The following is a 57,022-nucleotide window of genomic DNA, read 5'->3' on the forward strand; positions in this document are numbered from 1 at the left end:
CACCGCACTCCTCCACGTGACACCTACCGCCCGCGAGAACCGGACCAAGACACCACACCTGCCCGACAGCCCCACTGCCCTCGTGACCTACTGCCCTACTGCCCTACTCCCCTACTCCCCTATTCCCCTATTCCCCTACTCCCTGCGAGCATCATGCCTTACCAATCCCCAATTTCCCCCGGCCGTTCCTGGTACGAGGACACGGCGGGACCGAGGCCCGAATATCCCGGACTGGATGGCGACCGGACATGCGATGTCGTCATCATTGGTGGCGGCTTCACCGGGCTGTCGGCGGCGGCGCATCTGGCCAAGGCAGGCACCAATGTCGTGCTGATCGACGCGTACCGCTTCGGCGATGGCGCCTCCGGGCGCAATGGCGGGCAGCTCGGCACCGGCCAGCGCGCCTGGGCCGAGGACCTGGAATCCGAGTATGGCTTGGCCCGCGCCAAGGCGCTGTTTGATCTTGCCGAAGAGGCCAAGGCGCATCTCCTCGAATTCACTGCCGCCAACCAGATCGATATCGACTATATGCCGGGCCAGCTCTCGGTGGCGCACAAGCCCCGCTATGTCGACGACTACAAGGCGCATGCCGAGATCATGGCGAGCCGTTTTGCCTACCCGCATATCTCGTTCATGGATGCCAGGGAGACGGCGGAGCGGTTGGGCTCGACCGCCTATTTCGGCGGCACGCGCGACACCGGCACCGGCCACATCCATCCGATGAAGCTGGTGATCGGCACCGCGCGGGTGGCAGCGCTTGCAGGCGCGCAGCTGTTCGAGGGGACGCCGTCGACCGGCATCATTTCCAGTGGCGGCAAGGTCAAGGTTTCGACACCGAGAGGGACGGTGACGGCGCAAAAATGCCTGATAGCGGTCAACGCCTATGGCGGCGCGCTCGAGCCGGTGAGTGCGGCGCACATCATGCCGATCGGTTCCTTCATCGGTGCGACCGTGCCTCTGGGAGCGCACTCGAACGTTTTGCCGGGCGGCGAGGCGGTCGACGATTCCCGCTTCGTCGTGCGCTATTTCCGCAGATCGAAGGACGGGCGGCTGCTGTTTGGCGGACGCGAGGTCTATGGCGTCAACGATCCCCGGGATATCCACATCCACATCCGCCGCCAGATCGCGGAACTCTATCCGGCGCTCGGGGATGTCGAGATCACGCATGGCTGGGGCGGCCATGTCGGCATCACGGTGCCGAGAAAGCCTTTCGTGCGCGAAGTGATGCCCAATGTGATCTCGGCCGGCGGCTATTCCGGCCACGGCGTCATGCTGTCGAACTATTTCGGTAAACTCTATGCTGAAACCGTTGCCGGCAACCGCGACCGGCTGAAGCTGATCGAGGATCTGAAAATCCCGCCCTTCCCCGGCGGTCGACGCTTCCGCACGCCGCTGCTGTTCCTGGCGCTCAACTGGTTTGCGTTGAGGGACAGGATCTAGCCGACCGACCTGATGTAATATTGTAATATTCATTGTAACATTTGTTGCCCGTGCGACGCATTGCGCAATTTCCCGCAAAGGCGCAGAATCCCCTATAATGGCGTACTGATGCCACAATCGCAGGCGAAAGCTGCCGGTTCTGGGCGATTGTTCGGGGATTGTTGCGGGACTGCCCGCGTTGTTTTTGGGACCTATGCGGATCAGACGCCGGACTTCCGGCACCGACTGAAAGAACGTCGGCCCGCTTATGGAGGTGGCAAGAGTGAGAGAGCCCTTCAGTTTCGGTACGCCGGAACGTCGGCGCTTTGCCATGCAGTTCGGATACGACATGCGGCCGTCCTTCTGGCAGGAAGTCCGTTCGAACTCGCATCTGGTGATCGCCGCGATCGGCACCGCCGCGTTGCTTAGCGTCGCCGCCGTGGCGCTGTGGCTGGCATTGCCGGCCAGCGACAGGCAAGCGGCAGCGAGCCCCGAGCAGACCATTCCAACGGTTCCGGTGAAGACGACGAAAATAACCCCGATTGGGGCCGCGGTCGCCGCGGCAGCCGTGCCGCAGGCGCGCAAGTCCGACGCAATTCCAACTACCGTGGCGGCCGCGCAAACCAACCTCCCCGCACTTGCCGCCAATGACCCGCGCTGGACCGGTTCCCAGCCGAAGGACGCAACCACGTCCGATTCGACCGCTCCCAAGGCAGCGGACAAGCAAGCGGCGGCATTTGCACAGCCGGCAGCCGATACCGATGCCGCCACCGAACTTGCCAAGGTAGCCGCGCCCAGCGCAGCCGCGGGCAACCACCCCGACGGCGCACAAACTGCCGCCATCCCCGCGGTGCAGCCGCAAGAGCCAGCGGCAGAGGGCGATTACAGCCAAGCCAAGGCGAAGCCAAGGAAAGCCGCAGCCGCCGGAACAGGGCGCATCCTGAGGGCCGTGACCATGCGAAGCGGCCCGAAGAAAAATGCCGCCGCCATCGGTACGGTGCCAGCCAAAACCTCGGTGCAGGTGAAGAGCTGCAAGCAATGGTGCCAAATCACCTACAACGGCAAGACCGGCTGGATCTACAAGAGTTACATCAAGACCGGCGCGTGACGCCTGGCACTTTCAGATGCAGCGGCCGCCATCGACCTCCAGCGCCACGCCGGTGATGAAGGCGGCTTCGTCCGAGGCCAGCCAGAGTGCGGCATTGGCGATGTCGAGCGGCGTCGAAAGCCGGCCGAGCGGGATCGATGCGCGGAACTTCTCGCGGATTTCGGGCGTGTCGGCGCCCATGAATTTCTCCAGCATGCCGGTCTCGCCGGCAACCGGGCAGAGGCAGTTGACGCGGATGTTCTTCGGCGCCAGTTCGACCGCCATCGACTTGGTGGCGGTGATCGCCCAGCCTTTCGACGCGTTGTACCAGGTGAGGCCGGGGCGCGGCCGCAGACCCGCGGTGGAGGCCGTGGTCAGGATGACGCCGCCGCCCTGCCGCTCCATGATCGGCACCACGGCGAGTGCCGCGTGATAGATCGCCTTCATGTTGACTGATGTTATCAGGTCGAAGGTGTCCTCGTCGACATTGAGCATGTCGCCGTTGCGATGGGTATAGCCGGCATTGTTGACCATGATGTCGATGCGGCCGAAGGCGCTTTTGGCGGCATAGACCATCTCGTCGAATTCGGAGCGCAGCGAGACATCGGTCTGGGTCCAGATCGCCGCTTCTCCGATCTCACCGGCGACGCGTTCCGCGCCCCTGGCGTTGAGGTCGGCGACAACGACCCTGGCGCCCTCCTGCGCAAAGCGCCTGGCGATGCCCTCGCCAAAACCCGACGCAGCGCCGGTGATGATCGCAACCTTGTTTTCCAGACGCATGTTTTTCCGCTCACTATTGGTGACGATCAACGGGCACGTCATTGGCGCTCATCCGCGCAAAGCCACGGCTTCTGACTGGATTGGCCGAAAGATGTGGGTCCATAGCCGATTTCTCCTTTGGCTTTCGCGTCGATCCCGCTCTATGCTGCAACTGCGAAGGCTTCCGGAGCCGCGCCTTCGACAAGCCTCCGGGTCATCGGGCTGTCAAGGGGCAGGCGCATACACCCAGATGTGACACCATGGCACTGGAAAATTTAAATCGATTAGATTATATCAGCCGCGTCACAGCGACCGGCGTCAAAGCGGACAGACCATGACCAGCCAGATCATCCCCGTCGAGCCTTTCGACTTCATCATTTTCGGCGGCACCGGCGATCTGTCGGAACGCAAGCTTCTGCCGTCGCTTTATTATCGCCAGCGCGACCATCAGTTTTCGGAGCCGACACGCATCATCGGCACGTCGCGCTCGAAAATGAGCGACGAAGAATTCCAGGCCTTCGCCAAACAGGCGATCTCCGAGCACGTCAAACCGGCCGACATCGACGCCAAGGAACTGAAGACTTTCCTGGCGCGGCTGTCCTACGTCTCCGCCGATGCGACGAGCGGCGCCGGCTTCGACAAGCTCAAGAAGGCAATCGGCGACAGCGACCGCATCCGCGCCTTCTACCTGGCGGTGGCGCCGGCGCTGTTCGGCGACATCTCGCACAAGCTGAAAGAGCACAATCTGATCACGCCGAACTCGCGCATCGTGCTGGAAAAGCCGATCGGCCGCGATCTCGATTCGGCACGCAAGCTCAACGACCTGGTCGGCGACGACTTCCACGAAAGCCAGATCTTCCGCATCGACCATTATCTCGGCAAGGAGACGGTGCAGAACCTGATGGCGCTGCGCTTTGCCAACGCGCTCTACGAGCCGTTGTGGAACTCAGCCCATATCGACCATGTCCAGATCACCGTGGCCGAGACCGTCGGCCTGGAGGACCGCGTCACCTATTACGACAAGGCCGGCGCGCTGCGCGACATGGTGCAGAACCATATGCTGCAGCTCTTGTGTCTCGTCGCCATGGAAGCGCCGTCGTCGATGGATGCCGACGCCGTGCGCGACGAAAAGCTGAAGGTGCTGCGGGCACTGAAGCGCATCAACGGCAACGAGGCGCCGAAGCACACGGTGCGCGGGCAGTATCGCGCCGGGGCTTCGGCCGGCGGACCGGTGAAAGGCTATGTCGAGGAACTCGGCAAGGACAGCAACACCGAAACCTTCGTCGCCATCAAGGCCGAGATCGGCAATTGGCGCTGGTCGGGCGTTCCGTTCTATCTCCGCACCGGCAAACGGCTGGCGACGCGGGTTTCGGAAATCGTCATCGAATTCAAGCCGATCCCGCATTCGATCTTCGGCGACAGCGCCGGACCGATCTTCGCCAACCAGCTGGTCATCCGGCTGCAGCCGGACGAAGGCGTCAAGCAGTTCATCATGATCAAGGATCCGGGCCCGGGCGGCATGCGGCTGCGCCAGATCTCGCTCGACATGAGTTTTGCGCAGTCCTTCGACGGCCGCGCACCGGACGCCTATGAGCGGCTGATCATGGACGTCATCCGTGGCAACCAGACCCTGTTCATGCGCCGTGACGAAGTCGAGGCGGCGTGGAAATGGATCGACCCGATCCAGAATGCCTGGGAAAGTGCCAGGCAGGAGGCGCAGGGCTACACGGCGGGCACCTGGGGGCCATCGGCCTCGATAGCACTGATCGAGCGTGACGGGCGGACATGGCACGAGAGCAATTGAACAGCGCCGCCTACAGCTGGAACGGCTTCGCCGGGCGCCAGGAACTGGCGGCCGCCCTTGCAGGTCATGCTGCAGGCAGACTGACCAAGGCGATCGCCGAGCGCGGCACGGGGTTGCTCGCCGTCTCCGGCGGCACCACGCCGGCAAAATTCTTCGCCGCCCTTTCAGCGATACCCATCGCCTGGGACAAGGTGATCGTGACGCTGGTCGACGAGCGTTTCGTGCCGGCCTCCTCGCCACGCTCCAATGCCGGACTGGTGACCGCCAATCTGTTGCAGAACGCGGCCAAGGCGGCTCGTTTCGTGCCGCTCTATCACGAAGCCACCAGCATCGAGGATGCGGCCTCGTCCGATGATGCAGCGCTCCGCTCCTTGCCCTGGCCGCTCGATGTCGTCGTGCTCGGCATGGGGCCGGACGGCCACACCGCCTCGTTCTTTCCCGATGCCGACGATCTGGCGACGCTGCTCGACCCGTCTTCCGACAGGATCGTGCTGCCGGTTCATGCGGCAAGTGCGGGCGAGCCGCGGCTGACCCTGTCGCTGGCGCGCATCGTCGAAGCCGGCTTCATCGCGCTGCACATAGAGGGTGAGGACAAGCGTATCGCCTTCGACGGCGCGGTGGCGCCCGGGCCGCGAAAGCCAATCCGTGCCGTGCTCGACGCAGCGCATAAGCCCGTAGAGGTTTTCTGGGCCCCCTGAATCTCGATTTACTCTGGTCCCGGCAAACGGCGGGAGGATGTTTCCGGGACCTCGCCTGAAAGGACCGACCGCCATGACCGCCAGACGCGACATCGAAGCCATCACCGAACGCATCCGCCAGCGCTCAAAGCCAGGCCGCGAGCGTTATCTCGGCCGCATCGCCGAGGCATCGAACCGCACCGCCAACCGGGCTGTGCTGTCGTGCGGCAATCTCGCCCACGGCTTTGCGGTGTGCAGCCCCTCGGAAAAGCTCGCGCTTGGCGCCGACAAGGTGCCGAACCTCGGCATCATCACCTCCTACAACGACATGCTGTCGGCGCATCAGCCGTTCGAGACTTTCCCCGCGCTGATCAAGGACGCGGCCCGCGAGGCCGGCGGCATTGCCCAGGTGGCCGGCGGCGTGCCGGCGATGTGCGATGGCGTCACCCAGGGCCAGCCCGGCATGGAGCTGTCGCTGTTTTCGCGCGATGTCATCGCCATGGCCGCCGCGATCGGCCTGTCGCACAACATGTTCGACGCCGCCGTCTATCTCGGCGTCTGCGACAAGATCGTGCCGGGGCTGGTGATAGCCGCCCTCACCTTCGGCCATCTGCCGGCGGTGTTCATCCCGGCCGGACCGATGACGACCGGGCTGCCCAACGATGAAAAGGCCAAGGTCCGCCAGCTCTATGCCGAGGGCAAGGCCGGACGTGCCGAACTGCTGGAGGCCGAGTCCAAATCCTATCATGGGCCGGGCACCTGCACCTTCTACGGCACGGCGAATTCCAACCAGATGCTGATGGAGATCATGGGCCTGCACACGCCGGGCGCTTCCTTCGTCAATCCCGGCACCCCGCTGCGCGAGGCGCTGACCCGCGAGGCGACGAAGCGGGCGCTGGCGATCACCGCGCTCGGCAACGCCTATACGCCTGTCGGCCGGATGATCGACGAGCGCTCGATCGTCAACGGCATCGTCGGCCTGCACGCCACTGGCGGCTCGACCAATCACACCATCCACCTGATCGCCATGGCGGCGGCGGCCGGCATAGCCATCACCTGGCAGGATATTTCCGACCTTTCGGAAGCCGTGCCGCTGCTGGCGCGGGTCTATCCGAACGGCCTCGCCGACGTGAACCATTTCCACGCCGCCGGCGGGCTCGGCTTCCTGATCCGCGAACTGCTCGACGAAGGCATCCTGCATGAGGATGTGCAGACGGTGTGGGGCGAAGGCCTGCGGCCCTATGCGGTCGAGGCAAAGCTCGGCGTCGATGGCAGCGTGGTGCGCGAAGCCTCGCCGAAGGCAAGCGGCGACGAAAAAGTGCTGGCGCCGTTCAACAAGGCATTCCAGGCGACCGGCGGCCTGAAGGTGCTGTCAGGCAATCTCGGCCACGCCGTCATCAAGACTTCCGCGGTGAAGCCGGAGCGGCGTATCATCGAGGCGCCGGCCAGGGTCTTCGACAGCCAGCAAGGGCTGAACGATGCGTTCAAGGCAGGCACGCTGACCGGTGATTTCATCGCCGTCATCCGCTTCCAGGGGCCGAAGGCCAATGGCATGCCGGAACTGCACAAGCTGACCACCGTGCTCGGCATCCTGCAGGATCGCGGCCAGCGCGTCGCGCTGGTCACCGACGGGCGCATGTCGGGCGCCTCCGGCAAGGTGCCGGCGGCGATCCATGTGACGCCGGAAGCGGTCGAGGAGGGTCCTATCGCCAGGATCCACGAAGGCGACATCATCCGGCTCGACGCCGAAGCCGGCACACTCGAAGTCCTGGTGCCGGCCGGGGAGTTCGCCTTGCGCCGGACGGCGGATGCCGATCTTATCGGCAACGAGTTCGGCTTCGGCCGCGAACTGTTTGCCGGCTTCCGGCAATTGGTCGGCCGCGCCGACCATGGCGCCAGCGCCTTCGGCACCGCTTGACGGCAGTTCTGCGTCGTTCATGAAAAAGGGCGGCACATGGCCGCCCTCTTGCGGTTGTGCATACGATCCTATTGCACGGTTAGCTCGGCTCGCTCGCCGGCCTTGACCGTCACGTTGCCTTCTTTCGAACTGTTGTCGGATTTCTCCGAAACGACGGCGTAGTCGCCCGCCGGGATCGCTGCCTGATACTTCTGGTCGAATGCATAGCCAAGCGACTTGCGGTTGCCGTTGATGTCCTTCTTGGCCTCGAAAATCTCGATCTTCGAGGCTCCGGGCGCGGTGATCGCCAGCACGCCGGCATTCATTGCGACCTTCAGATCCTGAAATTCGTCCACCTTGACGGTGAACGGCTGCTCGACGACGGCGAGATCAACCGTCGCAATCAACACATAGTCATCGGGCGGCAGATCGAATTTGCTGTCGGGTCCGTAGGCATAGGTCACCTCGTCCCTGGTTCCATCGATCTTCTTTTTTGCCTTGAGCACCTTGAAGCCGATGCCTGAACCGTCCGCCTTGTCGCCGCCCGCAGCATAGTAAGCATTGGCAACGACATGGCCAACACCGGCAACCATGTCCTTTTCCACGGTCTTGCCGGCAGCCAGCGGAATCGTCTCGGTAGCCACGCCCTGCCCGATCGTGACAGTCACTTTCTGGTCGCCGGCCGGCAACACGGCTTTCGTCGTCCCATAGAAGGTGGCGGGCATGTCAGCACCAGGATAGTCGATGACGACAGCCGCGCCATCGACGACATCCGCCCCCGCGCTCGGTCGCGGGTGGATGATGAGCGTGCCGGCATCCAAGTTGAAAAGCGGCTTGTAGACCTGGCCGGCCTCGATCTTGACCTTCTGCTCGGTCTTGGCCTGGCCGTCACTGGCCACGACGATATAGTCGCCCGGTTCCAGATTGGCCTTGTAGGCGCCGTATTCGGTGCTGACGTAGTCGCCGCGCGTACCGTCGGGTTTGGCCTTGTAGATTTCCCAGGCGTTGCCGTCAGTGACGGGATCGCCGCCCTCGGCAAGCACCGCTATCGGCAGGAAATTGAATTCCGGTTTGGCCGGCTCCGGCGCGGGCGCTGGCGCAGGTGCCGGAGCCGGTTCAGGAGCAGGCGCCGGCGCCGCCACTGTCTCGGCAAGCGCCTCCTGCAACGCCTTCTCGTCGGAGGCCTGGATGTATTTGCCGCCGGTGTTGTCGGCGAGGCAGGCGATCTGCCGGCCCTCATCGGCGGTCAGGCCGAAACCGACGACATCGGCGGTGAAGTCGACGCCGGATGCCTCGAGCTCCTTGCCAAGCGCGCAAGGGTCGCCCCCGCATGTTTCGAGCCCGTCGGTGATGAGCACGACGGTCGCCTTGTCCTCGGTGTATTTCAACGCCTCGGCCGCCTGCTTGACGGCAGCGGTCAGCGGCGTCTTGCCGAGGAATTTCAGGCTGTCGGCAGCGGCCGAAATGGCGCTGCCCGAACCTGCCTGCGGCGGCACGATCAGCTGGATGTCGTCGCAGCTGCCCTTTTCACGGTGGCCATAGGCCATAAAGCCGATGTCGTCGTCGGTGGGGACCGATTGAAGCACGGTTCGAAGCGACTCTCGGGCGATTTCGAGCTTGGGCTTGCCGTCGATCTGCGCCCACATCGAGCCGGACGCATCGAGAATGATGATGACCTTGTTTGCGGCGAGGCCGAACGTCGTCATCGACAAAAGGAGGATCGCCGCAGCGACGCCCCGTGCAAGTCCCGCCATCGAAATCTCCTAAATCCGCCCCTGATCCGGGCGGCAAGCTATTTGACGCGGCGCCGGGACACAAGTCCGGGCAGCCAGGTGCGTAGGGCCCGAACCCAGCTTAACAAAAGTCGTGACGACAGCCAGTTCGGGGTGTCGGCAGTGCCGAAGGCTTTCCATGATAGGAATTTTTTCTTGACTGGATGCACTCAGCTATGGTACATTTTTGCCCATGGTACTGATTTGCGCCGGTGACCCGCCGCTCAGGCGGGTTTTTCGTTTGATGCACCCGTCAGCCTACGCGCGGCCAAGGCTCCGAAAGAACCCGTTACCCGAATTCGCTACCCTGGCCCGATGCGCCGGGCCGAATGCCGAACTTTTCAGCGGAAGCGGAATTCAGTAAGTCGTGCGGCGCTCTTCCGAGGGCGGCCTGCCGAATTGCAGCCGATAGCTCTGGGCGAAGTAGGAATGCGAGGTGAAGCCTGTCGCGATCGCCACGTCGAGGATCGGCATGTTGGTCTGGCGCAGCAGTTCGCGCGCCCGCTCCAGCCGCAGCCGCATATAGTAACGGCCGGGCGTGACGCTGAGATGGCGCAGGAACAGGCGCTCGACCTGGCGCACCGAAAGGCCGGCGGATTTGGCCAGCTGTACCGCCGACAGCGGCTCGTCGAGGTGGTCGGCCATCAGTTCGACGATACGCCTGAGCTTCTCCGACTTGCCGGTCAGGTCGCGTTCCGGCCCGACGCGCTGGCGGTCGCCGGCCGAGCGGATGCGTTCGTGCTGGAACTGGTTGGCGACGCCATTGGCGAGGTTCGAGCCGAAATCGCCGCGCACGATCTCCAGCATCAGGTCGATCGAAGTGGTGCCGCCGGCACAGGTGTAGCGCTTGCGATCGATCTCGAAGACGTTGCCGGTGCAGTTGATATCGGGGAAGCGCTCGACGAAGCCGGCACGGTTTTCCCAATGGATGGTGCAGCGATAGCCTTCGAGCTGGCCGGCCTCGGCTAGCAGGTAAGAGCCGACCGACAGGGCTCCGAGTGCATTGCCGCGCCGGCCCCAGCTGCGCAAAGCCGCCAGCACCTTGCTCTTGCCGGGAAATTCCGTCGTCAGCCCGACCGAGACGAAAAGGATATCGACCGGCGGCAGGTCGGCAACGGCGTAGTCGATCTTGAGCGGCAGGCCATTGGAGGCCATCACCGGATCGCCATCGGCCGACACTGTGGTCCAGCCGTAGAAGTCGCGGCCAAGCAACCGGTTCGCCGACCGGAACGTATCGATCGCGGCAGCCAGCGAGAACATGGAGAACTTGTCGACCAGCAGGAAAGCGAACTGCCGGCCGCCTTGAACGGGGTCAGTCATGACCGGCCGTTCCAAGGGAATAGTTGGGTTCGGCAAAGCTGCGGCTTTCTGGCGGGTCAGAAGGACGGCCGTTTCAATCCGGCCGCAAGGTAGGCAGAGGCTAACGTATTGGCCATCAGCATGGCAATGGTCATCGGGCCGACACCACCGGGCACCGGCGTGATGGCGCCGGCGGCCTCGGCCGCTTCGGCATAGGCGACATCGCCGACGAGGCGCGACTTGCCCTCGCCCTTTTCCGGCGCCGGAATGCGGTTGATGCCGACATCGATGACGGTCGCGCCGGGCTTCACCCAATCACCCCTGATCATCTCCGGCCGGCCGACGGCCGCGACAAGGATATCGGCGGTGCGGGCCAAGGCGGGCAGATCCCTGGTGCGGCTGTGGGCGATGGTGACGGTGCAGTTGGCGGCAAGCAGCAGGTTGGCCATCGGCTTGCCGACGATGTTGGAGCGGCCGACGACGACGGCGTTGAGGCCGGACAGATCCTTGCCGCGCACCCGCTCGATCAGAAGCATAGAGCCGGCCGGCGTGCAAGGCACGAAGGCTGTCTCGAGTTCACCGGTGCCGAGCTTGCCGACATTGATGAAATGGAAGCCGTCGACATCCTTTTCCGGCGCGATGGTCTGGATGATCTTGCCGGCGTCGATATGGGCCGGCAGCGGAAGCTGCACGAGGATGCCGTTGATGGCCGGATCGGCGTTGAGATCGCCGATGATCTTCAGCAACGCCGGTTCCGAGGTTTCGGCCGGCAGCGTGTGCTGGACGGAATGAAAGCCGCATTCCTTGGCGGTGCGCGACTTGGACGCGACATAGACCTGGCTGGCCGGATCCTCGCCGACGATGACCACGGCAAGACCGGGCTTGGCCTGGCCCTTGGCGACAAGCTCAGCCGTCAGGGTCTTGACCGACCCCACAACGTCGCCGGCAACGCTCTTGCCATCAATCACTTCGGCCATGGACTACCCTCAACACCAGAATGCCCAAGCGCGTCGCTTGCGGAAGCGACGCGCTTTTCGATCTTTCACAGCGTGGCATTTTCACGAAAATTCCAACATGCAATCCCGCCAAAGCGCCGTCCCATGCCGTTTACGCGAAACCGGCATGTTTTTGTACGGCACAGCGCAGATTTTTGTGGCTCAGAAGTAGCGACGCCGCACGCGGCTCTCGGTCAGTTCGCGAACCGCTTCGCGGAATTCGCGCAGGCTGGCGCGGATTTCCTCGATTGGCGCTTGCTGCTCGGCATCCTCCGCGGCCCGCGACGGCTCCGCTGATCGCTGATGAGGCTGAGGCGCCTGCTGCTGCGGGAGGGACGGCTGTGGATAGGACTCGGAAGCAGGCTGAGCCGGATCGGGCTGCAGCCCGGCATTGGCGGCCGGCATCGATTGCGGATAGGGATAGGCCGGCGGCTGTGCGTAGCCCAATGGCTGCGCGTAGGGATAGAGCTGCGGCCCGGAATATGGCCGCTGCTGCACCATGGGAGGCGGCAGTGGCGGCTGCGCCGTCTGCTGCGGATGGCCGCCGGGCTGGAAAGGCCGCGACGGGTATGCTGCCGCGGCCGCCTGCCGAGGCTCGAAGGCCGGCGCCGACTGGGGGTAAGCGGAGTATTGCGGATCCTGCATCGGCTTCGCGTTTTCGGCAGAGGCCCATTCAACGGTATCGAACGGCTCCTCCCGGGACGGCCTGCGTGAGACGGACTTGTGCAGCCTCGACAGCAAGGCACCGATCCGGCCGGGACCTTCGGCCGGCGCGACCTCGGCTTGCTGGACAGGCGGTGGCGGGGCCGGCGGTGGTGATGCAGGCGGGGGTGTCGATGGCTGCGGCGCTGGTGGCTGTGGCGGCGCCGGCGGCGGCGCTGACCGATATGCCTTGTCTTCGTAAGGCGTCCGGTGTTCGTCCGTGCCATGGTCGCGACGCGAGCGCGAATTGGCAGTGTCACGCAGGCTCTCATAGGCGCCACGCATGGCTCCGAGGCCAATGCCGGAGGCGAAACCCAGCAACAGGCCGGCGAGCGCGACCACGACCCGCGACGGCCCGTTCGGCTCGAGCGGCGCGAAGGCCTTCGAGATCACATTGATGTTGGCTGTGTTGATGTCCTTCTGCTCGCCGGTCTCCTTGGCGCGCAGCAGATACTGTTCGTAGACGGAACGCTTGGCGGTCGCCTCGCGCTCCAGTTCGCGCATCGACACCAGGTCGCTGTTGACGTCGCCGCTGCGGACCTTCAGCTGCGCCAGGCGAGAGGCAAGATCCTGTTCGAGCTGGACCGCGCGCTTGAGGTCGACCTGCAGCGACGAGCCGATGCGGCGCAGCTCCGAGGCGATGCGGTCGCGTGCGCCGGCAATCTGGGCATTGAGCGCCTGGAGTTCGGGATGACGCGGGCCGAACCGAATGGCGGCGCGGTCAGCCTCCTGCTTGAGCGATGCATATTGCGAACGCAGATCGCTCATCGAGTTGGAGTTGATCTCCTCCGGCAAGGTACCGGTGAGAACCGAATTGACGTCGACCGAACGCGCCGAAGCGGCCCGGGCATTCAGCTCCAGCGTGCGGGCGCGGGCAACCGACAGCTGCTCGTTGAGTTTCAGCATTTCGTCGTCGCTGATGAGGTGGCCCTGCGCATCGACGAGATCATGGGTAGCCCTGAAATCCTCGACCTTGCGCTCGGCCGCCTCGACCCCTTTGCGCAACTCGTCAAGCCTGGCCGTCAGTTCGTCGGTGGCGCGGCCTGCCGTGTCCGACTGTATCTGGCCGAAGGTCTGCAGGAAGACATCCGTCATCGTGTTGGCGATGAGGGCCGATTTCTCGCCATTCTGTGTGGTGGCGCTGACGGTGATGACGAAGGTCTTGCCGCCGCGCTCGACCGAAAGGCTCTCAGCCAGATTGCCGACAGCAAGCGCGCGGCGGCGGCCGTCGTCGACACCGCCCGGCCCATCATTGCGGGACAGGACGGAGCGGATGAGCGACATGACGCTGAGGCCGCCGCTGCCTTGCCCATTGAATTCCGGATCGTTGACCAGATTGAGCTTGTCGACGACCTTGTTGAGAACGGTGCCTGAGGTCAGCACCCGAACCTGGTTCTCGACGATGGCCAGCGTGGCATCGGAAGCGACGACCGACTGGGTGAGGTCGCGATCGGTTAGCTTCAGGTCGCGCGGGTCGACGATCAGTTCGGTGGTGGCCTCATATTTCTTCGGCGTCGACAGCGCTATGGTGACGCCGAGCGCAGCGCCCAGTAGTGTCGTCGTCACGATCAGCAGCTTCGACTTGCCGACACCGCGCACGACCTGCATCGGATCGATCAGCGGCTTCCACTGCTGACTGTCCGTGCCGTCGTTTCGGGATACCGACGCGTCGCCTGCAGCGTAAGGTTCCGACGCACGATCGGCGCGACGGGCACCGGCGGTTTCGGCGGCACCAGGCTGTGTCCGTGGCGTGGTTTGCGCGCGGTAAGCTTGCTCACGATCCCCGTCGGTCGCGACCGGATCCGACAGTTTCGGGTTGCGCGCCTCGCGCTGCGAACGGGCGAGGCGATGACGGGTGGCGGCATCCTCGCGCCATGACGGGTCTGCGCGGTCGCCGATCGAGACCAGGGACGCGTCGGGTTCGTCGCCGCGCACAGCCTGGCCAAGCGCCAGCAATGAGCGCTCGCGCTTCCAGTCCTCGCGGTTTTCCCTGTCGACCATCGTCTGGAACTTTACCTTTGGCGACCTGCAAACGGCGCTTGGCCATTCGTTAAGCCACGCTAAACAGGCATGGAAAACAAAAGGTTAATTTTCCCGCACCGAAGCGTCGGTTTCTCGCTTCGGTTGCATCTATTTTCGACACAGGCTCAGCCTCCAGAACGGCACGTTAAGTTTTCCCGCCTAGGCTCTCCTTAAGAAATGACGCAGGCCAGTGACATACCGCAAAGGCGGCCCCTCGCCCGGATCGGCAGCTTTTTGGCCGAACGACGGGGGCTGCTTCGCGACTATTTCTCGGCGATCAGCGGCGCCGGCGGGCGACTGGTGTTTTCGCTGGCCTATTTCATCGCGCTGGCCAACACGCTGTCCATTTCCGAATTCGGCATGTTCGCCACCGCTTCGGCGGCCGGTGTCATGCTGTCGCGCATCCTCGCCTTCGGGTTCATCTCGGCGCTCTACCGCACCGCCACCATCCGCCCCAATCTGATCGGCACCTTTTCCGCCGGCTTCCTGCTGCTCGGCGTGCTGTCGCTGCCGCTGCTGGCCGCGGCCTCGTTCGGCGTCTACCTGCTTTTCTTCGCCGACACCGTGCCGCTGTCGGTGTTTGCGGCAATCGTCTTTGCCGAAGCGCTGCTGTGGCGGCCGGTCGAGGTGGCGCTGATCGTCAACAATGGCCTGGGCAAATTCGGCCGCGCCGCGCTGCTGGCTATCCTGGCGACCGCGTTGCGGGCGCTTGGCGCGGTGCTGTTCATGTTCTCTGCGCATCACAGCGTCTGGATATGGTCGTGGTTCTATATCGGCGCCAATGCCGCCTCGCTGCTGATTGCCTTCGGCTTCTTCTACCCCCGCCAGCGGTTGCGGCTGCGCATCGAGCTCTATCTCAGGCGATTGGCCGATTCTGTCTACGTGGCCGGCGCCGAAGTGCTGTTCTACCTGCAGATGGAGTTCGACAAGCTGCTGGTGCTGGCGATCGGCGGCCCGCATCTGGCTGGCATCTACGCCATCATTATGCGGCTGGTAGACCTGACCGCCATTCCGATCCGCACCTTCTCGATGATGCTGGTGCAGCGCATGATGCGCGCACCGGAACTGTTGTCACGGCTGGCGGTCAAGAGCGGCATCGAAGGCGGTGTGTTCGCGGTCTCCACGGCAGCGCTGCTGACGCTTGGCATCGTGCTGCATTTCTTCCCCAATGCGCTCGGCAAGAATGTCGCCGAGGCCGCGCCGCTGGTCGTGCTGGCGATCTGCGTGCCTGGCTTGCGCAATCTGGTCGAATATCAGGCCGAGCTTTTGTTCGCGCGCGGCCAGACGCTGGTGCGGGCGCTCAATCTCGGTCTGCTCGCCGCACTGAAGGCGCTGCTTTTGACCTATGTGCTGACGACCATCCTCGACACGCCGAACCTGGTGCTGTCGCTCAATGTCGTCTTCCTGCTTTTGTATCTCGCCTCGACGCTGCTCACCTATTCGGCGATGCGTAAACCGGCAAAGCCCATCTAATCCAGCCCGATCAAACGGCGGATGCGGCCGATATCGGTGCCGATGAAGGATTGCATGCCGATCGCCACCTGCTCCGGCGCCATGGCGGCAACGAAGCGGCGGAACTCGTCGTCCGACAGCGCCTCGCCGGTCCAGTGCACCCGGCAGAACTCCTCCGAACCGTGGAAGTGGCCGGCACCCTGTAGCAAATCGTCGACATAGCGGCCGTAGATCATGCATTCGGAGAATTTGCGCGCCGAGCCGACGACCTCGACCCAGTTGCGACCATGGACCTTCTCGATCTCGCCGCACATGGCCAGCACGGTGTCGCGCCGCCAGGCGATCAGCGTCGAGATGTAGTCGTGGACCGATGTCCGGGACGGCTCGATGCCGAGTGCCGACCCCGCGTTGCGCGACCAGATGCGATGCTCCTCATGGCCTTCGTCCGCCAGCACGCCGTCGCGGCGGAACAGCCGCGCCTTGCCGTCGCGCCAGAAGGCGGCGCAGTCGAAAGGTTTCAAGAAAGCGACGTCCGAATCGCAGAAGATGAGCAAATCTTGAGATGCATGCGCCGAGATGGCGATGCGGCGCAATTGCTGCACGTGCCAGCCACGCAGCGGCTGGGTCTTCAGGCTGAGCCAGACGCGCCGGCGAAACAGGCTGAGCGGATCGTCAAATGCGTGCAGCCAGCGCGGCAGCAATTCACGCTCGTCGACGACCGTGCGGCGGCCGGTTTCCAATTGGCGAAACAGCCTGACGTCGCGATGTTCGACCAGGATGTAATGGTGCGCCGCGCCCGAAACGTGGCGATCAAGTGTCTCGCACAACAGGCGGCAGCGCTCGAAGTCGGGCGCGTAGCTTGCCGTCACGATGGCCGCCGTCGGTGTCTGCCGCAGCGGGCCTGGCTCGACAGCGGTGCCTGGCACGAACCTGCTGTTCACTTGACATCCTCCGCGGCTTCGGGCGCAAGCGAGAATTTCTGCCTGACGACGCGCAGCAGGAACAGTGGGTTGCCGACCACATAACGGCGCCACAGGCGGCTCGGTTCGACAGCCAACCGGAACAGCCATTCGAGCCGCAGCCGGCGCATCCACAAGGGCGCGCGGGGCACCGCGCCGCTCAGGAAATCAAGCAACGCGCCGACGGCGATCGGCAGCGTGCAGTGGCGCGCGTCGATGTGGCGTTCGATCCACAATTCCTGGCGCGGCACGCCCATGGCGACGAGCAGCACGTCGGGCCGAAGCGCGGCGATCCGGTCGACGATTTCCTGCTCCTGCGAAGCAGGGAAATAGCCGTCATGGATCACCACGAATTTGTGCTGCACCGCCAAGGCGGCCAGCTTGACCGAAGCCGCTTCGGCATTGACACGCGTCGCGCCGAGCAGCCCAACGGTCAGCGGCGTCGTCGAGGCCTGCAGGAAGGCCGGGACGAAATCGGTGCCGTTGAGATTGTCGGGAAACGGCGCCCCGTAGAGGAGCCTCGCCGCCAGATCGATACCGATGCCGTCGGGCAGGATGAGGAAATCATCGAGTGCCCCGGCGAACACCGGGTCGGTATAGGCGATGTTGGCGTTGTGGGCGTTGAGGAAACTGACCTTGGTGAAGCGCCGCTCGGCAATCAACCGGTTCAGCAGGGCGATGGCATCGTTCCAGCGGACCGCAACCACCGGGATGCCAAGGATCGTCTTCAGCTTGTCGAGCCCGAACGCGGCGCGGGCGGAATGCATGTTCATGCAAACGCCTCCTGCCTGACAGGCTCAAGCTTTTCGAGGCCGAGCCGGATGGCAGCGTCGAGCGCCTTGACCTGCGAGCCCCGGAACGCGCTGCCGTCGACGTCGCGGATGTCGGCCGCCGCAGCCTCGAGAGCCTTGGCGAAGGCGACGGGATCGTCGGTGACGACGCAGTTGGCCGGACGGTGGTCGATGCCGCGTAGCGAACGGCTGGTGGCGACCGAAGGCAGGCCGAGTTCGAACGTTTCGATGGTCTTCAACTGGACGCCGCTGCCCGCGGTGCTGATCAGCGGAATGACGGCAGCACCGCGCACGAAAGCCTGCGCGTCGGGCACGCGGCCGACAAGTTCGACACCCGGATGCTTCGAGGCGACGCCCGAAGGCATGTGGCCTGCGATGCGGATGCGGAAATCGGGCCGCAGATGCGGCACGACGTTGCTCAGGAACCAGTCGAGGCCGATGCGGTTCGGCTGCCAGGTCCAGGTGCCGATCAGGGCGGCGTCGCAGTCGATGCGGCGAGGGCCTTTCAGGGTTGGCGCCTGGGCACCGGTCACCAGCGGCAGCACCGCCGAGCGGTTGTCGGAGGCGACACCTAGTGCGGCGCGGTCTTCCTCGGCCAGGGTGAAGACGAAGCGCGCCCGGCGGCAGAGACGCTCTTCGACGGCCTTGAGCAGCCTTGCCTCGCGGCGAAACAGCAGGCGCTGGAAGAGGCTGCCGGCGGCAGCGGCGTTCTCCCGCGCCGAAAGATACTCGACATTGTGGGCAACGAAGATCGAAGGCCGCTCGGTGAACAGCTTTTCGAAGGCGCCGGCGAACTGCACGGAATTCAGCACGTAGCCGTCAACCGGTCCAGCTTGCTCGATGGCAGCGAGAACATCGCTGTCGGACACGGCGCGCAGCTTGACCGAGGCGAAGGTGAGGCCCGAAAGCAGCGCCTTGCCGACCCAGGCCAGCTTCTGCCGCGCGGAGGCATTGTCCGTGCGCACGTCGATGGCACCCAGCACCACGGTGTTTTCGGGGTCGGCCGCGGGTTTCCCCGGCCAGGTGAAACCAATGACGGTTACGCGCACGCCAGCGCGCCGCAGGGCGGCGATGATCGCAGCGTTTGCGATCTCGTAGCCCGAGGCGAGAGCACCGTCGGGCACGATCGATGTGGCGAACAGTAGATGCATCTCACCTATCCACTGGTGTAGCCGGTAGCAAAGCGCGGTGAACCCTTGATTAAGCGAGCACATTCGACGGCCGAAAGCCTCTGCTTGCAGGCGTTCTCCGTGCAAGGTGATTAACGAAACCTTATCAACCGTGGTGCTACCAGAGCCCAACTCACCATGTGGCTGGACACGGATGATCCCTTTGCCATCGGACGGTTCGGTATCGGTCGCGGGACGCACGCCGCGGCTTGACGTCGAGGCCGTCGAAGCCGTCGTCACCTTGCCGACCTTCAAGCGTCCCGAGCAGGTGCTGGAAACGCTGGCGTCGCTGCGCGCGCAGCAAACCGGCAGGCGCTTTGCCGTGATCGTCATGGAGAACGAAGCCGAGGCGCGGGCCGGCGCCAAGGCAGCGCTGCCGTTGTTCGAGCGGGGCGAAATGTCGGGCCTGGTCATCATCGCGCATGAGCGCGGCAATTGCAGCGCCTACAATGCCGGCTGGCAGACGGCCATCCTGCAATTCCCGAACTTCAGGCATCTGCTGGTCATCGACGATGACGAGATCGCCGATCCGCAGTGGCTGGAACGGATGTGCCGGGCTGCCGAAACGCTCAGTGCCGATATTGTCGGCGGCCCGCAGGTGCCGGTGTTTGCCGACCCCGCCCATGCGCGATGGGCCGAGCATCCGGTGTTCGCGCCGCCCTACCGGGAGACCAAGCGGGTGCCGGCGCTCTATTCGTCCGGCAATCTTCTGGTCGGGCGCAACGTGCTGATCGCCATGGGTCCACCCTTTCTCGATCTCAGATTCAACTTCATGGGCGGCGGCGATTCCGACTTTCTCAGCCGGTCGGCGCAAAAGGGCTTTGTGCTGGGCTGGTGCGCCGAGGCCAAGGTGCATGAAACCGTCCCGGCCCGGCGTATCGAAGCCGACTGGATCCGGGCTCGCAGCCTGCGCAACGGTGTCATCTCGACACTGGTCGAAAAGAAGAAGCGCGCCGGCACACCGCTGGCCGGCGCCAAGGTGTTGCTGAAGAGCCTGGCGCTGCTTGCCGCCTCGCCGTTTCGCGGCCTGATCCGGCTGGCGCGGACCGGATCGCCTGATATCGCCATCTACCCTGTCCATGTGGCGCTGGGCCGCGTGCTGGCCGAATTCGGATATGCCAATGAGCAATACCGCCAGCCTGAGAAAAACTGAGCGCGCGCCGCTCAGCGCCGCGTTCACGCGCGAAGGCGTGGCCACCGCCATTGCCGCGCTGCTGTTCACCGTCATCATGGTGTCCTTCCGGCCGTTCCAGCCGGGCGGCGCAGAACTCACCGGTCAAGGCGGCGACATCGTCAACCAGCTTGGCTTCGGTTCGCTCGGCGCCATGTCGATCTTCTCGCTGATGGCCTTTGCCGATCCGCGTGTGGTGCGCTCGCTGCTCAGCCCGTCCTGGATGCTGATGCTGGGTTTCTTTTTCCTCTCGGTGATCCTGTCGACCGATCCGCCTTCGGCGATGCGCGCCGCCTCCTTCACGCTGATCGGCATCCTGACAATGGCGACGATCCTGGTGCTGCCGCGCGACGCCGAAGCCTTCTCGAAGGTGATCATCTTCACCGCCGTCGTGGTCATGGGCCTTTCCTATCTCGGCCTCATCGTCTTTCCGCACGAGGCGATGCACACCGCCGACTCGCAGGAGCCCGAGCATGCCGGCCTGTGGCGCGGCGTGTTCACCCACAAGAACATCGCCGGGCCGATCATGGCCTGCCTCAGCTTCGCGGGCCTCTATCTCTACCGGCGCGGACAGCGCTACTGGGGTGCCGGGATCTTCTTCGCTGCGATGATCTTCATGCTGCACACCGGCTCCAAGACGACAGCCGGCCTGGTGCCGTTCTCGATCCTGATCGTGATGTTCCCGAGCCTGATCGGCATGCGGCTCGGCACGCCGATCCTGTTTGCGCTGGCGATCGTCGCGACAGCGGTCGGCACGCTGGGCATCGTATTCCTGCCGCCGATAAAACATCTCGCGGCGATCTATTTCCCGGACATGACCTATACGGGCCGCGCGACGCTGTGGGAGTTCGCCGGCAGCATGCTCGCGAAGAAGCCATGGACCGGTTACGGCTATGAGAGCTTCTGGGGCACGCCCTTGCTGCTCAACCAGGACCAGCCCTTCGACCGGCCGTGGGACATCCGGACCATCGTGCACGGCCATGACGGCTACCTCGACATCGCCGTGCTGATGGGCATCCCGGCACTGTGTGTGGCGGTCTACACCTTCCTCATCGCGCCGCTGCGCGACTACATGCGCATTCCGTTGCGCAGGGAAAACATTTTTCTCGGCGACTTCTTCATGATGGTGGTGCTGTTCACGGCGCTGAACGCTTTTCTCGAAAGCTTCTTCTTCCATCGCGGCGACCCGGTCTGGCTGTTCTTCGTGCTCGGCGTATTTGGCCTCAGGCAAGTCTCGCTGCGGCCGATGGCAGTGCGCGATCCCGATCGCGGCTCGCGATCCTGACAGGGCTTCCCCAGGGAAGCGCCAGCGTCTATGTGAAAGCCTTCCTTCGGAGGGCTTTTGATGACGATCAGGCTTGTTCTCGCCGGCTGCGGCAATATGGGTTACGCCATGCTCTCAGGCTGGCTGAAATCCGGCAAGCTTGCGCCATCAGCGGTTTTCGTGGTCGAGCCCAATGCCGATCTGCGCAATCGCGCGGCAGCGCTGGGCTGCGCGACATCAGCCGATGCCGGTGCCATTCCGGCCAATGCCGTGCCCGATCTCGTCGTCATCGCGGTGAAGCCGCAGGTGATCCGCGACGTCACCGCCGCCTACAAGCGTTTCGGCGATGGCCGCACCACCTTCGTCAGCATCGCCGCCGGCACACCTGCCGCCACCTTCGAGGAAATCCTCGGCAACCGCGCGCCGATCGTGCGCTGCATGCCCAACACACCCGCGGCAATCGGCAAGGGCATGATGGTGGTGTTCTCCAACAAGCTCGTGTCGGATGACACCAAGCGTTTCGTCGCCGATCTTTTGTCGGCGAGCGGCGAAGTGACCACGATCGACGATGAGGGCCTGATGGACGCGGTGACCGCCGTGTCCGGATCGGGACCGGCCTATATCTTCCATTTCATCGAGGCGCTAACGGTGGCCGCCGAGAAGGCCGGGCTGCCGACGGCGACCGCCAAGCTGCTCGCCATGCAGACCGTCTATGGCGCCGCCTCGCTCGCCGCCGAAAGCGGCGAGGAACCGGGCGTGCTGCGCCAGCAGGTCACCAGCCCCAACGGCACGACGGCCGCGGCGCTGGCCGTGCTGATGGGCGAGCACCGGCTGACGCGCCTTCTCACAGAGGCGGTGGAGGCTGCGCGGCTGCGGTCGGTCGAACTGGGGAAGTAAGCAGCCAGCTCCTCCCCTGCCGAAGTTTTGATGGGTCGGACGTGCTTGCGTTGATGGCTTGGCGGAAATGCACATCGCTTCGTCATCCTGGGGCGAAGCAAGGAGCGCAGCGACGCGGCGCAGACCCCAGGATCCATGCCGCGACTTCAAAGCGCTGCTGCGGTGCAGAATTCTGCTCCGCTGCATTCCTCGACCAAGATCACGGCATGGATCCTCGGGTCTCCGCGACGTCGCTTCGCTCCTGCTCCGCCCGTGGATGACGAAGTTGGGAAGGCTCCGGTCAATCCCGAATGTCTACGATGATCCATCGAAACGAACGACGAAATCCGAGCTGCCAGCAGGCCTTCCAACGTGACAACCCCTGTGCACCTGTCAGGCGTCATTCTGGCCGCCACCCCACATGGCATCGATCTCATTCTTGCTCACGACCCGGCCAGCCTTGCCCGCTTTGGACCTCAAATCATCGGCGATTGCAGCCAGCCGTTCCGCCAGAGGCATACGGGCGTTTTCCCGCTTCAGTTCACTTTCAAGCGCTTCGATAACCGCTCTGGTCATGGAAACCTTGCGCTTGGCGGCAAGCTGGCGAGCCAGTTCGCGGGCAAGCGGATTCCTGATTCGAAGGTTCATGTGACCGACCTTGGCGACATTTGCCCCACAATCTATCATTTGTCGTAGCAGCGCCAGCGTGGTCCTTTCAGGCCCCGTACAGCATCTCGTCCTGCAGCCGGCGCAAGGCGAACAGCCTCGTCGTCTGGTCGGGCGACGCATTATCCGCCGTCAGCAACTCACCCTTCCTGACCGGTTTCAGCACCTTGCCGCCCTCGAGCAGGCCGACCGGCACGGCGCGCTGGGCGCGGGCTTCGCCGACGGTCATCGTCCAGGAGCGGTAGCAGGTCTCGCCGATCGCATCGAAGGTCTCGCCGGCGGCAAGGTCGCGCTTGGCGACGGCGCAGACTTCGGCAACGGGCCGCGGCAGCGGCACCATGTCGGGTTTGCCGAAAAGCATGATGCGGGCGGCGGTCAGCGGCACCTCCAGTGAGGTCAGATGATAGGGCCTAAACAGGCTGTAGTAAGGGCCGTGGCCGATATGCAGATCGTCCATGCGCTCGATGATGCGCGGATGCGTCGCCTCGACGATGACGAACACGCCAGGCGCGACGCCCTTGCCGACCGTGTAGTCGACGACGCCTTTCCTGAGCAACAGACCGCCATCCTCGCGCGGGATCAGCACCTTGGCGAGGTCATCGCGGTCGGCCTTGGGGCCGTGCATGCCGGGCACATCGGGCACCAGCCAGGTGGCGTTGGCGATGGCGCACATCTCGACCATGGTCTTGGAGCCGTCGACGAACTCGACCAGCATGCGTGGGTTCATGTTGCGGCGGATCGCTTCGGCGCGATAGTCGTCCGGCACGGCGTCGTGGTTGAGCGGATTGTTCTTGCCCTTGCCGGCCGAGACGATGGTCAGCCCAAGCGCCGACGCGAATTCGATCAGTTCCATGCAGCTCGACGGCTCATCGCCGGCGCCAACCGAATAGACGACGCCAAGCCGGTCGGCCTGCTGCTTGAGATAGCAGCCGATGGTGACGTCGGCCTCGACGTTCATCATCACCAGATGCTTGCCGTGCTCCATCGCCATGAGGTCGAAATCGGCGGCGACGCCCGGCTTGCCGGTGGCGTCGATGACGACGTCGATCAGCGGATTGGTGACCAGCATCTCGTTCGAAGTGACGGCGATCTTGCCGCTCTCGATAGCGCCGGTGACTTTCGACGCGGTGTCGGCTTCGACGGCCATGGCTTCGTCGCCATAGGCGATACGGATGGCATCGCGCGCGGTGTGCGGGCGGCGCGTCGAGACGGCGCAGATCGAAATGCCTGGCATCAGCATGCCTTGGGTGACCAGATCGGTGCCCATTTCGCCCGAGCCGATGACGCCAATGCGCACCGGGCGGCCCTCGGCGGCACGCCTGGCGAGATCGCGGGCAAGGCCGGTCAGGGCGACGTTGGTCATGCAGGAATGTCCACAGCTTCGTGATTTGGGACCGGATAGCAGGGAACGGGTTCTATTTGCCAACGAAACCCGGTCGCGACCGGCAATTTCCCGCGAAATCGTCTCGGAAGGGACGTCCGCCGAGGCTCGATTGGCCGAAGCGCAACCAATTGACAATGCAGCGGACAACCCCAATAAAACATTCGTTTGTCAACAAAGGCAAATGTTCACCGACGCGACAGTCGGAAAGCATTCGCCTCTGGGGCAAATTGGGGAGTGTCTTTGCGCCGGGGCGTCAAAGGCTGGATGGAGCATCATTGCGAGGCGTCGAGCGAAGGCTCGCGGCTCCAGGGGAGGAAAAATGGATACTGTTCTCGCGGCCCTAAAAGGGGCCATCGATACGCTTGGCCCGACGATCCTGCTGCCAATTGTCATTTTCATCATCGCCGTGGTTCTGGGCGCCAAGGTCAGCAAGGCTTTTCGCGCCGCCGTCACCATCGGCGTCGCCTTCATCGGCATCAATCTGGTGCTTGGCCTCATGTTCACGTCGATTGGCGACGTTGCCAAGGCCATCGTCACCAACACCGGCATTCATCGCGACATCATCGATGTCGGCTGGCCCTCCGCGGCCGCGATCGCCTTCGGCTCGTCGGTCGGCCTTTGGGTCATTCCGGTCGGCATCCTCGTCAACATCGTGCTGTTGCTGACACGCATGACGCGCACGCTCAATGTCGATGTCTGGAATTTCTGGCACTTCGCCTTTGTCGGCTCGCTGGTGGTCGCCGCAACCGACAATCTGGCCTATGGCATCGCGGTCGCAGCACTTGTCGCAGCACTCTCGCTGCTGTTCGCCGACTGGTCGGCGCGCGCGGTACAGCAGTTCTACGGCGTGCCCGGCATTTCCGTGCCGCATCTCGCCTCGGCACAGATCCTGCCGATCGCCATTGTGCTCAACTGGATCATGGACCGCATTCCCGGGATCAACCGCATCAACATCAACACGGACACCATCGAGCGCAGGTTCGGCGTATTCGGCGAACCTGTCGTGATGGGCCTCATCATCGGCCTCGTGCTTGGTGCGATCGCGTTCTACAATGCGGGTGATCTCAGTGTGGTGCTGGCCAAGGTCCTGGGCACCGGCATGACGCTGGCCGCGGTGATGCTGCTGCTGCCGCGCATGGTCAAGATTCTGATGGAGGGGCTGATCCCCGTCTCCGATGCCGCACAGGCGTTCGTGCGCAAACGCACCGGTGACCGAGAGCTTCTCGTTGGTCTCGATTCGGCGATCCTGATCGGCCATCCGGCCGCGATCTCGTCGTCGCTGATCCTGGTGCCGATCGCGATCATCCTGTCGGTGATCCTGCCGGGCAACCGCGTGATCCTGTTCGCCGATCTTGCGGTCATCCCCTTCATCGTCGCCATGACCGCGCCGCTGGTCAAAGGCAACGTGTTCCGCATGGTGGTGATCGGCACGGTGACGCTGGCCATCGGCTTCTACGTCGCCAACGCGCTGGCGCCGCTGTTCACCAGCGCAGCAGTCTCGTCGGGCTTCAAGCTGCCGGCGGACGCACTGCAGATCACCTCGGTGGTCGACGGCTTCCTGTGGGTGCCTTACGTGGTCATCGAGGCTATCCAGGGGATGGGGCTTGTCGGCATCATCGTGATCGCGGTGGTTATCGCGGCATTGTTTGTCCTCTACCGCCGCAATCCGCTCGGCTGGGAGCGGGCCGCGGGCGCCGAGGACGAGCCGGCCGAAGAGACGGCCTGAACCTGATAGCGTCCCCTTTAAACCGATCGTGCGCCCTTCCCGGGGCGCACGATTTCATAGACGGAGCAAAGAATGTCCGACGGACTCATGCAGCTTCTGGACCCTGACGCGATCGTGCTCGGATCCGATGCCTCGACCAATGAGGAGATCATCCGCATCCTGGCGGGCCGGCTGGAGAGACTTGGCTATGTCAAAAGCAGCTATGCCGACGCGGTCGTGCGCCGCGAATTGACCATCCCGACCGGACTGCCGCTGGAACGCTCCGATAATGTCGCGGTGCCGCACACCGATCCGGAGCATGTGCTGAAGCCTGGCATCGCGATGGGCACATTGAAGCAACCAGTGACCTTCGCCAACATGGAGGATCCCGACGAGATGCTGCCGGTCGGCTTCGTCTTCCTGCTTGCCATCAACGAGAAGGACAAGCAGATTGAGGCGCTGCAGGCCGTCATGGCCACCATCCAGAACCCGCAAGCCTTGGATGATTTGAGGTCGGCCAGAACCCTCGAAGACGTGCGAGCCGTACTCGGCTGAAACAAGGAGAAGCAGAGATGTCCAGACAGAAAACCATTCTCTTTGCCTGCGGCACGGGCATCGCCACCTCGACTGCGGTCAATGTCGCCGTCACCGAGGAAATGAAGAAACGCGGCCTCACCTTCAACGCCCAGCAGGCAAAGGCCACCGAAGTGCCCGGACTGGCCGACAATGTCGACTTCATCGTCGCAACCACCCCGATCTCCGCTTCGGTCACCAAGCCGGTGATCAAGGGCCTCGCCTTCCTCACCGGCATCGGCAAGGACAAGGTGCTCGACGAGATCGAGGCGCAATTGCGCAAATGACGGCACCGACGCTACGCGCAGGCTGACGCGGCTTCACACCACCCTGACATAGCTCGTCATTCCCGATTTCTGATGCTCGATGATGTGGCAGTGCAGCAGCCAATCGCCGGGATTGTCGGCGACGAAGCCGAGCTGAACCTTCTCGTTGGGCTGGATGAGATAGGTGTCGGAAATCACAGGCTGAACCTGGCGCGTCGAGGATGACAGCACTTTGAAGCTCATACCGTGCAGATGCATCGGATGGGATTGCGGCGTCAGGTTCTCCATGTCGATGACGTAGCTTTGGCCAAGCTTCAATTCGGCCAGTGGCGCGGTCGGGTCCTTGGTGTCGCCTGGCCACGGCACTTTGTTGAGGGCCCAGAAACTATAGCCAAGCGAACCGCAGATGCCATCGCTCGGGACGTTTTCCGCCGTGGCGCTTAGTGCCAGGGAAATATGCCTGGCACTGGCGAGATCCACTTCCGCCACCGGATTGAGCTCCAGCGGAGCAACATCGCGAATGTCCCGTTTGAGGGATTTTCCTGTCGCGCGCAGGGTTGCCAGGATTTTTGGCTTGGTGCCCCTGACGTCCCTCAAGCTGACCATCGCGCCTTCATTGTCGGGCATGCGTATGGCCAGCTCCATGCGCTGGCCGGGTCCGAGCAGCAAGGCGTCGGGCGAAAAACGCTCAGGCACCGGATTGCCGTCGAGCGCCATGATACTCGCCTCCGCACCGTCGACGCGAAAAGCGTAGATACGCGTCACGTCGGTGATGGCGACGCGCAGCCGCGCTAGTCCGCCGGCCGGCGCATCATATTGCGGCTGGTCGAGCCAATTGGCGGTGCGTACCGTGCCGTAAGTGCCGGTTCTCGCGGCATCGCGCGGCCGGAACTGGTCGATGAACTGGCCGTCGTCACCGAGGCGCCAGTCGCGCAAATTGAGGACGATTTCGGCATCGAATTTCGGATCGTTGGGATTCTCGACCACGATCACGCCAGTCAGGCCATGGCCCATCTGCTCCAGCGTGTTGCAATGCGGGTGGTACCAGAAGGTGCCGGCATCGGGCGGCGTGAAGGCGTAGTCGAAATGATCGCCGGTGTAGACGTAGGGCTGGACCAGAAACGGCACGCCGTCCATCTTGTTTGGAACGCGAATGCCGTGCCAGTGGATCGTTGTCGGATCGTCGATCGCGTTGACCAGGCGGGCAGCGAAGGGCTCGCCCTTTTTCATTCTGAGCACGGGCGGCATCCCGGCGTTGCCATAGGTCAGCACATCCCTGGTTTGGCTGACATCCATCAGCTCCGCCTGGATCTTTGCCGTCTGCAAAACCACCGGCTCAGGCGTCGCGGCGGCCCAGCCACCAAGCCGGCCCATCGCCGAAAACCCGACCCCGCCTGCGCCGGCAATCGCTGCCGTTTTCAAAAGCCTGCGGCGTGTGAGTAAGGTCATTCGGCGCTCCAACTGCAAAGGCGACTGCCCTGGGTTTATCGATGTGTTGGATTATCGGCCAGCCACCAGCGCGGAGCCCGATATTGGCACATCGTGTCTCGACGATGTCATGGCGACAAGATGACGTTCGCTTGCGCTGTTTTCGACAGGCTGGCGAGAACTCATCGAGATCAGACAGCCGAAGATGAGATTTGCCAGACGGCTATGCAGGAGAGCGCGAAGCCTGCCACGCCTTCCATCGTGCGTGAGATGACATCGAACAGGCGCGGACGGCTGTCGAAAAAGTGCACCAGTCGCTCTCTGAACAGGATTGAAGCGATCGCCACACAAGACAAGGTCAGTGCCACACCAAGCATCATGGTGATCGCGAACAGAATACCGGCGCCCGGTACGCCTCTGGAAATCGCGAACGTCATGACAAAGAGGGTCAGCGGGCAAGGTATCAAACCGGCCATGACACCAACAGCCTCGCCCTCATGCTTGTGATGCCGGCCATGGTTCAATGCGCGCCATATCATCCAGACGCCGATCAGCCCGAGCAGGCCGCGACTGATGTTCTCGAGGAGTGGCGCGCGCCCGACACTTCCCAATGCGATCGAGACAAGCGGCAGCGAAAGCACGGCGATCAGAACCGCGATTGCCACGTGAGTGAAGGACAGAGTAACCGACACCAAGAGGCCGCGCGAAACCTTCGCATCCGAACCGGCTAGGTAGGTCGCCAAAATAGCTTTGCTGTGACCGGGCGTCAAAGCATGTGCGGCCCCAAACAAGACCCCCATTGGCAGGAAGGCCAGGAACGCCAGCCAATCCCCTCCAACCGAGAGCAGTTTTATCTGGTCGGCGAACGCCAGATATATGGTGCGTTGAAACTCGACAAGCGTTTGGAACATCGGCGTTTGGAACATCGGCGTTTGGAACATCAGTCGAGGTTAGCCGACGCCGGTGGTTTTTTCGCGACCCTCAATGGTGGTGGCCGTGGTGTTCACCGTGATCATGCCCGTGAGGATGCGGATCGTCGTGTTGTTCATTTGCGGTGGCCAACCGAATGTTGGCAGCTGCAAGAGCCGGCATGTGCTCGAACAGTTCATCTTCCAAAGCGGCCGTTATCTTCCTGGCCTCGGAAACAGGCAAAGCTTCGTCGACCGAGATGGCAATGTCTGCGTGCAGCTTGTGGCCAATCCAACGAGCCTTGGCCTCTACGATACGCGCGCCCGGTACATGCTCGGCGGCATGCCGGATTTCGCCCATGATGCCGGGCTCGACACCGTCAAGCATGCGAGTAAGCACCGAGCGTGCCGATTGCCAAACGATGCCGAAGATCGCAGCGGTGATGAGCAGGCCAATAATCGGGTCGGCCAAGGGAAAGCCGAGCCAAACGCCAAGCGCACCGATGACAACGGCAAGGCTGGTGAGACCGTCGGTGCGGGCGTGGTAGCCGTCTGCGACGAGCGCCGCGCTGTTGATCTCCCGACCGACCCGGATCCGGAACACGGCAACCACTTCATTGCCAAGAAACCCGACAATGCCGGCCGCCGTCAGCCAACCCAAATGGGTAACCAATTGGGGGTTTATCAGACGGTCGATGGCCTGATAGCCAGCGACGATGGCGCTAAACAAAATGATCAGGACAATGATGATCCCTGCCAGATCTTCGACGCGGCCCAAACCATAGGTAAAGGTCTGCGACGGCTTGCGGCGCGCCAGCATGAATGCGATCCACAGTGGAATGGCGGTCGTGGCGTCTCCGATGTTGTGGATCGTGTCGGCCAGCAGTGCCACGCTGCCGGACAGCATCACAACAACAAGCTGCAACGCCGCCGTAACCGCCAAGATAACGAATGACCATTTGATGGCCCAGATGCCACGGTCAGTTGTGGCGATGGTCGCATCGATGACGCCGTGGGTATGACCATGCGGCCCTGCGCCATGGTCGTGGCCACCATGCGCGGCATGCCCGCTTGGTCCGAACCCAAACCAGTCAAGGATGCGTGCGCCCGTATGGTTCATAGATATTTCGCCAACTGCTTGAGTTCCGCCAGAGAGCTCCCGCTCGGTTCAGCGCTGTCGGTCAGGCAATGCTCGATGTGATCGTGGATCAGTTCGCGCTTCGCGCTGCTGATGGCGCTTTCGACCGCGTATAGTTGCTGCGCAAGATCAACGCAGGGGCGTTCCGCTTCGAACATGGCAATGACGGAAGCCAGGTGCCCTTGCGCACGTTTCAGCCGCTTGAGAATGGCGGGGTGGGATGTGTGAATACCTTCGGACATACCGCCCGACTATCCCCCCTGGGAGGATAGAGTCAAGAGATCAACGACGACCGTCAGAGCGAAATGATGATAGCGTTCGCGTCGCTATTCAGCCGCCTCGGCATAGTGTGCCGGCACGTAGTTGAGGATGGGGCCGAGCCAGCGCTCGACCTCTGCCAACGGCATCGCCTTCCGGCGCGCATAATCCTCGACCTGGTCGCGTTCGACCTTGGCGACGCCGAAATAATAGCTTTCGGGATGCGCCAGATAGATGCCTGATACCGAGGAACCCGGCCACATCGCATAGCTTTCGGTCAGGCTCACGCCTGCATTGCGCCCACCGTCGAGCAGCCGGAACAAAGTCGCCTTCTCGGTGTGATCGGGCTGCGCCGGATAGCCGGGCGCCGGACGGATGCCGCGATAGGGTTCGCCGATCAGCTCGTCCGGTGCCAGCGCTTCATCTGAAGCATAGCCCCAGAATTCCTTGCGCACCTTCTCATGCATCCGCTCGGCAAAGGCTTCGGCGAAGCGGTCTGCCAGCGCCTTGACCATGATCGACGAATAATCATCATTCGCTCGCTCGAACCGTTCGGCGATAGCCACCTCCTCGATGCCGGCGGTGACGATAAAGCCGCCGATGTAATCCGGCTTGCCGCAATCCGCTGGCGCGACGAAATCCGACAGCGCGACATTGGCCTTGCCATCGCGCTTGGTCAGCTGCTGGCGCAAGGTAAAGAAGGTCGCCAGTTCCTGCGACCGCTTTTCGTCCGTGAACAGCCTGATGTCGTCGCCGACGGCATTGGCCGGCCAGAAACCGACGACGCCGCGCGGCGCGAACCATTTCTCGGCGATGATCTGCTTCAGCATCGCCTGCGCATCCTCGAACAGCTGGCGCGCGGCGGCGCCTTGCGCCTCGTCTTCGAGAATTTTGGGATAACGGCCCTTCAGCTCCCAGGTCTGGAAGAACGGCGTCCAATCGATGTAGCGCGCGAGTTCGGTGAGATCCCAGTTCTCGAATACCTTGACGCCGGTAAAGGACGGCTTCGGCGGCTCGTAGGCAGACCAGTCGATCCGGTGCGCATTGGCCCTCGCCTTGGCCAGCGGCAGCCGCTGCTTGTCGGCTTCCGAGCGGGCATGCGCATCGGCGACCTTCTTGTATTCGGTGCGCACCGCGCCGACATAGCCGCCCTTGGTCTCGTTCGACAGCAAGGATGAGACCACGCCGACCGCGCGGCTGGCGTCGGTGACGTAGACCGTCTGCCCCTTGCTGTAGCGCGGGTGGATCTTCACCGCCGTGTGCACGCGGCTGGTCGTCGCGCCGCCGATCAGCAGCGGAATGTCGAAGCCTTCACGCTCCATCTCGGCGGCCATATGCACCATTTCATCGAGGGATGGCGTGATCAGGCCGGACAGGCCGATGATATCGACATTTTGCTCACGGGCGGTCTGCAGGATCTTGGCCGCCGGCACCATGACGCCGAGATCGATGATCTCGTAATTGTTGCAGGCGAGCACGACGCCGACGATGTTCTTGCCGATATCGTGGACATCGCCCTTCACCGTCGCCATCAGGATCTTGCCCGCTGTCTGGCGTTCGCCATTGTCGATGCCGTTGGCGGCGTTGGCCAGCTTCTCGGCCTCCATATGCGGCAGCAATCCCGCGACGGCCTGCTTCATCACCCGCGCCGACTTGACCACTTGCGGCAAGAACATTTTTCCGGCGCCGAACAGGTCGCCGACGACGTTCATGCCGGCCATCAGCGGGCCTTCGATGACATGCAGCGGCCGCTCGGCGGCAAGCCGCGCTTCCTCGGTGTCGGCGTCGATGAATTCGGTGATGCCGTTGACCAGTGCATGGCTGATCCGCTGTTCGACCGGCAGGTCGCGCCAGGCGAGATCGCGCTCCTGCGCTTCCTGGCCCGCCGTGCCCCTGAAGCGTTCGGCGATCTCCAGCATGCGTTCGGTGGCGGTGCCGCCGGCCTTGGGCGTGCGGTTGAGCACGACATCCTCGCAGGCCTCGCGCAGTGCCGGCTCGATCGTATCGTAGACGGCGAGCTGGCCGGCATTGACGATGCCCATGTCCATGCCGCGCTGGATGGCATGGTAGAGGAACACGGCATGCATGGCCTCGCGCACCGGCTCGTTGCCGCGAAACGAGAAGGACAGGTTCGACACGCCGCCGGAGATATGAACATGCGGCAGCGTCGCGGTGATCTCGCCGGCCGCCTCGATGAAGTCGACACCGTAATTGTCGTGCTCCTCGATGCCGGTAGCAATGGCGAAGACATTGGGATCGAAGACGATGTCCTCGGGCGGGAAGCCGGCCTGTTCGGTCAGGAGCTTGTAGGCGCGGGTGCAGATCTCGACCTTGCGCGCCTTGGTGTCGGCCTGGCCGTCCTCGTCGAAGGCCATGACGACGACAGCAGCCCCATAGGCGCGCACCAGCCTGGCATGATGCAGGAAGGCCTCCTCGCCCTCCTTCATCGAGATGGAGTTGACCAGCGGCTTGCCCTGCACGCATTTCAAGCCGGCCTCGATGATCTCCCATTTCGAACTGTCGACCATGACAGGAACGCGGGCGATGTCCGGCTCGGCGGCGATCAGGTTGAGGTACTCGACCATGGCCTTCTTCGAATCGATCAGGCCCTCGTCCATGTTGATGTCGATGATCTGCGCGCCATTGGCGACCTGGTCGCGCGCCACATCCAGCGCGGCGACATAGTCGCCCGCCGTGATCAGCTTCCGGAACTTGGCCGAGCCGGTGACATTGGTGCGCTCGCCGACATTGACGAAGGGAATCTCGTCGGTGAGCGTGAACGGCTCCAGCCCGGAAAGGCGCATCCTGGGCTCGATGTCCGGAATGGCGCGCGGCGGATATTTCTTCACCGCTTCGGCGATGGCGCGGATGTGCTCCGGCGTCGAGCCGCAGCAGCCGCCGACAACGTTGACTAGTCCCTCGCGGGCAAAATCCTCGATCTGCGCGGCCATGAATTCCGGGCTCTCGTCATACCTACCGAATTCGTTGGGCAGGCCGGCATTCGGATAGGCGCAGGTGAAGGTGTTGGCGACGCCTGATATTTCGGCCAGATGCGCCCGCATCGCGTTGGCGCCGAGCGCGCAGTTGAGGCCGATGGTGAACGGGCTGGCGTGGCGCACCGAATGCCAGAAGGCGGTCGGCGTCTGGCCCGACAGCGTGCGGCCGGAGAGGTCCGTGATGGTGCCCGAAATCATCACCGGCAGGCGCACGCCCTTCTCGATGAAGATCTCTTCCGCTGCGAAGATCGCCGCCTTGGCGTTCAGCGTGTCGAAGATGGTCTCGATCAGGATGATGTCGGCGCCGCCATCGATCAAGCCGCGCAGCTGCTCGCCATAGGCGAGGCGCAGATCGTCGAAGGTCACGGCGCGATAGCCGGGGTTGTTGACATCGGGCGACATCGAAGCGGTGCGGTTGGTCGGCCCCAGCGCGCCGGCGACAAACCTTCGCTTGCCGTCCTGCTGCTCGGCCCGAACAGCGGCGCGCCTGACCAGCCGCGCGCCATCACGGTTCAGTGCATAGACGGCATCTTCCATGCCGTAATCGGCCTGGGCGATCGAGGTCGAGGAGAAGGTGTTGGTTTCGAGGATGTCGGCGCCTGCGATGGCGTACCGATAGTGGATCTCCTCGATCGCCCCGGGCTGCGTCAGGATCAGAAGATCGTTGTTGCCTTGCTGGTGGCAGGCGCAGCCGGCGAAGGCCTCGCCGCGAAACTGGTCCTCGTCAAAGCCGAGGCCCTGGATCTGTGTGCCCATGGCGCCGTCGAGGATGAGAATGCGCTCGCGTGCTGCCGCAGTGAGCGCCGCAAGCACCTCCGACCCGTCCGGCTTTGCCGCGACGGGGCCGAACAATGCGTCCAGCGAGGCAGAATTCTGCGACATTTCTTATCCCTCTGGCGACAGGCCTTTCATGTCACATAAGGATATCTTTATGTCAATATACGGTAGATGCGCGCGATTGTCACCCACCTGTCTCGAAGGCGGGGTCTGTGGCGCCGGTTTTCCGACGGACCTACGACCTGTCGAAGCTTGCCAGGAAGCGGGCGAAGACCGGGTTGAAACGATCCGGCGAGTCCCAGAACGGCGCGTGGCCGGATTTGTCGAGCAGATGGGCCTTGCCTTCCCATAAATTGGAGAATTTCACAGCGGAGACGAAATCGGTGTTGACGAATGGCTCGTCGATGCCGTTCAGAACGGCGATCGGCGGCGTCTTGCCGGCCACGATCTCGCGCTGGTTCCGCCCGGTGCCGGCCGCGAACTTTTCGAACATCAGGCGCCGCGCCCTTCCATCGGTGCGCGCCACCGTGTCGATGAGAAACGGCTCGAACGGCTCGCCGCAGGTGCTGCGCGCATAGACCTCGACATCCGCGTCAGTGAAAGTTTCCTGCCCGGCAAGGTGCATATGCGGGCTCGGCTTGAAGCCGTTGCCGACCTGCTCGGGCGAGACGGGCGGCGTGCCGGTGATCATCAGGCCAAGCAGGCCGAGAAAGCGGTCGATCATCTCAAGCCCGATATGGCCGCCGAGCGACCAGCCGAAGACGATGGCCTTGTCGATGCCGAGCAGCCCGAGCACTTCGGTCATGGCATCGGCATAGCCTTCCATGCTGTAGGAACGCTCCGGATCGATCGCATCGGCGGACGCTCCATGGCCGGGCAAGTCGGGAGCGATGAGGTGGTAGCGCTCGCCCAACGGGCTGTCCAACTGGTTGCGGAAAACGGCGCTGGAAGATGAATTGCCGTGGATCAGTATGACAGCGGCGCCTTCGCCACTGGTCTGGCGAACCGCGATCTTGCCGTGGCTGGTTTCAAGGGTCTTCTGCGAGATCGCCATTGTCCGCTCCGTCGGGGGAATTGCCCTGTTTTAATACAGTTGCGCGGCAAAGCGCCACGGCTTCCATACCTTTGCGGGAACCATCTTCCCGGCCAGGTTGCGTTGAAAAATCCTTTTCAAATAAGAACAATTATGCGTAGATTGTCAATTATCCAACTCCCGATGAACGGGAGGAAAACAGGGAACAGCACGATGAAGCCCAAATCCGCCGCAAGTCGAATCCGCCATATGCTGATGAGCACGACGCTGATCGGCATGTTTGCCGCATCTGCCGCCCCCGCCTTTGCCGACGTCGTCAAGATCGGCCTGCTTGCGCCGCTGACCGGCCCTGCCGCGGCGGACGGCCAGGAATTCCAGCGCGGCGTGCAGATGGCCATCGATGAGGCCAACGCAGCCGGCGGCGTTGCCGGGGATACGTTCGAACTGGTGGTCGGCGACGTCAAGGATCAGTCCGCCGGCAACGTCACCAGCGCGGTCGAGCGCCTGCTTGGCGATCCGGGCGTGCACTTCATGCTGACCGGCTACGCCAGCCTGACCAATTTCGAGATCGACAACATGGCCGAAGCGGAAATGCCCTACATGCTGGCGGCCACCTCGCAGCAGACTAGGGACATCATCGCGCCGAGCCCCGATAAATACATGTGCTGCTGGTCGCTGACGCCTTCCTTCGACGCCTACAACACCGACGTCACCCTGTTCGTCGAGAAGCTCGCGGCCGACGGCAAGATCACCTTGCCGACCAAGAAGGTCGCCATCATCTCGTCCGACAATGCCTATTCGAAGACCATCTCCGAAGGCATGAAGAAGACCTTCAAGGAGAAGGGCTGGACCATCACCGTCGACGAGATCGTGCCGTTCGGCGAAGTGACCGACTGGCGTTCGATCCTCGCCAAGGTGCGCGAGAACGTTCCCGATGTCGTCATCAACACCGACTATCTGCCGGGCAATTCGGCGTCGTTCCTGAACCAGTTCCTCGAGCAGCCGACCAAGAGCCTCGTCTTCCTGCAATACGCACCGAGCGTTCCGGAATTCGTCGAGCTGACCGGCAAGAAATCGGATGGTGTCATCTACAATCTGCTCGGCGGCGCGCTGACGACGCCGAAGAACCCGCGCGCCGACGAGGTGGCGGCCAAGTTCAAGGCAAAATACGGCGTCGAGAGCGGCACCTACGGCGTCGGCCTCTACGAAATGACCAATGTCTATTTCGATGCGGTCAAGAAGGTCGGCGGCGCATCCGACCATGCGGCGATCATGAAGGCGCTGTCGGAGACCGACAAGCAGGTCGCGGAAGGGCGGCTGAAATTCGATCCCGCCACCCACCTTGCCACGCAGGGCGACGACTATATTCCGATCACCTTCTTCCAGATCTGGGATGGCCAGCGCACGCTGATCTCGCCGGAGAAATACGCCACCGGCGCCTTCAAGCTCCAGCCCTGGATGAAGTAGGGAATGGCCCTGCTTGAACTGGACGACGTGTCGAAGGCCTTCGGTTCGCTGAAGGCCGTCGACGGCGTGTCGTTCAAGGTCGAGGCCGGCGAGATCTTCGGCATCGCCGGCCCGAACGGCAGCGGCAAGAGCACGCTGTTCAACATCATCACCGGCATACCGTTCGGCCCCGACCGGGGCCAGATCCGCTTTGACGGCATTGCCATAAACGGCAAATCGGGACACGCCATCGCGCGTCTCGGCCTCGCCCGCACGTTTCAGCGCGAGACCAGCTTCGACGGACTGACCGTGTTCGAGAACGCGCTGATCGGCGCCAGTTACGGCAAGCAGGAAAAGACAGCGGCCACGGCCCGCAATGCCGCCGCCGAGGCGCTGGAGTTCGTCGGCCTGGGATCTCAGTCGTTCGGCCGGCTTGCCGGCGAATTGTCCGTGTTCGAGCGCAAATGCCTGATGCTTGCCACCGCGATTGCCATGCAGCCGCGCATGCTCTTGCTCGACGAGCCGGCATCGAGCCTGACCAAGCCCGAGATCGAGACGTCGATCGGCCTGATCCGCCGCACCGCCGACCGCGGCATCACCATCCTTCTGATCGAGCACGTGCTGACCTTCCTGATGAGCCTTTCGCAACATCTGCTGGTGCTCAACAATGGCCGCGTCCTGGCCGCTGGCGACCCGGCCGGCGTGATCGCGGACCCGCGCGTCATCGAAGCCTATCTCGGCACGAGGAGATCGGCGGCGTGAACCCCATTCTGAGTGTCGAAGGCGTCACCGCCGGCTATGGCCGCGTCACCGTGCTGCACGATATCTCGCTGGAGGCCGGCCGTTTCGGCAATGTCGGCCTGTTCGGCCCCAACGGCCATGGCAAGACGACGCTGCTGCGCGCAGTCTCCGGGCTGCTGCAGCCGAAGAGCGGCCGCATTCTGTTCGACGGGCAAGACATTGCCGGCCGCAGCGCACGCGCCATCGTCGGCGCCGGCCTGATCCATGTGCCGCAAGGCAACCGGCTGTTTCCTGATCTCTCGATCGCCGACTGCATGGCGCTCGGGGCCTATTCGCCGCGGGCCCGGCCGCATGAGGCGGAGAACCGCGAGAAGGTGATCAAGCTGTTTCCGAAACTGGCGGAACGCTGGCGCCAGCGCGTGCGCACATTGTCGGGCGGCGAGCGCCAGATGGTGTCGATCGGCACCGCGCTGATGAGCCATCCGCGCCTGCTGATCCTGGATGAGCCGACGCTGGGGCTGGCGCCCAAGATCAAGGACGAGCTCTGCGCCTCCGTCATGGACATTTCGCGCGGCGGCGTGCCGCTGATCGTCGTCGAACAGGATATCGAATTCCTGCTGGAGCTGACGCAGCAACTCTACCTCGTCAACCATGGCGCGGTGGCGACCGAGATCAAGCCGGGCGAAAGCCTCGACCACGGCGAGATCATGTCGATGTATTTTGGCCATTAGGAAAATCCGAAGATGAGCGCATTGGCGGAAATCCTGTTCGGCGGCCTGTTCCAGGGCTCGCTCTACGCCATGATGGCGGTCGGGCTAGCGCTCGTCTGGACGACGATCGGCGTGTTCAATTTCAGCCATGGCGTGTTCATGATGCTGGGCGCCTACATCGCCTGGCAGCTGGTCGAACTCGGCCTGCCGGCGGCGGTCGCCTTTCCGATCGCCGTCGTCGTCATGGCCGGCGTCGGCTGGATCCTGCAGGCGAGCGTCGTGCGGCCGCTGATCGGCCGACCCAACATCGTGCTGGTCGTCGTCATCACCACGCTGGCGGCCGGGTCGCTGATCGAGAACGGCGCGCTGACCATCTGGGGACCGCGCTCGAAACAGATCCCGGCGCTGATCGCCGGCAACGCCACCATCGGGGGCGTCGGCGTCTCCCTGCACCAGATCGCCATCATCGTGATCACGCCGCTGATCCTGGCCGCACTTTGGGTGTTCCTCAACCGCACGCGGCTGGGACTGGCGCTGCGCGCCGTGGCGCAGAACGAAGATGCCAGCCATCTTGTCGGGCTGAACGTCACCGCGCTCTATGGGCTGGCCTTCGCCATCGCCGCTTCGCTGGCCGGGCTCGCCGGCATCTTCATGGGCGGCTACCGTTTCATGTCGCCGGTGATGGGCAGCGACCCGCTGCTCAAGGCGCTGATCGTCGTCGTTTTCGGCGGCATATCGAGCATATCGGGTCCGATCTTCGCCGCCTATCTGATCGGCTTCTTCGAGGCCGCCTGCAGCTATTATTTCGGCTTGTACTGGACGCCGGCACTGCTGTTCGGCGTGCTCATCCTGACCCTGATGGTGCGCCCCGAGGGCATCTTTGCCAGCCGCTCCCGAGGCCTAGCATGACCGACACGACATCGCTGATCGCGCCTGGCCACGCCAAGGCGGCAACCCCGATCGCTCCAGGCCGCACGCCGTGGAAGCAGGAGGCCATCGGCTTCGTGCTCGGCTTCGCCCTGCTGGCGCTGCTGCCGCTGATCTTCGGTGACACCTATGCCCGCCACATCCTGATCATGGCCTTCATCTATGCGATCGTCGCCTCGAACTGGGACCTCAGCCTCGGTTATGGCGGCGTCTTCAATTTCGGCCATCTGGCGCTGTTCGGCATCGGCGTCTATGCCTACAGCCTGCTGACCAAGCTGGCCGAATTCGACCCGTGGATCGCGCTGTTTGCCAGCGGTGTCATCGCAACCCTGGCGGCGATCCTGGTGACCATCCCGATCCTGCGGCTGAAGGGCATCTACATCATCCTGGTCACTTTCGGCTTCGCGCAGCTGGTGATGCAGGTGATCATCAGCCAGTCCGCCATCACCGGCGGCACGCAAGGGCTGGTGCGCATTCCCGGACTCTATATCTTCGACCACAACATGGTCCGCGACGGCAAATCAGCCTATTTCTACATCGCGCTGGCACTGCTGGTGGCAAGTACGCTGTTCCTGCGCGTGTTTGTGCGCTCACGCGCCGGGGCCAGTATCGTCGCCTTGCGCGACAATGAGGAATACGCCGTCAGCCGCGGCGTCTCGATCGTGCGCCAGCGCATGCTGACGCTTGCCGCGAGCGCCTTCTTCACCGGCATCGCCGGCGCCTTTTACGCCGCCTACCAGCGCAATGCCTCGATCGATGTCTTCGGCATGAGTCTCGCGACCATCATCCTGTCGATGGTGCTGCTTGGCGGCACCAGCACCATCTACGGCGCCATCATCGCCTCCTTCGTGCTGACGATCTTCGCCGAATGGATGGCCGATTTCGGCGCGTGGCGGCCGATGATCACGGCGGTGCTGATCATCGGCGTGATGCTGGCCTACCCGAGCGGCCTGGTCGGCATGATCAAGGCTTCATGGGGCGCCGTCGCCGGACGCCTGAAACGCCCGGCCTGACCGTTTCGGAATAGCGGCTCCGCCTCAGCGGATGCCGCACCAGTCGATGACCGAAGCGGCGATCACCTTGGCGGTCTCGACCACCGATTCGACCTCGACATATTCGTCGGAACCGTGAAACCCGTCGCCTGAGGGGCCGAAGATGACACCGTCGACGCCCGCGCCGGCATAGTGCGCGGCATCGCACACGGCGACGAAGCCGCGCGCCTGCGGCGCCTTGCCGACCATGGCCTTGCGCTTCATCAGCGATGTCACCAGCGGATGATCGACCGGCGTGTTCATCGGCGGGAAATACAGCCCGCCGAGCTCCCATTGGATCGCAGGCGGGTTGTCGCGCAGCCACGCATCGGTCTGGGCGAAATGGTGGACGAACGTCTCGAAATCGCGGCGGTAGTCGGCCGAGTTCTCATCGGGCAGGAATTTCATGTCGAGATCGAGCACCGCGACGTCGGGAATGATGGCCGGGTTGGTCATGACGGTCGGCAGGCCGTGCTGGCCAAGGCCGGTTCCGCCATGCATGACGCCGATGTTGATCGTGTTCATGCCGAGCGGCAGCAGCGGATGCGATTTCGCCCGCGTCCGATCCAGCTCATACTGGCGCACGGCGGCGATGAAGCGGGCGGCGATCTCAATGGCGTTGACGCCCGGCTCAAGCCGGTCCTTGTCGTGGCGCTGCGGATAGATCTCGTTGTAGCGCAGCGCCGAATGGGCGTTGCGCCCGCGGATCGTCACCCGCGCCCATTCAAGCCCGCCTTCGACCGGCAGGACATCGCCCCAGGTCGGTTCGGCGACCAGCACCGCCTTGGCGAGCTTGCCCTTCTTCACCGCGTCCATGGCGCCGAAGCCGCCGGCTTCCTCGTCGACGACCGAGTGGATGGCGAGCCGGCCCTGCAGCGTGATGCCCGCCTTGCGGATCGCGCGCGCGGCGGCGATGCAAGCGGCGACGCCGCCCTTCATGTCGACGGCGCCGCGGCCATAGAGGCGGCCATTGGTGATCTCGCCGCCGAACGGATCGACCGACCAGTCCTTCATCGCGCCGACCGGCACGACGTCGATATGGCCGCACAGGATCAGGCTGCGGTCCTCGTCTCCCGCCCATTCGCCGACCAGATTGGGCCGCCCGGGCAACGCATCCCATTGCTCGGTCCTGAACCCGTCCTGCTTGAGGATCGGTTCGAGCAGCGCCTGGACATCCGCCTCGCGGTTGATCGCCGGGTTGGGCTCGAATTTGGGATTGACCGAAGGGATGCGAACCATGTCGCGGGTCAGCCCGATCAACCAGTCGCGATCGGTCTCGATCTCAGCCTGCACGGCATCGATGATGGTCTGGTTGTCGGGCATTGTCGCTTCCTTCTCTGCGTCGCGGCGCTTTGCATCGCTGCACCGGGCGCAACGACACTATTTCCTTGTGGTTTTGGATTTGGCGGCGTCGTCGGCCGATGACGACAGGGCGGTATCGAGCGTGACCGCATTGGCGCTGCGGATCTTTTCGATGTCCTCGATGCGCTTGCGCACCCCGGCGCCATGGCCTTCCAGCGCGTGGGCAAACACGGTTTCCATCTGGGCAACGGCCGTCGCCAGCGTGTCGAACGGCGAGTTGGCGTCGATCGCGGCGACCATGGTCAGGTCCGCTATGTCAGATATCGGCGACAGCCAGACATCGGTGAACAGCAGGATGGAGACGCCGCGCTCCTTGGCCTGCTGGGCAAAGCTCACCACGTCCGACTGGTAACGCCGGTAGTCGAACACGACGAGGAGGTCGCGCTTGCCAAGGTCGATCAACAGGTCGAAATCGGCGGGGCTCAACGAACCGATGTCGCGCACGCCGGAGCGGAACTGCAGGAGGTAGCCGGCCAGCATGGAGGCGATATGCCGGCTGAACCGGCCGCCCAGCAGCACGACCTGGCCCTTGCTCTCCAGCAGCATGTTGACGGCGCGCGTGTAGGCCTGCACCGGCACTGCCGTGCGCGTGCGCTCCAGGCTGTCGGAAACCGAATGGAAATAGGCAAGTGCGGTGCCTTCGCTGGAGCCGCCCGGACGCTTGGCCTCCATCATCAAAAGCGGCGAATGCAGCCTGGATTCGACTTCGGTGAGCAGGCGTGCCTGGAAGTCGGCAAAGCCGACATAGCCAAGCTTGCTCATCAGCCGCGTCACGCTCGGGTCGCTGACGCCGGCGCGCCGTGCCAGCCGGGTCGCGGTGCCCAGCCCCGACATCGGATAATCAGCGAGCAGGACCTGGACGATCTTCTCTTCCGCAGAGGTGAACGCCACGGTCGTATTGGCCAGTTCTTCGCGGATCGACATTGTCATCGCCCATCGCCGACGGAAAGACGATTATCTTACAATTTCACACATGTTTGTCAAATTTGGAACTTCTCTTACAGAGCCATCGAGAGTTCGGCATGACTTGCTATCCCATGGCAGCCAAGCCAGTCGTGCAACACATCCACGTCGGCTCGAACGAGGGCTGGCGTCTATTTGAAGCTGGCGATGGGCAGGAACTTGACCGCGGAACCGGTGAAGCGCCGGTGATCGGAGGTCTGTCCTCGCGGCTGGAATCCATCGAGATAGATGTGCTCCGGCGCTGTGCGGATGAGATTGGCGGCAATGACGGGCGCCGCCGCAGTGCTAGCTCCGCCGGCGATGCCACGACCTGTCTCAATCGGCCGGGACAACGCTGCCGGCACGATGACCGCGGTGGCTTCGGGATCGAGATTTGGCTGGACACGGTCGGCCTTCGGGCTGGTCCTGACGCGATCTTCGGGCTTCGATTGGGCAACCGAGACCCGCTGGCCGGCCAACCCATTGTGGCCGTCATCGGCGTGGTTCAAGGCCAGCAAGGCAGCGACCGCATCGCCGGATTTGTCTGCTTCAAGCTGGCGCGTCGGGCTTTCCGGTCGCCATGTCGGCAACGGGATGTTGAACGCCACCATGTCCGGCGCGCCGCCCGCGGGACCGGCCGACTTGCCCGAGGGAATTTCAGCATCGGTTGCTGTTGGATTGGCCAGTTCGGCCCGCGCGGTGGAAGCGTTGGCTGCTGCAAGCGGCGCGAGTTGCGGGGTCGGAATGCTGGTCGTGGACCCGCTGCGCGGGGCGAAGGCTGGCAGCGGCACCGAGCCCGGCGCCATCGCCATGACGATCGCTTCAGGCGTCTTCCCCTCCGGTCCAATCGGCGATTCTTCGGCCCTATCGACGGAAGCCATCTGGATGTCGGCGCGCTGGGCATCCTGCGGCGGCACGATTGCGATGCCGGCGGGCCTGGGTTCAACGGACTTGGCCGGCTTGCGTGGCGCCGGCACCGCTTCGGCGACATCATCGGTCTCGTCCGCGCCGCGCCCACCCAGAAGCGTCGCCAGCAGGCCGCGCGCCGGCCTGCGTTGGCCGCCGTCGGCACTTGCCAGGTCGATGTTGGGCGTGCCGGCGCCCTTGCGCGACTTGTAGGCGGCAAACGCCTGCCCATAACCGGGCAGCGGTTTGCCGTCGCTCGGCACATGCAGCGTATTGCCGTTCGGGAATACCCTTGCGAGTTCCTGGCGGCTGATGCCCGGCCAATGCCGCACATTGCCGACATCCATATGTATGAAAGGCGAACCGGAGGTCGGGTAATAGCCTACGCCGCCGCCCTGCATCTTGAGGCCGATGTCGCGCAGCTTCTTCAGCGGCACATCCGGCAGGAAGAAGTCCATCGCGCGGCCAACCATGTGTTGGCTTTCCCGAGCCACGCCCTTCGAGCGGCTGCGCAGCATGGCGTTCGTCGCTGGCGACCGATAGGCGCTGACCACGTGGATATAGGCTCTCGAGCCGCTGGCGCGATAGGCCTGCCAGACAAGATCGAGCAGGCGCGGATCCATCTTCGTCGGTTCGTTGCGACGCCAGTCGCGCAGCATGAGATTGATCTTCTTCAATCCCGCCGGATCATAGCGCCCATTGCGCTTGAAGACGATTTCAGCCTTCTCGCCCGTATGGAGATGTTGAATCTTCAAAGCACGCGTCTCCGCGAACGCGCCGGTGACACACAGGCAAAGGAACGCTGCGATGATGGCAGGCAGTGTCCAAAGACGGGAAGCACGGGGGGCGTTTTGCACGTTTTCGCTCACGTTCATGCCTTGCACGCTCTTTTGTTTCGGGCGATTTCAGGTTCCCGCCCAGATGAAGAGCCTTTCAGCCCTCTTCCTGACAAGCATGGACTTGACCGACGCAGACAGGCGTCCATGCCACAATACGTCATGTCGATGAACAGCATCTTGGTTAATGAATCGTGTCTTGCCGGGAATGCGCTTCGGCTGGAGTTGCCTGTGGCAGCCATTTTCTGGAGCAATGCACCGCTGATGAGGTCCGCCAGCACGACGGCCGCGCCGTTCCCATGTAGCCGCCTCGCCCTTGCAAATGCAGAGGACGAATGTGCGGCAACAAGGATGTTGGAAACTGGTGCTGCGAGAGAGGATTGAACTCTCGACCTCTCCCTTACCAAGGGAGTGCTCTACCACTGAGCTACCGCAGCCGCTGATGGCGGGGCTTCTGCCATATCGAACCGGCAAGCGCAAGGCCAAGCGCAACGCTTCTGTGAAAGCCTTTGCCGGATAGCTTTTAATGACATGGCAGTGCCACAATGTTGGCTATCCCTGAACAGCAAGCTGGTGGGTCGCCGGCGGCGACGGGGCGATGGACGACAAGGCAATTCCAGTGAAAAAGGATGGTCCACCGAAAAACAGCGCAACAATCCGCAAGGATCGGCTGGCCGAGCAATTGCGCGCCAATCTGCAGAAGCGCAAGGCGCAGTCACGCTCGCGGCGGACCGGCGATGCCGACGAGCGGCCGGACGGGCTCGCTGCATCGAAGGAAATACAAAAAGATTAACTCAAATCGGCCACTCTTGGCCCGGGGTGGGCGAAATCCCATTTCTTGAACCAGCGTAATTCTTGAACCAGATTGGCCAATGGTCTAGACGGGCCGCTACTCAAACGATTGAACCGGCCCTTTTTGGCCGAGAGGGACGTTCTTCCATGGATCGCATCAGAATTGTCGGGGGCAACAAGCTCTCCGGAAGCATTCCGATCTCGGGCGCGAAAAACGCGGCGCTGCCTTTGATGATCGCCTCGCTTTTGACCGACGACACGCTGACGCTGGAAAACGTGCCGCATCTGGCCGATGTCGAGCAACTGATCCGCATCCTGGGCAACCACGGCGTCGATTATTCGGTCAATGGCCGCCGCGAGAAGCAGAATGAGGGCTATTCGCGCACCATCAACTTCTCCGCCCGCAACATCGTCGACACCACAGCGCCCTACGAACTGGTGTCGAAGATGCGCGCCTCGTTCTGGGTGATCGGCCCGCTGCTGGCCCGCATGGGCGAAGCCAAAGTGTCGCTGCCGGGCGGTTGCGCCATCGGCACGCGGCCGGTCGATCTGTTCCTCGAGGGCCTGCAGGCGCTGGGCGCCGATATCGACGTCGACACCGGCTATGTCATCGCCAAGACAAGGAATGGCCGGCTTGTCGGCAACCGCTACATCTTCCCGAAAGTCTCGGTCGGCGCCACCCATGTGCTGATGATGGCCGCGGCGCTCGCCAAGGGCGAGACGGTGCTGGAAAATGCGGCTTGCGAGCCCGAGATCGTCAACCTCGCCGAGTGCCTCAACGCCATGGGCGCGAAGATTTCCGGCGCCGGCACGCCAACCATCACCATCGACGGCGTCGAATCGCTGTCGGGTGCGCGCGTGCGCGTCATCCCCGACCGCATCGAGACCGGCACCTATGCCATGGCCGTCGCCATGACCGGCGGCGACGTCGTGCTCGAAGGCGCGCGGCCGGACCTGCTGCAGACGGCACTGGACGTGATCGCCCAGACGGGTGCGGAGATCACCCCGACCAATTCCGGCATTCGTGTGAGGCGCAACGGCGCCGGCATTTCGCCGGTCGACGTGACGACAGCGCCGTTTCCGGCCTTCCCGACCGATTTGCAGGCGCAGTTCATGGGCCTGATGACGATGGCCAAGGGCAAGTCGCGGATCACCGAGACGATCTTCGAGAACCGCTTCATGCATGTGCAGGAACTGGCGCGGCTCGGCGCTCATATCACGCTTTCGGGCCAGACGGCGATCGTCGACGGCGTGCCGAAACTGAAGGGCGCGCCGGTCATGGCAACCGATCTTCGCGCCTCGGTGTCGCTGGTCATCGCCGGCCTGGCGGCGGAAGGCGAGACCACGGTCAACCGCGTCTACCATCTCGACCGCGGCTTCGAGCGGCTGGAAGAAAAGCTGTCCAACTGCGGCGCGGTGATCGAACGGATTTCGGCGTAGCCCGCGACCTCGGCTCCTCTCCAGCAACGCAGGAGATTGGCGAGATCCTTCGCGGCAGCGTCCTTCTCCCCGTCACTATACGGGGAGAAGTGCCCGGCAGGGCGATGAGGGGCAGCGCAGACCTGCAGCTGTTGGTGCGGTTGCACCGATCGCCAAGACCGCCTAACAGAAGGCTGAACAATCAACCTTCAGGTGCGAAATCCGCATGACCGGCCTTAAGCTTATCGCGCTAGACGACCAGGACCTGAGCATCGTTTCGGCTCATGTCCAGGATGCCGTGCTGAAAGTCAGCGACCTCGAATTCCTGCCTGCGGCCAAGCGTTTCCTGCTGACCATGAACCGTTTCGTCTGGGAAGCAAAATCCGGCCTGTTTCGCCAGCACAATGAGCGACGGCAGGCCGTGCTGCATTTCGACCGCGTGCTCGGCGCCAAGACCAGCGGCATCGACCGCGACAAGCCTGCGGAAGTCTTGTCGCTGCTGGCGATCAGCTTCATCGAGATCAGCAAGCCGGCCGGCATCGTCGAGCTGATCTTCTCGGGCGGCGGTGCGATCATGCTCGACGTCGAATGCATCGAGGCCCGCCTTGCCGACATCGGCGGGGCGTGGGAAGCCACCTCGCGCCCCATCCACAAGGCCTGAGCGTCCGATGGCCATCACGCTTCGTCAGTCCGACGCCGATTTCGAGCAGCGTTTCGCCGCCTTCCTGTTGACCAAGCGGGAAGTGTCCGCCGACGTTGATGCCGCGGTGCGCGCCATCATCGCGCGCGTGCGCGCCGAGGGCGACGCGGCGCTAATCGACTATTCACGAAAATTCGATCGCGCCGATCTGGCTGGACTGGGCATCGCCGTTTCGGAGGACGACATCGCCCAGGCCTACAAGGCCGCCGACCCAAAGACGATCGAGGCGCTGGAATTCGCGCGCGACCGCATCCGCTCGCATCATGAGCGGCAGCGACCAAAGGATGACCGCTATACGGATGCCGCCGGCGTCGAGCTCGGCTGGCGCTGGACGGCGGTCGAGGCGGTTGGGCTCTATGTGCCGGGCGGCACGGCGAGCTATCCAAGCTCGGTGCTGATGAACGCCGTGCCGGCCAAAGTGGCCGGCGTCGAGCGCATCGTCATGGTCGTACCGGCGCCGGGCGGCATCATCAATCCGCTGGTGCTGGTGGCGGCCGACATATCAGGCGTGTCGGAAATCTACCGTGTTGGCGGCGCGCAGGCGATCGCCGCCCTTGCCTACGGCACCGAAACGATCAGGCCGGTCGCCAAGATCGTCGGCCCGGGCAATGCCTATGTCGCGGCGGCCAAACGCCAGGTGTTCGGCGCCGTCGGCATCGACATGATCGCCGGGCCGTCGGAAGTGCTCGTCGTGGCCGACGGCAGCAACGATCCGGACTGGATCGCGGCCGACCTGCTGGCCCAGGCCGAGCACGATGCATCGGCGCAATCGATCCTGGTCACCGACAATTCAGCCTTCGGCATCGCTGTCGAACAAGCCGTCGAGCGCCAGTTGCAGAGCCTGCCACGCGCCGAGACGGCGGCGGCGAGCTGGCGTGATTTTGGTGCGGTGATCCAGGTGTCGACCATCGACGCCGCGCTGCCGCTGGTCGACCGCATCGCCGCCGAACATGTCGAACTGGCCATCGACGACGCCGAGGGCTTCCTGTCGCGGATGCGCAACGCGGGTGCGGTCTTTCTCGGCCGCCACACGCCGGAAGCCATCGGCGACTATGTCGGCGGCTCCAACCATGTGCTGCCGACGGCGCGCTCGGCGCGCTTCTCGTCCGGTCTGTCGGTGCTCGATTTCGTCAAGCGCACGTCGATCCTCAAGCTTGGACCGGAACAGTTGCGGATCTTGGCGCCGGCGGCGATTGCGCTGGCCAAGGCGGAAGGCCTTGACGCGCATGGACGCTCCGTCGCCATACGGTTGAACATGTAGGCGGCGATGTCTGGCCCCGATCAAACCCGCGCCAGGCTGATCGATGTCGAACTCGATGAATCGATCGGCCGGTCGACACCCGATGTCGAGCATGAACGCGCGGTGGCGATCTTCGACCTGATCGAGGAGAACAGTTTTCAGCCCGTCAGTGACAGCGGCGACGGCCCTTACCGGCTGAAACTGTCGCTGGCCGAGCAGCGCCTGGTGTTTGCCGTGGCGCGCGAGGATGGCACCGCCGTCGTCACCCATATCCTGTCGCTGACGCCGCTCAGGCGCATCGTCAAGGACTATTATATGATCTGCGAAAGCTACTACGACGCCATCCGTTCCTCGACGCCGAGCCACATCGAAGCGATCGACATGGGCCGCCGCGGCCTGCACAATGAAGGTTCGCAGACGCTGATGGACCGGCTGTCCGGCAAGATCGACATCGACTTCGATACGGCGCGCCGGCTGTTCACGCTGGTCTGCGTACTGCACTGGCGGGGCTAGCCCTGGCACCCGGCGCCCTGCCCCGTTCGATCCTGTTCCTGTGCGGCATGAATGCCGTGCGCTCGCCAATGGCAGAGCAACTGGCGCGCCGCATGCTGCCGGCCACCGTCTTTGTCGCTTCGGCAGGCGTTCGCGCCGGCGAGCGCGATCCATTCGTCGATGCGGTGCTTGCCGAAGACGGTCTCACGCTGGGCGAGCGTCACCCAAGGACGATGGACGATCTCGAGGACGACTATTTCGACCTCATCGTCACGCTGGCGCCGGAAGCGCACCACGCCGCACTTGAACTCACCCGCTCGCTCGCTGTCGAGGTCGAATACTGGCCGACGCCGGACCCGACCGACGCCAGCGGTACCCGCGAACAGATCATGGCTAGTTATCGCGACGTGCGCGAGCGGCTGAAGGTGCGCATAGGCCGACGTTTTCTGCTTCCAGGAGCAAAAAACGCGACGGATTAAGCGTGTTCACAAGCGGACGATTATCATATAGGTTCCGCCGAAATTCCGGCCAGGGTGCTGGAACTACCATCCAAGCAAAGGTATCGAATGCCGAAGGAAGAAGTCCTCGAGTTTCCGGGTGTCGTGACGGAATTGTTGCCGAACGCGATGTTCCGGGTAAAGCTCGAAAACGAACACGAAATCATCGCCCATACGGCCGGCCGCATGCGCAAGAACCGCATCCGCGTGCTGACCGGCGACAAGGTTCTGGTCGAGATGACGCCATACGACCTGACCAAGGGCCGCATCACCTATCGTTTCAAGTAAGCAAAGCCCGACTGGTCCGCGATGAGCATTTTGCAGAAGCTGGTGCTTGCCTCGGGTTCGCCGCGCCGGATCGAGCTCTTGCAGCAGGCCGGCATCGAGCCGGACCGCGTGCTGCCGGCCGATGTCGACGAAACGCCGTTGCGTGCCGAGCATCCGCGCTCGCTGGCCAAGCGGCTGTCGAGGGAAAAGGCCGAGAAGGCGTTCGCCTCGCTGCAGACCGAAGCCGACTACGCGCCAGGTTTCGTGCTGGCCGCCGACACGGTGGTTGCCGTCGGACGGCGCATCCTGCCCAAGGCGGAAACCCTCGACGACGCTGCCAACTGCCTCGGGCTGTTGTCGGGCCGTTCGCACCGGGTCTATTCCGGCATCTGCCTGATCACCCCGGGTGGCAAGCTGCGCCAACGGCTGGTCGAGACGCGGGTGCGTTTCAAGCGGCTGCCGCGCGAAGAGATTGACGCCTATGTCGCCTCGGGCGAATGGCGCGGCAAAGCGGGTGGTTACGCCGTCCAGGGCCTCGCCGGCGCCTTCGTCGTCAAGCTGGTCGGCTCCTACACCAATGTCGTTGGCCTGCCGCTCTATGAGACCGTCGCGCTGTTGAGCGGCGAAGGCTTCAAGGTGCATGGCGGCTGGCTGGCGGGACCCCGGCTGTGAATTCCGATCCCAAAGTCACGCCCTTGCGCCCGAAGCGCCCCTGCCCCGAATGCGGCAAGCCCTCGGCGCGCGACACCTTCCCGTTCTGCTCGACACGCTGCAAGGACATCGACCTCAACCGCTGGCTGAAGGGCGCTTACGTCATCAAGGCTCGCGACGACGAGGAAGAAACGGACCCCGACGATTCGAAATGAGCCGGGCGCCGCCGATCAGGCGGCGGCCTCGCTCTTGCGGTTCGTCCGCGCCCAGGCCGGCAGCCAGTCACCGTGGGCGGCCAGGAGATCATCGACCAGGGACCAGATCTGGTCGAGATCGAGTTCGGCCGCGGTATGCGGGTCCATCATCGCCGCGTGGTAGATGTGCTCGCGGTTTTCCGTCATCAGCGCCCGCACCGTCAGTTCCTGCACGTTGATGTTGGTGCGCATCAGCGCGGTCAATTGCGGCGGCAGCTCGCCGATGCAGGTCGGCTGGATGCCTGAGGCATCTACCAGGCACGGCACTTCGGCGGCGCAATCGCGGGGCAGCGAGGTGATACAGCCATTGTTGCGGACATTGCCGTAGATCACCGACGGCTCGCCGGTCCAGACCGAATTCATGATCGACGAGGCATATTCCTTGGACTGCTCGACTTCGATGCGATCGGCCGAGCGATAGGCCTCAGCCTGTCCCTTCCAGCGCTCGATCTGTTCGATGCAGCGCTTGGGATACTCATCCAGCGGGATGCCGTACTTCTCGATCAGGTCGGGGCGCCCTTCCTTGATGAAATAGGGCGTGTATTCGGCGAAATGTTCCGAGCTCTCGGTGACGAAATAGCCGAGCCGGGTCAGCATCTCGTAGCGCACCTTGTTGGGGCAGCGCGGGTTCCAGCCGGGCTTGGGCGCGCGGCCTTCGCGATAGGCGCGCACGAGATCTGGGTAGAGGTTGCGGTAGGAACCGTCCGGCTGGCGATGCTCGAACTTCAGGTAGAACGCCATGTGGTTGATGCCGGCCGAGCGATAGCGGATGTCTTCGTAGGGAAGGTCGAGGTCTTCAGCCAGTTCCATCGCCGTGCCCTGCACCGAATGGCAGAGGCCGACCTGCCTGATGTCGGGATATTTCTCCGATATCGCCCAGGTGTTGATCGCCATCGGGTTGACATATTGCAGCATGATCGCCTGCGGGCAGACGGCGAGCATATCTTCACACACCTTCCACAGATGCGGCACGGTCCGGAGGCCCCGCATGATGCCGCCGACGCCCAGCGTGTCGGCGATCGTCTGGCGCAGGCCGTATTTCTTCGGCACCTCGAAGTCGGTGACCGTGCAGGGCTCATAGCCGCCGATCTGGAAGGCGACGACGACGAAATCGGCGTCGGCCAGTGCCTTGCGCTGGTCCGAATGGGTCTCGGTCTTCGCCTTGACGCCGAGCGTCGCGATCAGCTTGTTGACGACGATGGCGCTCTCTTCCAGCCGCTGCGGATTGATGTCCATCAGCGCGATCGTCGCGCCCGAAAGCGACGGGCGCTGCAGCACGTCGCCGACAATGTTCTTCATGAACACCGTCGAGCCGGCGCCGATGAACGTGATCTTGGGATTCCTTGCCATGCTAACCTCCGGCATATGTTCAGGCCACGTCGAAAGCGGCTCTGACGAGCCGTTCGGTGTAGGCGGTCTTGGGATTGGACAGGACGTCGTCGACGGGACCCTGCTCGACGATTTTGCCGTTCTGCATGACGATGACGCGGTGGCACAGTGCGCGCACCACCTTGAGGTCGTGCGAGATGAAGAGGTAGCTGAGGCCGCGCTCGTCCTGCAGCTTGCGCAGGAGGTCGATGATCTGCGCCTGGACGGAGAGGTCGAGCGCCGATGTCGGCTCGTCGAGCAGGATGAATTCGGGTTCGAGCGCTATGGCGCGGGCGATGGCGATGCGCTGCCGCTGGCCACCGGAGAATTCATGCGGAAACCGCGACAGTATATCGCCCGGCATACCGGCGCTGACCAGCGCGTCGCGCACCCGTTCGACCCGCTCGCGCCGCGTCGCCCCTATGCTGTTGACGATCAGCCCTTCCTCGATGATCTGGCCGATCGTCATGCGCGGGTTGAGCGAGGAGAACGGATCCTGGAAGACGATCTGCATGCGCGAGCGCAGCGGCCGCATCTCGGCACGCGACAGGCCATGGATCGGCTTGCCGTCGAAACGGATCTCGCCGCGCTTGGCGTCGATCAACCGGAGCAGGGCCTGGCCGAAGGTGGTCTTGCCGGAGCCGGACTCGCCGACCAGCCCCAGCGTCTCATGGCGGCAGAGGCTGAGGCTGAGATCGTCGACGGCGACCAGTTCTCGCCAGTCCGGCTTCAGGAAGGTGCCGTGGCGCAGCATGAATGAGACGTGCACGCCGCTCGCCTCGAGGATGGTGCCGCAGCCCTCCGGAAGGGGTTTCGGCTGCCCATGCGGCTCTGAAGCCAGCAGCCGTCTCGTATAGGGGTGCTGTGGGTTGGCGAACAGCCGTTCGGTGACGTTGTGCTCGCACATTTCGCCATGCTGCATGACATAGACGTAGTCGGAGAACTGGCGCACCACGGTCAGGTCGTGGGTGATCAGGATCACCGCCATGCGCAGCTCTTTCTGCAGGCTGCGGATCAGGTTCAGGATCTGCGCCTGGACGGTGACATCGAGCGCTGTGGTCGGCTCATCGGCGATCAGCACATCGGGATTGTTGGCCAGCGCCATGGCGATCATCACCCGCTGGCGCTGTCCGCCAGAGAGCTGGTGCGGGTACTGCTTGAGCCGCGCGGCGGGATCGGGAATCTGCACATGCTGCAGAAGTTCCAGTGCGCGCGCCCAGGCCTGCTTGCGGCTGACTTTGCGATGCACCCGGATCGCCTCGACGATCTGGCTGCCGACCGTATAGATCGGGTTGAGCGAGCTCATCGGCTCCTGGAAGATCATCGAGATGCGGTTGCCGCGCAGCTTGCGCCGGGCGCTCTCGGGAAATTTCAAGATGTTTTGCCCGTCATAGCAGACGCTCGATCCGGGCGACACGGTGGCGCGCCGCGACAGAAGGCCCATGACGGTGCGCGCCGTCACCGACTTGCCCGAACCGGATTCGCCGACGATGGCGATCGTCTCGCCGCGATAGAGCTGAAACGAGATGTCCTTGACCGCGTCGACGACGCCATGCTCGACCTTGAAGGCCACGGCGACGTTGCGGGCGTCGATGATGGGCTGGTCCTGGCGTCCGTCATGGTCGTGGCGGACGGTTGGCGCGAAGGATTCGGCGAGCGCGACGGACATCTCAGCACCTCAGTAGGGGTCTACGGCGTCACGCAGGCCGTCGCCAAGCGCGTTGAAGGCAAAGACGGTGACGAGCACGAAACCGACCGGCGACAGGATCCAGGGATAGGTGCCGATGACGGAATAGGTAGCGGTGTCCTGCAGCATCAGTCCCCACGAGATCAACGGCGGCTTGACGGCGAAGCCGAGGAAACCGAGGAAAGATTCGAGCAGCACCACGGTCGGGATCGCCAGCGTCACGGCGACGCTCACATGGCTCATCACATTGGGGAAGATGTGCTGCATGATGATGCGCCGGTCGGTGGCGCCGACCGCCATGGCGGCGCGCACATACTCGATCCGAGCCAGCGCCAGCGTCTTGCCGCGCACTTCGCGCGACATCTGCGCCCAACCCAATGCCGACATGACGATGATGACGAAAGCCAGGAAGACGTTGGTGGGAGCGGTGACCGGGATCAACGTCGTCAGCGCCAGATAGAGCGGCAGCTGCGGGAAGGCGAGCACCAGTTCGACGAAGCGCTGCATCCAGACATCGAACCTGCCGCCGAAATAGCCGGAGACCATGCCAACGGTGGTGCCGATGACGGTGATGATGAAGACGACCGTCAGCGCGATCATCAGCGAGACGCGCGAGCCATGGATGGCGCGCGACAGCACATCGCGGCCGAACTTGTCGGTGCCGAGGAAATGCACCGGCTGGCCGTCCAGCGAGCCGAACAGATGCCGATCTACAGGCACCAGCCCGAACAGCTTGTAGGGCGCGCCATGCACGAAGAAGCCAAGCAGCCTCGGATTGTCGTAGTCGGGGCCGACGACGGGTTGGAAGGTGACCGGATCGAGGTCCGCCGAATCGGCCAGCGCATAGACCCTCGGCCGTGCGGTGAAACCGCCGTCTCTGTCATGGAAGCTTGGCACCTGCGGCGGAGCAAAGCCGACATCCGTGACCTTCGGGTCCATTGGCGCGATGAACTCGGCGAACACGGCCATCACCAGCAGAAGCACGACGAGCCAGAGCCCGGCCATGCCGGTCCAGGAGCGCTTCAGCCGGCGCCAGACAAGCGCGATGTAGCTTTCGTTGCCGCGCGCCGGTTTGGCTACGATGGGTCCTTCGGCTGGCAGCGGTGGAGGTGACGGATCGCGTGCCAACATCTAACCCTCCCCGAACTGGCGGACGCGCGGATCGAGCAGGACGAGCAGCATGTCGGCGATGATGTTGCCGACGATCAGCGTCGCCGACAGGACCATCATGAAGGTGGCGGTGACATAGACGTCGCCGACAGCCATGGAGCCGACGATCGCCGGCCCGACGGTCGGCAGCGCGAAGATGATTGCCGTCTCGATCTCGCCGGTCAGCATGTAGGGCAGCACCACGCCCTGATACATGACGAGCGGGTGCAGTGCGTTGGGCACGGCGTGGCGCATGACAACGGCGGCGCCGGTCAGCCCCTTGGCCCTGGCCGTCTCGACATATTGCGCGTTCAGCGTATCGAGAAGATTGCCGCGCATGACGCGCATATTGTAGGCGAGGCCGCCGAAGGTGGCGATCGCCACGACCGGCCAGACATGCTTGACCAGGTCGACGAACTTGGCCCACGACCACGGCGCGCCGCCATATTGCGGCGAGAAGAAGCTGCCGATCTCCGACACATTGAACTGGAAGACCAGGAGATAAACGATGATCAGCGCCATCAGGAAGCGCGGCACTGTCATGCCGAGGAAGGAGATGGCCGACAGCGTCGAGTCGATCCAGGTGTATTGCCGGGTCGCCGCCCATATGCCGAATGTGATGCCCAGCACCGAGGCGAGCAGGTGGCAGACCAGCGCCAGAAGGAGTGTGCGCGGCAGGCGCTCGCCGACCACATCGGCGACCGGCTTGTTGTAGTAGAGGCTGTAGCCGAAATCGCCGCGGGTAACGATGCCGCCGATCCAGTTGAGATACTGGAGAGGCAGCGGCTTATCGAGACCATGCTCGATGCGATAGGCCTTTGCCTGCGCGTCGGCCTCGGCGAAGGAGGCTCCACCCTGGTTGATCGCCTGCGAGCGGATGTAGTCGGCATAATCGCCCGGCGGCGCCTGGATGATGGCAAAGGTGGCCAGGCTCAAAATGGCGAGGACCGGGATTGCCGACGCTATGCGCGTGAGCAGGAATCGCAGCATGGACGGTTCGTTTCCTTGTCTCGCCGATCGCGCCCTTGGTTGCGTCCGGAGGTTGGTTTGTCCGGCCGCGCCCGCGGCGCGGCCGGAGGTCTCTCAGTCAGGGAGGTAAACCTAATTCATCGGCCCCTTCTCTCCGGGTTTGCCGGGCAACTCCTCGGGGAACAATTCGTATTTCGCCTGCTTGTCGGCCGCGACAAAGACCCTTTCGCGGATGATCGAATCTTCGGCCCAGTTGAACATGAAGATCGGCGTGCCCTGCGGAATGTTCGAGAAGCGCTTGTTGACGATCAGCGCGCCGGGATATTCCGTCAGGCCGACATTGTAGACGTGCTCCGTCGAAATCTTCTGGAATTGTTTCATCAGGCTGGCACGCTGGTCGTTGTCCTGCGTCGAGACGAACTTGTTGACGATATCGACGAGATCCTTTTCGAACGGCATCACATCGACCTCGCCGTTCTCCGGCGCCCGATGGTCCCAGCTGGTGCGCGGGCCGACCGGGGCAAGCTGCACGGTGTTCTGCACCACCGAGGTCAGTTCCTGTTCGTTGCGCCGGACCAGCCAATCGAAGCGGCCCGAATATTGGGAAGCGTCGCGCTGGGTGCCGTTGAGGCCATTGAGCACGACCCGAAGCCCGAGCTTTTCCATCTGGGCGACGACGCCTTCGGCAAGGCTCTTGTCGGTCGTGTAGTCGTTGTTGACCAGCATCACGATCTCGACATTCTTGCCGCCGGCGGTACCGGAAGGAAAATTCACGAAGCCGTCGCCATCCGTATCCTTGAGGCCGGCCTTGGCGAGTTCCGCCTTGGCGCCCTCAAGGTCGAAGGGGTAGTAGACCGTCGAAGCGCGGTCGTAGAAGCTGGTTCCTGACGACAGGCCGCCGGGATAGATGGCGGTGAACGGCCCCTTGACCAGCGAGTCACCGAGCGCCTTGCGGTCGAGCGCCATGGTGACGGCCTTGCGGAAATCCTCGTTGCGGTTCAGCTCGCGGATCGCCTGGCCGCGTTCGTCCGGATTGCCCCAGCCATTGGCGGAAAAATTAAAGCGCAGATTGTAGCCGATGAGCCGCGGGCCGAAAGCAAGACGGGCCGGTGCGTTCGCCTCTGCCGCACGCTTCAGCGAGGCGACGAAGTTTTCCGGCTGCTCCAGATTGGAGAAGTCGGCCGCGCCGGCGACCGCCTGGACGTCGCGATCGGCCCAGGTCGACAGCTTGTAGTGCAGTTCGTTGAGATAGGGCAGCTGGTTACCCTTCTCGTCGACCTTCCAGTAATAGGGATTGCGGCGCATGACGATGATGTCGTCCGGCCGGTATTCGACCGGGACCCAGCCACCCATCACCGGCATGTTCATGAATTCCGGCGGGAAGGCATT

General features: G+C 63.6%; 49 protein-coding genes, 1 tRNA gene and 1 pseudogene (1 of these 51 cut by a window edge). 26 read left to right on the top strand and 25 right to left on the bottom strand.

Annotated features, from left to right (window positions below; translation table 11 throughout):
- Nucleotides 1-153: 153 nt before the first annotated feature.
- The gene (locus tag NKJ67_RS18700; protein WP_352582317.1) at nt 154-1,440 is read left to right on the top strand and encodes an NAD(P)/FAD-dependent oxidoreductase; all 1,287 of its coding nucleotides are present in this window, start codon (nt 154-156) and stop codon (nt 1,438-1,440) included.
- A 262-nt stretch (nt 1,441-1,702) separates the two neighbouring features.
- A complete protein-coding gene (locus tag NKJ67_RS18705) occupies nt 1,703-2,527 on the top strand; it encodes an SH3 domain-containing protein (RefSeq protein WP_352582319.1) in 825 nt (274 codons plus the stop codon).
- 12 nt (nt 2,528-2,539) lie between these two features.
- Here NKJ67_RS18705 and NKJ67_RS18710 read toward each other — a convergent pair whose 3' ends face one another.
- Nucleotides 2,540-3,286, bottom strand: a complete 747-nt coding sequence (locus tag NKJ67_RS18710; protein WP_127807881.1) for an SDR family oxidoreductase — start codon at nt 3,284-3,286, stop codon at nt 2,540-2,542.
- A gap of 313 nt (nt 3,287-3,599) precedes the next feature.
- Here NKJ67_RS18710 and zwf point away from each other — a divergent pair, with 313 nt between their 5' ends.
- From zwf to edd, 3 genes are all read left to right on the top strand, one after another.
- A complete protein-coding gene (zwf, locus tag NKJ67_RS18715) occupies nt 3,600-5,069 on the top strand; it encodes a glucose-6-phosphate dehydrogenase (protein ID WP_127320684.1) in 1,470 nt (489 codons plus the stop codon).
- Nucleotides 5,051-5,767: a 6-phosphogluconolactonase gene (gene pgl, locus NKJ67_RS18720; RefSeq protein ID WP_127807882.1), complete on the top strand. Its 717-nt coding sequence runs from the start codon at nt 5,051-5,053 to the stop codon at nt 5,765-5,767. The genes zwf and pgl overlap by 19 nt, the downstream gene beginning before the upstream one ends.
- Nucleotides 5,768-5,840: 73 nt before the next feature.
- Nucleotides 5,841-7,664, top strand: coding sequence for a phosphogluconate dehydratase (gene edd, locus NKJ67_RS18725; RefSeq protein ID WP_127807883.1), 1,824 nt, complete (start codon nt 5,841-5,843; stop codon nt 7,662-7,664).
- 68 nt (nt 7,665-7,732) lie between these two features.
- Here the strand turns inward: edd and NKJ67_RS18730 are convergent, their stop codons facing one another.
- The 4 genes from NKJ67_RS18730 to NKJ67_RS18745 all read right to left on the bottom strand — a co-directional run bounded on the left by NKJ67_RS18730 (nt 7,733) and on the right by NKJ67_RS18745 (nt 14,412).
- Nucleotides 7,733-9,397 (bottom strand): vWA domain-containing protein, encoded by a 1,665-nt coding sequence (locus NKJ67_RS18730; protein ID WP_352582322.1) that lies wholly within the window; start codon nt 9,395-9,397, stop codon nt 7,733-7,735.
- Nucleotides 9,398-9,772: 375 nt separating this feature from the next.
- Nucleotides 9,773-10,735 carry a GlxA family transcriptional regulator gene (locus NKJ67_RS18735; RefSeq protein ID WP_013530232.1) on the bottom strand — a complete coding sequence of 321 codons (963 nt, stop codon included), beginning with the start codon at nt 10,733-10,735 and terminating at the stop codon, nt 9,773-9,775.
- A gap of 56 nt (nt 10,736-10,791) precedes the next feature.
- Nucleotides 10,792-11,691, bottom strand: coding sequence for a bifunctional methylenetetrahydrofolate dehydrogenase/methenyltetrahydrofolate cyclohydrolase FolD (gene folD, locus NKJ67_RS18740; RefSeq protein WP_352582324.1), 900 nt, complete (start codon nt 11,689-11,691; stop codon nt 10,792-10,794).
- Between the two features lie 180 nt (nt 11,692-11,871).
- Nucleotides 11,872-14,412, bottom strand: a complete 2,541-nt coding sequence (locus NKJ67_RS18745) for a Wzz/FepE/Etk N-terminal domain-containing protein (RefSeq protein WP_352582326.1) — start codon at nt 14,410-14,412, stop codon at nt 11,872-11,874.
- Nucleotides 14,413-14,610: 198 nt separating this feature from the next.
- Between NKJ67_RS18745 and NKJ67_RS18750 the strand changes: the two genes are divergently transcribed.
- Nucleotides 14,611-15,906 carry a lipopolysaccharide biosynthesis protein gene (locus tag NKJ67_RS18750; RefSeq protein ID WP_127272343.1) on the top strand — a complete coding sequence of 432 codons (1,296 nt, stop codon included), beginning with the start codon at nt 14,611-14,613 and terminating at the stop codon, nt 15,904-15,906.
- On the opposite strand, the gene NKJ67_RS18755 is transcribed toward NKJ67_RS18750, so the two are convergent.
- From NKJ67_RS18755 to NKJ67_RS18765, 3 genes are read right to left on the bottom strand one after another with little or no spacing between them, the layout of a single operon-like run.
- Entirely contained in the window at nt 15,903-16,826 is a 924-nt protein-coding gene (locus tag NKJ67_RS18755; RefSeq protein WP_352582328.1) for a DUF6492 family protein, read from the bottom strand. The two genes, NKJ67_RS18750 and NKJ67_RS18755, sit on opposite strands and share 4 nt — an antisense overlap.
- A complete protein-coding gene (locus NKJ67_RS18760; RefSeq protein WP_127328764.1) occupies nt 16,823-17,617 on the bottom strand; it encodes a WecB/TagA/CpsF family glycosyltransferase in 795 nt (264 codons plus the stop codon). The genes NKJ67_RS18755 and NKJ67_RS18760 overlap by 4 nt, the downstream gene beginning before the upstream one ends.
- On the bottom strand, nt 17,614-18,786 hold the full coding sequence (locus tag NKJ67_RS18765; protein WP_352582330.1) for a glycosyltransferase family 4 protein: 1,173 nt from the start codon (nt 18,784-18,786) through the stop codon (nt 17,614-17,616). Before NKJ67_RS18765 ends, NKJ67_RS18760 begins: the two co-directional genes overlap by 4 nt.
- A gap of 172 nt (nt 18,787-18,958) precedes the next feature.
- Between NKJ67_RS18765 and NKJ67_RS18770 the strand changes: the two genes are divergently transcribed.
- The 3 genes from NKJ67_RS18770 to proC are packed head-to-tail and all read left to right on the top strand — an operon-like array spanning nt 18,959 to nt 22,136.
- The gene (locus NKJ67_RS18770; RefSeq protein ID WP_352582332.1) at nt 18,959-19,957 is read left to right on the top strand and encodes a glycosyltransferase family 2 protein; all 999 of its coding nucleotides are present in this window, start codon (nt 18,959-18,961) and stop codon (nt 19,955-19,957) included.
- Complete coding sequence (locus NKJ67_RS18775; RefSeq protein ID WP_352582334.1) at nt 19,926-21,260, top strand: O-antigen ligase family protein; 1,335 nt, start codon at nt 19,926-19,928, stop codon at nt 21,258-21,260. The genes NKJ67_RS18770 and NKJ67_RS18775 overlap by 32 nt, the downstream gene beginning before the upstream one ends.
- 60 nt (nt 21,261-21,320) lie before the next feature.
- On the top strand, nt 21,321-22,136 hold the full coding sequence (gene proC / locus NKJ67_RS18780) for a pyrroline-5-carboxylate reductase (protein ID WP_352582336.1): 816 nt from the start codon (nt 21,321-21,323) through the stop codon (nt 22,134-22,136).
- A gap of 372 nt (nt 22,137-22,508) precedes the next feature.
- On the opposite strand, the gene NKJ67_RS18785 is transcribed toward proC, so the two are convergent.
- Together NKJ67_RS18785 and NKJ67_RS18790 are read right to left on the bottom strand one after the other, a co-directional pair.
- Nucleotides 22,509-22,763 (bottom strand): type II toxin-antitoxin system VapB family antitoxin, encoded by a 255-nt coding sequence (locus NKJ67_RS18785; RefSeq protein ID WP_127321718.1) that lies wholly within the window; start codon nt 22,761-22,763, stop codon nt 22,509-22,511.
- Nucleotides 22,764-22,830: 67 nt separating this feature from the next.
- A complete protein-coding gene (locus NKJ67_RS18790) occupies nt 22,831-24,144 on the bottom strand; it encodes an NAD(P)H-dependent oxidoreductase (RefSeq protein WP_352582338.1) in 1,314 nt (437 codons plus the stop codon).
- Between the two features lie 340 nt (nt 24,145-24,484).
- On the opposite strand from NKJ67_RS18790, the gene NKJ67_RS18795 reads away from it, so the two are divergent.
- The 3 genes from NKJ67_RS18795 to NKJ67_RS18805 all read left to right on the top strand — a co-directional run bounded on the left by NKJ67_RS18795 (nt 24,485) and on the right by NKJ67_RS18805 (nt 26,730).
- A complete protein-coding gene (locus NKJ67_RS18795) occupies nt 24,485-25,891 on the top strand; it encodes a PTS galactitol transporter subunit IIC (RefSeq protein WP_352582340.1) in 1,407 nt (468 codons plus the stop codon).
- Between the two features lie 72 nt (nt 25,892-25,963).
- On the top strand, nt 25,964-26,425 hold the full coding sequence (locus NKJ67_RS18800) for a PTS sugar transporter subunit IIA (RefSeq protein WP_352582342.1): 462 nt from the start codon (nt 25,964-25,966) through the stop codon (nt 26,423-26,425).
- 17 nt (nt 26,426-26,442) lie between these two features.
- A complete protein-coding gene (locus NKJ67_RS18805; RefSeq protein ID WP_023809203.1) occupies nt 26,443-26,730 on the top strand; it encodes a PTS sugar transporter subunit IIB in 288 nt (95 codons plus the stop codon).
- A gap of 33 nt (nt 26,731-26,763) precedes the next feature.
- On the opposite strand, the gene NKJ67_RS18810 is transcribed toward NKJ67_RS18805, so the two are convergent.
- The 6 genes and pseudogenes from NKJ67_RS18810 to NKJ67_RS18835 form a co-directional block, all read right to left on the bottom strand.
- On the bottom strand, nt 26,764-28,158 hold the full coding sequence (locus tag NKJ67_RS18810) for a multicopper oxidase family protein (RefSeq protein ID WP_352582344.1): 1,395 nt from the start codon (nt 28,156-28,158) through the stop codon (nt 26,764-26,766).
- A 170-nt stretch (nt 28,159-28,328) separates the two neighbouring features.
- The gene (locus tag NKJ67_RS18815) at nt 28,329-29,048 is read right to left on the bottom strand and encodes a nickel/cobalt transporter (protein WP_352582452.1); all 720 of its coding nucleotides are present in this window, start codon (nt 29,046-29,048) and stop codon (nt 28,329-28,331) included.
- A 73-nt stretch (nt 29,049-29,121) separates the two neighbouring features.
- Nucleotides 29,122-30,165, bottom strand: a pseudogene (locus NKJ67_RS18820) (cation diffusion facilitator family transporter); the annotation flags it as partial.
- The gene (locus NKJ67_RS18825) at nt 30,162-30,425 is read right to left on the bottom strand and encodes a metal-sensing transcriptional repressor (RefSeq protein WP_127397356.1); all 264 of its coding nucleotides are present in this window, start codon (nt 30,423-30,425) and stop codon (nt 30,162-30,164) included. The gene NKJ67_RS18825 and the pseudogene NKJ67_RS18820, both read right to left, overlap by 4 nt.
- Before the next feature lie 84 nt (nt 30,426-30,509).
- Nucleotides 30,510-34,319: a methionine synthase gene (metH, locus tag NKJ67_RS18830; RefSeq protein WP_352582346.1), complete on the bottom strand. Its 3,810-nt coding sequence runs from the start codon at nt 34,317-34,319 to the stop codon at nt 30,510-30,512.
- A 130-nt stretch (nt 34,320-34,449) separates the two neighbouring features.
- Complete coding sequence (locus NKJ67_RS18835) at nt 34,450-35,268, bottom strand: alpha/beta fold hydrolase (RefSeq protein WP_352582348.1); 819 nt, start codon at nt 35,266-35,268, stop codon at nt 34,450-34,452.
- Nucleotides 35,269-35,460: 192 nt separating this feature from the next.
- On the opposite strand from NKJ67_RS18835, the gene NKJ67_RS18840 reads away from it, so the two are divergent.
- The 5 genes from NKJ67_RS18840 to NKJ67_RS18860 are packed head-to-tail and all read left to right on the top strand — an operon-like array spanning nt 35,461 to nt 40,084.
- Nucleotides 35,461-36,714 (top strand): ABC transporter substrate-binding protein, encoded by a 1,254-nt coding sequence (locus NKJ67_RS18840; RefSeq protein ID WP_027035742.1) that lies wholly within the window; start codon nt 35,461-35,463, stop codon nt 36,712-36,714.
- Nucleotides 36,715-36,717: 3 nt separating this feature from the next.
- On the top strand, nt 36,718-37,455 hold the full coding sequence (locus NKJ67_RS18845; RefSeq protein WP_023809209.1) for an ABC transporter ATP-binding protein: 738 nt from the start codon (nt 36,718-36,720) through the stop codon (nt 37,453-37,455).
- Nucleotides 37,452-38,165 (top strand): ABC transporter ATP-binding protein, encoded by a 714-nt coding sequence (locus NKJ67_RS18850; protein WP_127269236.1) that lies wholly within the window; start codon nt 37,452-37,454, stop codon nt 38,163-38,165. Before NKJ67_RS18845 ends, NKJ67_RS18850 begins: the two co-directional genes overlap by 4 nt.
- A gap of 12 nt (nt 38,166-38,177) precedes the next feature.
- Nucleotides 38,178-39,053, top strand: coding sequence for a branched-chain amino acid ABC transporter permease (locus NKJ67_RS18855; protein WP_127296621.1), 876 nt, complete (start codon nt 38,178-38,180; stop codon nt 39,051-39,053).
- Entirely contained in the window at nt 39,050-40,084 is a 1,035-nt protein-coding gene (locus tag NKJ67_RS18860) for a branched-chain amino acid ABC transporter permease (RefSeq protein WP_352582350.1), read from the top strand. Before NKJ67_RS18855 ends, NKJ67_RS18860 begins: the two co-directional genes overlap by 4 nt.
- A gap of 24 nt (nt 40,085-40,108) precedes the next feature.
- On the opposite strand, the gene NKJ67_RS18865 is transcribed toward NKJ67_RS18860, so the two are convergent.
- The 4 genes from NKJ67_RS18865 to NKJ67_RS18880 all read right to left on the bottom strand — a co-directional run bounded on the left by NKJ67_RS18865 (nt 40,109) and on the right by NKJ67_RS18880 (nt 44,585).
- On the bottom strand, nt 40,109-41,425 hold the full coding sequence (locus NKJ67_RS18865; protein WP_256746007.1) for a M20 family metallopeptidase: 1,317 nt from the start codon (nt 41,423-41,425) through the stop codon (nt 40,109-40,111).
- Between the two features lie 57 nt (nt 41,426-41,482).
- Nucleotides 41,483-42,388 carry a MurR/RpiR family transcriptional regulator gene (locus NKJ67_RS18870; RefSeq protein ID WP_127321151.1) on the bottom strand — a complete coding sequence of 302 codons (906 nt, stop codon included), beginning with the start codon at nt 42,386-42,388 and terminating at the stop codon, nt 41,483-41,485.
- 170 nt (nt 42,389-42,558) lie between these two features.
- Entirely contained in the window at nt 42,559-44,187 is a 1,629-nt protein-coding gene (locus tag NKJ67_RS18875; RefSeq protein ID WP_352582352.1) for a peptidoglycan L,D-endopeptidase MepK, read from the bottom strand.
- 323 nt (nt 44,188-44,510) lie between these two features.
- A tRNA-Thr gene (locus NKJ67_RS18880) sits at nt 44,511-44,585 on the bottom strand.
- 161 nt (nt 44,586-44,746) lie between these two features.
- On the opposite strand from NKJ67_RS18880, the gene NKJ67_RS18885 reads away from it, so the two are divergent.
- From NKJ67_RS18885 to yacG, 9 genes are all read left to right on the top strand, one after another.
- Nucleotides 44,747-44,941, top strand: a complete 195-nt coding sequence (locus tag NKJ67_RS18885; RefSeq protein WP_127268678.1) for a hypothetical protein — start codon at nt 44,747-44,749, stop codon at nt 44,939-44,941.
- Between the two features lie 146 nt (nt 44,942-45,087).
- On the top strand, nt 45,088-46,380 hold the full coding sequence (gene murA / locus NKJ67_RS18890) for a UDP-N-acetylglucosamine 1-carboxyvinyltransferase (RefSeq protein ID WP_127268679.1): 1,293 nt from the start codon (nt 45,088-45,090) through the stop codon (nt 46,378-46,380).
- Nucleotides 46,381-46,585: 205 nt separating this feature from the next.
- A complete protein-coding gene (locus NKJ67_RS18895) occupies nt 46,586-47,020 on the top strand; it encodes a DUF2948 family protein (RefSeq protein WP_127268680.1) in 435 nt (144 codons plus the stop codon).
- A 7-nt stretch (nt 47,021-47,027) separates the two neighbouring features.
- Nucleotides 47,028-48,320, top strand: a complete 1,293-nt coding sequence (gene hisD / locus NKJ67_RS18900; RefSeq protein WP_352582355.1) for a histidinol dehydrogenase — start codon at nt 47,028-47,030, stop codon at nt 48,318-48,320.
- 6 nt (nt 48,321-48,326) lie between these two features.
- Nucleotides 48,327-48,812, top strand: coding sequence for a UPF0262 family protein (locus tag NKJ67_RS18905; RefSeq protein ID WP_127271901.1), 486 nt, complete (start codon nt 48,327-48,329; stop codon nt 48,810-48,812).
- Entirely contained in the window at nt 48,800-49,270 is a 471-nt protein-coding gene (locus NKJ67_RS18910) for an arsenate-mycothiol transferase ArsC (RefSeq protein ID WP_081738604.1), read from the top strand. Before NKJ67_RS18905 ends, NKJ67_RS18910 begins: the two co-directional genes overlap by 13 nt.
- Nucleotides 49,271-49,357: 87 nt before the next feature.
- On the top strand, nt 49,358-49,576 hold the full coding sequence (gene infA, locus NKJ67_RS18915; protein ID WP_006200926.1) for a translation initiation factor IF-1: 219 nt from the start codon (nt 49,358-49,360) through the stop codon (nt 49,574-49,576).
- A 21-nt stretch (nt 49,577-49,597) separates the two neighbouring features.
- Nucleotides 49,598-50,227 (top strand): Maf-like protein, encoded by a 630-nt coding sequence (locus tag NKJ67_RS18920; protein WP_127269084.1) that lies wholly within the window; start codon nt 49,598-49,600, stop codon nt 50,225-50,227.
- Nucleotides 50,224-50,421 carry a DNA gyrase inhibitor YacG gene (gene yacG, locus NKJ67_RS18925; RefSeq protein ID WP_127269085.1) on the top strand — a complete coding sequence of 66 codons (198 nt, stop codon included), beginning with the start codon at nt 50,224-50,226 and terminating at the stop codon, nt 50,419-50,421. The genes NKJ67_RS18920 and yacG overlap by 4 nt, the downstream gene beginning before the upstream one ends.
- A 15-nt stretch (nt 50,422-50,436) precedes the next feature.
- Here yacG and NKJ67_RS18930 read toward each other — a convergent pair whose 3' ends face one another.
- The 5 genes from NKJ67_RS18930 to NKJ67_RS18950 all read right to left on the bottom strand — a co-directional run.
- A complete protein-coding gene (locus NKJ67_RS18930; protein WP_352582357.1) occupies nt 50,437-51,810 on the bottom strand; it encodes an alpha-glucosidase/alpha-galactosidase in 1,374 nt (457 codons plus the stop codon).
- A gap of 19 nt (nt 51,811-51,829) precedes the next feature.
- Nucleotides 51,830-53,497: an ABC transporter ATP-binding protein gene (locus NKJ67_RS18935; protein ID WP_352582359.1), complete on the bottom strand. Its 1,668-nt coding sequence runs from the start codon at nt 53,495-53,497 to the stop codon at nt 51,830-51,832.
- A gap of 9 nt (nt 53,498-53,506) precedes the next feature.
- On the bottom strand, nt 53,507-54,646 hold the full coding sequence (locus NKJ67_RS18940; RefSeq protein ID WP_352582361.1) for an ABC transporter permease: 1,140 nt from the start codon (nt 54,644-54,646) through the stop codon (nt 53,507-53,509).
- Nucleotides 54,647-55,654 (bottom strand): ABC transporter permease, encoded by a 1,008-nt coding sequence (locus tag NKJ67_RS18945; protein ID WP_352582363.1) that lies wholly within the window; start codon nt 55,652-55,654, stop codon nt 54,647-54,649.
- 111 nt (nt 55,655-55,765) lie between these two features.
- Nucleotides 55,766-57,022 carry the 3' portion of an ABC transporter substrate-binding protein gene (locus tag NKJ67_RS18950; RefSeq protein ID WP_352582365.1) on the bottom strand. 828 nt of this gene lie beyond the right edge of the window, so only the last 1,257 of its 2,085 coding nucleotides appear in the window; the start codon falls outside the window, past its right edge — the gene reads right to left on this strand; it ends in the stop codon at nt 55,766-55,768.

It is taken from the genome of Mesorhizobium sp. M0088 (assembly GCF_040322895.1).
GTDB lineage: Bacteria > Pseudomonadota > Alphaproteobacteria > Rhizobiales > Rhizobiaceae > Mesorhizobium.

Excerpts from the sequence above, each read along its gene's own strand:
- NKJ67_RS18700 (WP_352582317.1), top strand. The coding sequence starts at position 154 with ATGCCTTACCAATCCCCAATTTCCCCCGGCCGTTCCTGGTACGAGGAC.
- NKJ67_RS18710 (WP_127807881.1), bottom strand. The coding sequence starts at position 3,286 with ATGCGTCTGGAAAACAAGGTTGCGATCATCACCGGCGCTGCGTCGGGT.
- zwf (WP_127320684.1), top strand. The coding sequence starts at position 3,600 with ATGACCAGCCAGATCATCCCCGTCGAGCCTTTCGACTTCATCATTTTC.
- pgl (WP_127807882.1), top strand. The coding sequence starts at position 5,051 with ATGGCACGAGAGCAATTGAACAGCGCCGCCTACAGCTGGAACGGCTTC.
- edd (WP_127807883.1), top strand. The coding sequence starts at position 5,841 with ATGACCGCCAGACGCGACATCGAAGCCATCACCGAACGCATCCGCCAG.
- NKJ67_RS18730 (WP_352582322.1), bottom strand. The coding sequence starts at position 9,397 with ATGGCGGGACTTGCACGGGGCGTCGCTGCGGCGATCCTCCTTTTGTCG.
- NKJ67_RS18735 (WP_013530232.1), bottom strand. The coding sequence starts at position 10,735 with ATGACTGACCCCGTTCAAGGCGGCCGGCAGTTCGCTTTCCTGCTGGTC.
- folD (WP_352582324.1), bottom strand. The coding sequence starts at position 11,691 with ATGGCCGAAGTGATTGATGGCAAGAGCGTTGCCGGCGACGTTGTGGGG.
- NKJ67_RS18745 (WP_352582326.1), bottom strand. The coding sequence starts at position 14,412 with ATGGTCGACAGGGAAAACCGCGAGGACTGGAAGCGCGAGCGCTCATTG.
- NKJ67_RS18750 (WP_127272343.1), top strand. The coding sequence starts at position 14,611 with ATGACGCAGGCCAGTGACATACCGCAAAGGCGGCCCCTCGCCCGGATC.
- NKJ67_RS18760 (WP_127328764.1), bottom strand. The coding sequence starts at position 17,617 with ATGAACATGCATTCCGCCCGCGCCGCGTTCGGGCTCGACAAGCTGAAG.
- NKJ67_RS18765 (WP_352582330.1), bottom strand. The coding sequence starts at position 18,786 with ATGCATCTACTGTTCGCCACATCGATCGTGCCCGACGGTGCTCTCGCC.
- NKJ67_RS18770 (WP_352582332.1), top strand. The coding sequence starts at position 18,959 with ATGATCCCTTTGCCATCGGACGGTTCGGTATCGGTCGCGGGACGCACG.
- NKJ67_RS18775 (WP_352582334.1), top strand. The coding sequence starts at position 19,926 with ATGAGCAATACCGCCAGCCTGAGAAAAACTGAGCGCGCGCCGCTCAGC.
- proC (WP_352582336.1), top strand. The coding sequence starts at position 21,321 with ATGACGATCAGGCTTGTTCTCGCCGGCTGCGGCAATATGGGTTACGCC.
- NKJ67_RS18785 (WP_127321718.1), bottom strand. The coding sequence starts at position 22,763 with ATGAACCTTCGAATCAGGAATCCGCTTGCCCGCGAACTGGCTCGCCAG.
- NKJ67_RS18790 (WP_352582338.1), bottom strand. The coding sequence starts at position 24,144 with ATGACCAACGTCGCCCTGACCGGCCTTGCCCGCGATCTCGCCAGGCGT.
- NKJ67_RS18795 (WP_352582340.1), top strand. The coding sequence starts at position 24,485 with ATGGATACTGTTCTCGCGGCCCTAAAAGGGGCCATCGATACGCTTGGC.
- NKJ67_RS18800 (WP_352582342.1), top strand. The coding sequence starts at position 25,964 with ATGTCCGACGGACTCATGCAGCTTCTGGACCCTGACGCGATCGTGCTC.
- NKJ67_RS18805 (WP_023809203.1), top strand. The coding sequence starts at position 26,443 with ATGTCCAGACAGAAAACCATTCTCTTTGCCTGCGGCACGGGCATCGCC.
- NKJ67_RS18810 (WP_352582344.1), bottom strand. The coding sequence starts at position 28,158 with ATGACCTTACTCACACGCCGCAGGCTTTTGAAAACGGCAGCGATTGCC.
- NKJ67_RS18815 (WP_352582452.1), bottom strand. The coding sequence starts at position 29,048 with ATGTTCCAAACGCTTGTCGAGTTTCAACGCACCATATATCTGGCGTTC.
- NKJ67_RS18825 (WP_127397356.1), bottom strand. The coding sequence starts at position 30,425 with ATGTCCGAAGGTATTCACACATCCCACCCCGCCATTCTCAAGCGGCTG.
- metH (WP_352582346.1), bottom strand. The coding sequence starts at position 34,319 with ATGTCGCAGAATTCTGCCTCGCTGGACGCATTGTTCGGCCCCGTCGCG.
- NKJ67_RS18835 (WP_352582348.1), bottom strand. The coding sequence starts at position 35,268 with ATGGCGATCTCGCAGAAGACCCTTGAAACCAGCCACGGCAAGATCGCG.
- NKJ67_RS18840 (WP_027035742.1), top strand. The coding sequence starts at position 35,461 with ATGAAGCCCAAATCCGCCGCAAGTCGAATCCGCCATATGCTGATGAGC.
- NKJ67_RS18845 (WP_023809209.1), top strand. The coding sequence starts at position 36,718 with ATGGCCCTGCTTGAACTGGACGACGTGTCGAAGGCCTTCGGTTCGCTG.
- NKJ67_RS18855 (WP_127296621.1), top strand. The coding sequence starts at position 38,178 with ATGAGCGCATTGGCGGAAATCCTGTTCGGCGGCCTGTTCCAGGGCTCG.
- NKJ67_RS18860 (WP_352582350.1), top strand. The coding sequence starts at position 39,050 with ATGACCGACACGACATCGCTGATCGCGCCTGGCCACGCCAAGGCGGCA.
- NKJ67_RS18865 (WP_256746007.1), bottom strand. The coding sequence starts at position 41,425 with ATGCCCGACAACCAGACCATCATCGATGCCGTGCAGGCTGAGATCGAG.
- NKJ67_RS18870 (WP_127321151.1), bottom strand. The coding sequence starts at position 42,388 with ATGTCGATCCGCGAAGAACTGGCCAATACGACCGTGGCGTTCACCTCT.
- NKJ67_RS18875 (WP_352582352.1), bottom strand. The coding sequence starts at position 44,187 with ATGAACGTGAGCGAAAACGTGCAAAACGCCCCCCGTGCTTCCCGTCTT.
- NKJ67_RS18885 (WP_127268678.1), top strand. The coding sequence starts at position 44,747 with ATGGACGACAAGGCAATTCCAGTGAAAAAGGATGGTCCACCGAAAAAC.
- murA (WP_127268679.1), top strand. The coding sequence starts at position 45,088 with ATGGATCGCATCAGAATTGTCGGGGGCAACAAGCTCTCCGGAAGCATT.
- NKJ67_RS18895 (WP_127268680.1), top strand. The coding sequence starts at position 46,586 with ATGACCGGCCTTAAGCTTATCGCGCTAGACGACCAGGACCTGAGCATC.
- hisD (WP_352582355.1), top strand. The coding sequence starts at position 47,028 with ATGGCCATCACGCTTCGTCAGTCCGACGCCGATTTCGAGCAGCGTTTC.
- NKJ67_RS18905 (WP_127271901.1), top strand. The coding sequence starts at position 48,327 with ATGTCTGGCCCCGATCAAACCCGCGCCAGGCTGATCGATGTCGAACTC.
- infA (WP_006200926.1), top strand. The coding sequence starts at position 49,358 with ATGCCGAAGGAAGAAGTCCTCGAGTTTCCGGGTGTCGTGACGGAATTG.
- NKJ67_RS18920 (WP_127269084.1), top strand. The coding sequence starts at position 49,598 with ATGAGCATTTTGCAGAAGCTGGTGCTTGCCTCGGGTTCGCCGCGCCGG.
- NKJ67_RS18930 (WP_352582357.1), bottom strand. The coding sequence starts at position 51,810 with ATGGCAAGGAATCCCAAGATCACGTTCATCGGCGCCGGCTCGACGGTG.
- NKJ67_RS18935 (WP_352582359.1), bottom strand. The coding sequence starts at position 53,497 with ATGTCCGTCGCGCTCGCCGAATCCTTCGCGCCAACCGTCCGCCACGAC.
- NKJ67_RS18940 (WP_352582361.1), bottom strand. The coding sequence starts at position 54,646 with ATGTTGGCACGCGATCCGTCACCTCCACCGCTGCCAGCCGAAGGACCC.
- NKJ67_RS18945 (WP_352582363.1), bottom strand. The coding sequence starts at position 55,654 with ATGCTGCGATTCCTGCTCACGCGCATAGCGTCGGCAATCCCGGTCCTC.